The sequence below is a fragment of the Sorangium sp. So ce836 genome, from assembly GCF_028553905.1.
Classification (GTDB): domain Bacteria; phylum Myxococcota_A; class Polyangia; order Polyangiales; family Polyangiaceae; genus Sorangium; species Sorangium cellulosum_D.
This window is the reverse complement of record NZ_CP102233.1, coordinates 4445343-4503013: the sequence shown is the minus strand read 5'-3', so window position 1 is coordinate 4503013 and position 57671 is coordinate 4445343. Positions and strand designations below refer to the sequence as shown.

At 72.9% G+C, this 57671-nt stretch carries 44 protein-coding genes (2 of these 44 cut by a window edge); 21 read left to right on the top strand and 23 right to left on the bottom strand.

Annotated features, from left to right (window positions below; translation table 11 throughout):
• Together NQZ70_RS16580 and NQZ70_RS16575 are read right to left on the bottom strand one after the other, a co-directional pair.
• Positions 1–720: the 5' portion of an excinuclease ABC subunit UvrA gene (locus NQZ70_RS16580; RefSeq protein WP_129575076.1), read on the bottom strand. Its footprint begins 1512 nt before the window's first position; the window shows 720 of its 2232 coding nt (coding positions 1–720); its start codon is at positions 718–720; its stop codon lies off the left edge, out of view.
• A 342-nt stretch (positions 721–1062) separates the two neighbouring features.
• Positions 1063–2076 carry a hypothetical protein gene (locus tag NQZ70_RS16575; RefSeq protein WP_237245359.1) on the bottom strand — a complete coding sequence of 338 codons (1014 nt, stop codon included), beginning with the start codon at positions 2074–2076 and terminating at the stop codon, positions 1063–1065.
• Between the two features lie 95 nt (positions 2077–2171).
• Here NQZ70_RS16575 and NQZ70_RS16570 point away from each other — a divergent pair, with 95 nt between their 5' ends.
• The gene (locus NQZ70_RS16570) at positions 2172–2819 is read left to right on the top strand and encodes a TetR/AcrR family transcriptional regulator (RefSeq protein WP_237245358.1); all 648 of its coding nucleotides are present in this window, start codon (positions 2172–2174) and stop codon (positions 2817–2819) included.
• 61 nt (positions 2820–2880) lie between these two features.
• Here NQZ70_RS16570 and NQZ70_RS16565 read toward each other — a convergent pair whose 3' ends face one another.
• Positions 2881–4485, bottom strand: a complete 1605-nt coding sequence (locus tag NQZ70_RS16565; RefSeq protein WP_237245357.1) for a hypothetical protein — start codon at positions 4483–4485, stop codon at positions 2881–2883.
• A gap of 354 nt (positions 4486–4839) precedes the next feature.
• Between NQZ70_RS16565 and NQZ70_RS16560 the strand changes: the two genes are divergently transcribed.
• A complete protein-coding gene (locus NQZ70_RS16560; RefSeq protein WP_165373997.1) occupies positions 4840–6156 on the top strand; it encodes a HAMP domain-containing sensor histidine kinase in 1317 nt (438 codons plus the stop codon).
• 179 nt (positions 6157–6335) lie between these two features.
• Here the strand turns inward: NQZ70_RS16560 and NQZ70_RS16555 are convergent, their stop codons facing one another.
• Together NQZ70_RS16555 and NQZ70_RS16550 are read right to left on the bottom strand one after the other, a co-directional pair.
• Positions 6336–6740, bottom strand: coding sequence for a hypothetical protein (locus NQZ70_RS16555; RefSeq protein WP_237245356.1), 405 nt, complete (start codon positions 6738–6740; stop codon positions 6336–6338).
• A gap of 195 nt (positions 6741–6935) precedes the next feature.
• Positions 6936–8924: a PAS domain S-box protein gene (locus NQZ70_RS16550; RefSeq protein WP_129575071.1), complete on the bottom strand. Its 1989-nt coding sequence runs from the start codon at positions 8922–8924 to the stop codon at positions 6936–6938.
• A 370-nt stretch (positions 8925–9294) separates the two neighbouring features.
• On the opposite strand from NQZ70_RS16550, the gene NQZ70_RS16545 reads away from it, so the two are divergent.
• Positions 9295–10131, top strand: coding sequence for a hypothetical protein (locus NQZ70_RS16545; RefSeq protein WP_129575070.1), 837 nt, complete (start codon positions 9295–9297; stop codon positions 10129–10131).
• A gap of 54 nt (positions 10132–10185) precedes the next feature.
• Here NQZ70_RS16545 and NQZ70_RS16540 read toward each other — a convergent pair whose 3' ends face one another.
• The gene (locus NQZ70_RS16540) at positions 10186–10416 is read right to left on the bottom strand and encodes a hypothetical protein (RefSeq protein ID WP_129575069.1); all 231 of its coding nucleotides are present in this window, start codon (positions 10414–10416) and stop codon (positions 10186–10188) included.
• A 396-nt stretch (positions 10417–10812) separates the two neighbouring features.
• Here NQZ70_RS16540 and NQZ70_RS16535 point away from each other — a divergent pair, with 396 nt between their 5' ends.
• The 4 genes from NQZ70_RS16535 (at position 10813) to NQZ70_RS16520 (ending at position 14332) form a co-directional block, all read left to right on the top strand.
• Positions 10813–11373: a hypothetical protein gene (locus tag NQZ70_RS16535; RefSeq protein WP_129575068.1), complete on the top strand. Its 561-nt coding sequence runs from the start codon at positions 10813–10815 to the stop codon at positions 11371–11373.
• Between the two features lie 86 nt (positions 11374–11459).
• Complete coding sequence (locus NQZ70_RS16530; protein ID WP_237245355.1) at positions 11460–12821, top strand: winged helix DNA-binding domain-containing protein; 1362 nt, start codon at positions 11460–11462, stop codon at positions 12819–12821.
• Positions 12818–13273, top strand: coding sequence for an ADP-ribosylation/crystallin J1 (locus NQZ70_RS16525; RefSeq protein ID WP_237245354.1), 456 nt, complete (start codon positions 12818–12820; stop codon positions 13271–13273). Before NQZ70_RS16530 ends, NQZ70_RS16525 begins: the two co-directional genes overlap by 4 nt.
• 105 nt (positions 13274–13378) lie before the next feature.
• Positions 13379–14332, top strand: coding sequence for a class I SAM-dependent methyltransferase (locus NQZ70_RS16520; protein WP_129575067.1), 954 nt, complete (start codon positions 13379–13381; stop codon positions 14330–14332).
• Between the two features lie 58 nt (positions 14333–14390).
• Here NQZ70_RS16520 and NQZ70_RS16515 read toward each other — a convergent pair whose 3' ends face one another.
• On the bottom strand, positions 14391–15386 hold the full coding sequence (locus NQZ70_RS16515; RefSeq protein WP_165373996.1) for a TetR/AcrR family transcriptional regulator: 996 nt from the start codon (positions 15384–15386) through the stop codon (positions 14391–14393).
• Positions 15387–15476: 90 nt separating this feature from the next.
• On the opposite strand from NQZ70_RS16515, the gene NQZ70_RS16510 reads away from it, so the two are divergent.
• The gene (locus NQZ70_RS16510) at positions 15477–16829 is read left to right on the top strand and encodes a hypothetical protein (protein WP_129575066.1); all 1353 of its coding nucleotides are present in this window, start codon (positions 15477–15479) and stop codon (positions 16827–16829) included.
• Positions 16830–16888: 59 nt separating this feature from the next.
• Here NQZ70_RS16510 and NQZ70_RS16505 read toward each other — a convergent pair whose 3' ends face one another.
• The 3 genes from NQZ70_RS16505 to NQZ70_RS16495 form a co-directional block, all read right to left on the bottom strand.
• A complete protein-coding gene (locus tag NQZ70_RS16505; RefSeq protein ID WP_129575065.1) occupies positions 16889–18094 on the bottom strand; it encodes an MFS transporter in 1206 nt (401 codons plus the stop codon).
• A gap of 176 nt (positions 18095–18270) precedes the next feature.
• A complete protein-coding gene (locus NQZ70_RS16500) occupies positions 18271–19380 on the bottom strand; it encodes a Kazal-type serine protease inhibitor domain-containing protein (RefSeq protein ID WP_165373995.1) in 1110 nt (369 codons plus the stop codon).
• A gap of 136 nt (positions 19381–19516) precedes the next feature.
• Complete coding sequence (locus NQZ70_RS16495; protein WP_129575063.1) at positions 19517–20242, bottom strand: hypothetical protein; 726 nt, start codon at positions 20240–20242, stop codon at positions 19517–19519.
• Between the two features lie 125 nt (positions 20243–20367).
• On the opposite strand from NQZ70_RS16495, the gene NQZ70_RS16490 reads away from it, so the two are divergent.
• The 3 genes from NQZ70_RS16490 to NQZ70_RS16480 all read left to right on the top strand — a co-directional run bounded on the left by NQZ70_RS16490 (position 20368) and on the right by NQZ70_RS16480 (position 27114).
• Complete coding sequence (locus NQZ70_RS16490; RefSeq protein WP_129575062.1) at positions 20368–25776, top strand: sigma 54-interacting transcriptional regulator; 5409 nt, start codon at positions 20368–20370, stop codon at positions 25774–25776.
• Positions 25777–26081: 305 nt separating this feature from the next.
• Entirely contained in the window at positions 26082–26546 is a 465-nt protein-coding gene (locus tag NQZ70_RS16485) for a BON domain-containing protein (RefSeq protein ID WP_237245353.1), read from the top strand.
• 22 nt (positions 26547–26568) lie between these two features.
• Positions 26569–27114, top strand: coding sequence for a DUF3341 domain-containing protein (locus NQZ70_RS16480; RefSeq protein WP_129575061.1), 546 nt, complete (start codon positions 26569–26571; stop codon positions 27112–27114).
• A 69-nt stretch (positions 27115–27183) separates the two neighbouring features.
• Here the strand turns inward: NQZ70_RS16480 and NQZ70_RS16475 are convergent, their stop codons facing one another.
• A complete protein-coding gene (locus NQZ70_RS16475) occupies positions 27184–27783 on the bottom strand; it encodes a cysteine hydrolase family protein (protein ID WP_129575060.1) in 600 nt (199 codons plus the stop codon).
• 232 nt (positions 27784–28015) lie between these two features.
• On the opposite strand from NQZ70_RS16475, the gene NQZ70_RS16470 reads away from it, so the two are divergent.
• Both NQZ70_RS16470 and NQZ70_RS16465 read left to right on the top strand, forming a co-directional pair.
• Positions 28016–28981 carry a Ku protein gene (locus tag NQZ70_RS16470; protein ID WP_129575059.1) on the top strand — a complete coding sequence of 322 codons (966 nt, stop codon included), beginning with the start codon at positions 28016–28018 and terminating at the stop codon, positions 28979–28981.
• A gap of 118 nt (positions 28982–29099) precedes the next feature.
• Positions 29100–30323: a putative sensor domain DACNV-containing protein gene (locus NQZ70_RS16465; RefSeq protein WP_129575058.1), complete on the top strand. Its 1224-nt coding sequence runs from the start codon at positions 29100–29102 to the stop codon at positions 30321–30323.
• A gap of 18 nt (positions 30324–30341) precedes the next feature.
• On the opposite strand, the gene cheB is transcribed toward NQZ70_RS16465, so the two are convergent.
• From cheB to NQZ70_RS16430, 7 genes are read right to left on the bottom strand one after another with little or no spacing between them, the layout of a single operon-like run.
• Positions 30342–31376, bottom strand: coding sequence for a chemotaxis-specific protein-glutamate methyltransferase CheB (gene cheB / locus NQZ70_RS16460; RefSeq protein WP_129575057.1), 1035 nt, complete (start codon positions 31374–31376; stop codon positions 30342–30344).
• Complete coding sequence (locus tag NQZ70_RS16455; protein ID WP_129575056.1) at positions 31373–32203, bottom strand: protein-glutamate O-methyltransferase CheR; 831 nt, start codon at positions 32201–32203, stop codon at positions 31373–31375. Before NQZ70_RS16455 ends, cheB begins: the two co-directional genes overlap by 4 nt.
• 10 nt (positions 32204–32213) lie before the next feature.
• Complete coding sequence (locus NQZ70_RS16450) at positions 32214–34571, bottom strand: HEAT repeat domain-containing protein (RefSeq protein ID WP_129575055.1); 2358 nt, start codon at positions 34569–34571, stop codon at positions 32214–32216.
• Positions 34568–37105, bottom strand: a complete 2538-nt coding sequence (locus tag NQZ70_RS16445) for a methyl-accepting chemotaxis protein (RefSeq protein ID WP_129575054.1) — start codon at positions 37103–37105, stop codon at positions 34568–34570. Before NQZ70_RS16445 ends, NQZ70_RS16450 begins: the two co-directional genes overlap by 4 nt.
• Positions 37095–37532, bottom strand: coding sequence for a chemotaxis protein CheW (locus NQZ70_RS16440; protein WP_129575053.1), 438 nt, complete (start codon positions 37530–37532; stop codon positions 37095–37097). The genes NQZ70_RS16445 and NQZ70_RS16440 overlap by 11 nt, the downstream gene beginning before the upstream one ends.
• Positions 37529–39739: a chemotaxis protein CheA gene (locus tag NQZ70_RS16435; protein WP_129575052.1), complete on the bottom strand. Its 2211-nt coding sequence runs from the start codon at positions 39737–39739 to the stop codon at positions 37529–37531. Before NQZ70_RS16435 ends, NQZ70_RS16440 begins: the two co-directional genes overlap by 4 nt.
• Positions 39736–40119 carry a response regulator gene (locus NQZ70_RS16430; protein ID WP_129575051.1) on the bottom strand — a complete coding sequence of 128 codons (384 nt, stop codon included), beginning with the start codon at positions 40117–40119 and terminating at the stop codon, positions 39736–39738. The genes NQZ70_RS16435 and NQZ70_RS16430 overlap by 4 nt, the downstream gene beginning before the upstream one ends.
• Before the next feature lie 534 nt (positions 40120–40653).
• Here NQZ70_RS16430 and NQZ70_RS16425 point away from each other — a divergent pair.
• Positions 40654–43191: a response regulator gene (locus NQZ70_RS16425; protein WP_237245352.1), complete on the top strand. Its 2538-nt coding sequence runs from the start codon at positions 40654–40656 to the stop codon at positions 43189–43191.
• Positions 43192–43249: 58 nt separating this feature from the next.
• Here NQZ70_RS16425 and NQZ70_RS16420 read toward each other — a convergent pair whose 3' ends face one another.
• The 3 genes from NQZ70_RS16420 to NQZ70_RS16410 form a co-directional block, all read right to left on the bottom strand.
• Positions 43250–43771 carry a hypothetical protein gene (locus tag NQZ70_RS16420; protein WP_165373994.1) on the bottom strand — a complete coding sequence of 174 codons (522 nt, stop codon included), beginning with the start codon at positions 43769–43771 and terminating at the stop codon, positions 43250–43252.
• A gap of 527 nt (positions 43772–44298) precedes the next feature.
• Complete coding sequence (locus tag NQZ70_RS16415) at positions 44299–44679, bottom strand: response regulator (RefSeq protein ID WP_129575048.1); 381 nt, start codon at positions 44677–44679, stop codon at positions 44299–44301.
• A gap of 84 nt (positions 44680–44763) precedes the next feature.
• On the bottom strand, positions 44764–47898 hold the full coding sequence (locus NQZ70_RS16410; RefSeq protein ID WP_272828498.1) for an ATP-binding protein: 3135 nt from the start codon (positions 47896–47898) through the stop codon (positions 44764–44766).
• 227 nt (positions 47899–48125) lie between these two features.
• Here NQZ70_RS16410 and NQZ70_RS16405 point away from each other — a divergent pair, with 227 nt between their 5' ends.
• The 3 genes from NQZ70_RS16405 to NQZ70_RS16395 all read left to right on the top strand — a co-directional run bounded on the left by NQZ70_RS16405 (position 48126) and on the right by NQZ70_RS16395 (position 52776).
• Entirely contained in the window at positions 48126–49412 is a 1287-nt protein-coding gene (locus NQZ70_RS16405; RefSeq protein ID WP_129575046.1) for a P1 family peptidase, read from the top strand.
• Between the two features lie 323 nt (positions 49413–49735).
• On the top strand, positions 49736–50809 hold the full coding sequence (locus tag NQZ70_RS16400; protein ID WP_129575045.1) for a PKD domain-containing protein: 1074 nt from the start codon (positions 49736–49738) through the stop codon (positions 50807–50809).
• Positions 50810–51279: 470 nt separating this feature from the next.
• Positions 51280–52776, top strand: coding sequence for a hypothetical protein (locus tag NQZ70_RS16395; protein ID WP_129575044.1), 1497 nt, complete (start codon positions 51280–51282; stop codon positions 52774–52776).
• 238 nt (positions 52777–53014) lie between these two features.
• Here NQZ70_RS16395 and NQZ70_RS16390 read toward each other — a convergent pair whose 3' ends face one another.
• The gene (locus NQZ70_RS16390; protein ID WP_129575043.1) at positions 53015–53275 is read right to left on the bottom strand and encodes an RCC1 domain-containing protein; all 261 of its coding nucleotides are present in this window, start codon (positions 53273–53275) and stop codon (positions 53015–53017) included.
• Between the two features lie 471 nt (positions 53276–53746).
• The gene (locus tag NQZ70_RS16385; protein WP_129575042.1) at positions 53747–54169 is read right to left on the bottom strand and encodes a hypothetical protein; all 423 of its coding nucleotides are present in this window, start codon (positions 54167–54169) and stop codon (positions 53747–53749) included.
• Between the two features lie 167 nt (positions 54170–54336).
• Between NQZ70_RS16385 and NQZ70_RS16380 the strand changes: the two genes are divergently transcribed.
• From NQZ70_RS16380 to NQZ70_RS16365, 4 genes are all read left to right on the top strand, one after another.
• Positions 54337–55098, top strand: coding sequence for a P1 family peptidase (locus NQZ70_RS16380; protein WP_129575041.1), 762 nt, complete (start codon positions 54337–54339; stop codon positions 55096–55098).
• A gap of 124 nt (positions 55099–55222) precedes the next feature.
• Positions 55223–55843 carry a peptidoglycan-binding domain-containing protein gene (locus NQZ70_RS16375; RefSeq protein WP_129575040.1) on the top strand — a complete coding sequence of 207 codons (621 nt, stop codon included), beginning with the start codon at positions 55223–55225 and terminating at the stop codon, positions 55841–55843.
• Between the two features lie 13 nt (positions 55844–55856).
• A complete protein-coding gene (locus tag NQZ70_RS16370; protein WP_129575039.1) occupies positions 55857–57206 on the top strand; it encodes a hypothetical protein in 1350 nt (449 codons plus the stop codon).
• A 47-nt stretch (positions 57207–57253) separates the two neighbouring features.
• Positions 57254–57671: the 5' portion of a hypothetical protein gene (locus NQZ70_RS16365; protein ID WP_129575038.1), read on the top strand. 146 nt of this gene lie beyond the right edge of the window; only the first 418 of its 564 coding nucleotides appear in the window; it begins with the start codon at positions 57254–57256; its stop codon lies off the right edge, out of view.

The window sequence follows — 57671 nt, the reverse complement described above, 5'->3', positions numbered from 1 at the left end:
CATCGCCGCGGCGTCCTTCTTGAGGTACACGCGGGTGAAGCGCTCGACGAGGCCCTCGTACTTCGAGCCGAACTCGCCGAACGAGACCTTCACGTCAGCGCCGTACAGCAGCGCGCGGAGCTCCTCCTCCGAGTAGTCCTTGATCGGCTTGTCGCTGTCGAAGAGCCCGGAGAGCGGGTACATCTTCCACATCCATTTGCCGACCTTGAAGTCCGGGTGGAGGATGGCCCCACCGTTCAAGGACTTGCTGCGGTCGAGGAACTTGTCCAGATCGAGCTGAACGGTCTTGCCGATACCCTCACACTCCGGGCACATCCCCTGCGGGGTGTTGAACGAGAAGGCGAAGGCCGGCCCCGCGGCCGGCTGCCCGATCCGCGAGAAGAGCAGCCGCAGCAGCGCGGCGATGTCGGTGTAGGTGCCGGCCGTCGAGCGCGAGCCGCCGCCGACCCGCTTCTGATCGATGATGATCGGCGCGTTCAGGTGCTCGATGCGATCGACGTCGGGCTGGCCGTAATGCGGCAAAAAGCCTTGCACGAAGGCGGTGAAGGTCTCGTTGAGCTGGCGCTGCGCCTCGGCGGCGATGGTGTCGAAGACCAGAGAGGACTTCCCGGAGCCGGATACGCCGGTGAACACCGTGATCTTCTGCTTGGGGATGTCCAGCGAGACGTCCTTGAGGTTGTTCTCGCGCGCGCCGCGCACCTGGATGAACTGGCGATCCATCACGATTGCCTCCTTCTCCGAGCCCGAAACGCCCGACCGCCGCAGTCTCCCCGAAGGCCACGATCAGAGACCGACGCGGCTCTCCACCTCGCGGATCCGAGACGATCGAGCGTCGAACATGTCCGCGTGGGCCCCCCAGGCGGCATCGCGCGCGCCGGACGCAGTCCACGCCTCGAGGTCGGCCGGCTCCTCTAGCGCGAGGGATCAGGAAAAGCAAGGCGAATCGAAAAGTCAAGGGCCGGAAACGGCCGGTTCCACTCCCGCGGACCGCCCCCGCGGAGGCCGGGGCCCATCCCGCGAGCGCGCGTCCGGCGGCCCGGCGCTCAGGCCAGCGCGCGGCGTTCAGGCCAGCGTGCGGCGGACGCGCGCGCCGAGCTCCTCGAGCCGCGCGACGACGCTCGCCGGGTCGAGCACGCTCTCCGGGTTGTAGAGGCCCGGGCCGACCGGCGGACCGCCCGCGAGCCCGAGCAGGCGCTCCGTCGCGATCGCCGCGCCGTACGCGCTGAGGCGCGAGAGGTTGTCCGCGTCGGTGATGTCGTAACGCAGCCGCGCCCCCGACCCGTCGTGGCGCCGCCCGGACACCTCGACGATGAGCTCCGTCCGGGGGCCCGCGGCGCCGGCTGCCCTGTCGCGCGCGGCGAGGTCGACCCGGATCGATCGCGCGTCGGTCGCCGCCGCGAGGCTGACCACGTCGGGCAGCGGCAAGGCCTGGCCGACGTGCGCCGCGCCACCGGCGTCCACGACGCGCCGGGTGGACGCCTCCCCGCGCAACCAGGTCCATTTCCCATCGTCGAGGACGAGCGCGGCCTCCCCGGCCTGCCGGAGCCGCTCGTAGTCGGCGCTCGACGCGGGACCGCCGTGGTCGTCCGCGCCGATCACGGCCGCGATCGCGATCGCGTCGACGCTCCGGAGCTCCTGTGCGAGGTGCAGCGCCGCCAGCGTCGCCGCGCCGCCGAAGGTGTGGCCCAGCATGAGGATGGGTGCGCGCGTCGGGCGCGCCACGTAATGGGCGACCAGGGGGCCGATCTCCGAGACGAAGTCCGAGAAGGCGATATAGGGCACGCCGTCCGCCTGCGCGCGCTTCAGCGCGTTCGACGACTCGTCCTTGACGAGCGTGACGATGGCGCTGAACGACGCGCCCGGCTCGAGGCCGAGGTCGCTCCTCTGGACGTCGACCGTCACCGCCGTCGTCGGACCGCCGACCTCCGCGGCGACCGCCGCCGCCTTGCGCCCGTCGCGCCCGCCGATCGCGATCGGAAGCTCCGGATGCAGGCGCCGCAGCGCCCTCGCCGCGCGCGCGCCGACGTGGCCTGAGCCGCCGATCAAGAGAACTGGAGACATCGTCCGTGTGCTCATGGGAATGGACTCCTCCCGCCGGGTCGCGCGAGCGCCCGGGCGTGCCCGAAGCAACCTACCATCAGTAAGTTACCTTTGGTAATATGTACCTACCCGTGGTAGTGTCAAGGCGCATGGCGAGGACGAGCGCAGCGCGAACCGCGACCCGGTCGAGGGGCGAGGCCCCCGGCAAGCGCCTGCCGAAGGCGGAGCGCCGCGAGCAGCTGCTCGAGACGGCCGAGCAGATCGTGCGCGAGGAGGGCACCGAGGCGCTGACGCTCGGCCACCTCGCCGAGCGCGCCGGCGTCAGCAAGCCGATCGCGTACGAGCACTTCGAGACGCGCTCTGGGCTCCTCATCGCCCTCGCGCGGCAGATCGACGACCGCCAGGTCGCGGCGCTGCTCGACGCGCTGAAGCGGACGCAAAAGCGCCTCGAGGACGTCGCGCGCGTCGTCAGCGCCGCGTACATGCACTGCTGCGCGACGGTCGGGCCCCAGTGGTTCGCGATCCTCGCGGCGCTGAAGGGCGACGAGCAGATGGACGCCGCGGAGCGGGAGCTGCTCGACAGGTACGTGACGATCTACCGGGACGCGCTCGCGCCGTGCGTCCAGCTCTCGAAGCGCGACCTGCACCTCCGCTGCGTGGCGATCATCGGCGCCGCCGAGGCCCTCGCGGCCGAGATGTTCCGCGGCCGCGCCGACGAATCCGCCGCCGCGAAGGCGCTCGAGTCGCTGATCGTGCGGTGGCTCTCGAAGGCCGGCTGAGCGGCGCGATCCGCGCTGGCCGCGAGGCGGCGGGCTCCCCGCCGCCGGCTGGGCCGATCGCTCAGAACCGATAAAGGACGTTGGCCTTGTCGCCGGACACGTAGATCGCGCCCGACGGGCCGACGGCGACGCTGCTCATCCCGAAGGTCGGCGGCGTCCCGGTGATCGCAGGGAGCCCCACGTCGAGGTGCTTTGCCAAAACCGTGATCTCTCCGGTCGACGGGTCGATGCGCAGGAGCTTTCGCCTCCCGCTCTCCACGACGAGCAGGGTGCCGTCCAGATCCACCGCCATCCCCTCGGGCTGCCACAGGCCGGCGGCCACCTCGAGCGGCGGAGAGAGCGTCACGCCGCCGGACACCAGCTGAAGGACCTCGCCCGCGGCCCAGTCGGCGGCCCAGAGGTCGCCGCCCGCCACGGCGAGGCCCGACGGCACGGCGAGCGACGCGAGCGTCACGAGGCCGGCGCCGGTCTGTCGGACGACGCGCCCCGCGCCCGGCCCCGCGCCGAGCTCGGCCACCACGAGATCGCCCTGGAACCTCACGGCGTTGAGGGGCGTGGCGAAGTCGCTGTGGGTCTCGACCACCGAGCCCGTCGCCGTGTCGTAGATCTGAACCACGCTGGAGAACCACGAGCTGAGGATCAGCTCCGGGCCGTCCGCCGATACCGTGACGGGCCCGTGCAGCTCGGAGATGCCCAGGAACGGCCGCTCGACGCCGAGCGGCTCGCCCGTGTCTCCATCGAACGACCGGAGCGCGGCCATATCGCCGACATAGACCGACTCGGCCCCTCCCTCGCTCAGCACGGCCACGCCGCCGGGCAGGATGAGGCCACCCGGGAGCAGGGAGCGCACCTGCCCGTCCGGCTCGATCCGGACGACGAAGCCGTCGGTGGCGCTCGAGACATAGAGCTTGTCCTGCGCGTCGATGGCGAGGTTGTCGAGGCCGGGCGGGAGCACCGCGAGGACCTCCGTGTCGCCGGTCGCGACGTCGATCCGCACCACCTCGCCGTTCTGATCGACCGCGTGGAGCCGGCCGAGCCCGTCGAACTTGACCGCCGCGGGGATGAAGAAGCCGTCGGCGACCGTCTGGATGTCGCACTCCGCCTCCGGGTCGACCGCGCCGGTGCAGGAGTCGACATCGATGCTGACCACCCTGCCCTGCGTCCAGATCGGCCCGTACAACCTGCCGTCGGGGCCCCAGTCCATGCCGTTCAGGAAGCCGAGGTTGCCCGCGATGAAGCGCGGCGGCGCCGACAGATCGGGATCGAGCTCGTAGAGGCCGTCGCCGAGGAAGTCGAGGGCCACGAAGAGCCTCCCCGTATCGGAGAAGGTGATGGGGTTGACCCCGAGCGCGACGTTCTGCGCGGTGATGTCCCCCGACGGCGAGCGCCGCACGACGTTCCCGGTGAGGAGCGACGTCCAGTAGAGCGAGCCATCCGGGCCGAACGCGAGGTCGTCCGGGCCATCGACGCCGTCCGACCCGTCGAGCCGGTCCACGACGCCTCCGCTTTTACGGTTCACGACGGCGATCTCGTTGCCGAGCAGGCTCGCGACGTACAGCCGGCCATCCGGCCCCACGTTCATCCCGTTGGCGCCGTGGAGCCGCGCCCCCTCGACGAGGACCGACGGCGTCGCGCGAGCCGACGGCGAGCCCCCGAGAGCGATCAACCCAGCAAGCACGAATGCGAAGGACCTAGGCATAGTTCTCCTTTCACCGTCGCGCGTGGACCCGAGACCCCAGGATCATGTCGTCAACCGCGGAACCAGCGCGACGGAGCGAACACCCGGTGAATTGTCGAATCAAGCAGATCGCTTCACACGATAGCACGGCGATTGAGGAATATCCATGGATGCATGGGCCCGCTCCGCTGGTGTTCGGCGCGTTCGGCGCGGGCAGGCGCGGGCAGGCGCGGGCGAGCAGAGCGGCGTGGGCCGAGGTGCATGAGCTCGCAGGCCGCGCCGCGCGCGGCGCCGGGGGTCCGCCTTGTCGGGCGGGGGACCAGGCGTTAGAGCATGCCGCGCATGAACCCAAAGGGCCCAGGAGATCCAGCCCGCTCGAACGGTCAGGATCCGACCTTCCGGGAGAGTCACGGCGCGGAGCGCCTGCTCTGCGCCGTGGGGGAGCTGTGGCGCGCGCCCGATCTCCCGACCCTCCTGAGCGTCGCGGCTCGAGCCGCCCGGGAGCTGACCGGCGCCGACGGAGCGTCGTTCGTCCTCCGCGACGGTGAGCTCTGCCACTATGCCAGGGAAGACGCGATCTCCTCACTCTGGCAGGGCAGGCGATTCCCGATGTCGAGCTGCGTCAGCGGGTGGGTGATGCTGAATCGGAGGCCGGCGATCGTCGACGATATCGCGCTCGATCCCCGGATCCCCCTCGGCGTCTACAGGCCGACGTTCGTGCGGAGCATGGCGATGGTGCCGATCCACGCGCGCGCTCCCCTCGGGGCGATCGGGAGCTACTGGAGCTCGACGCGCGTGGCCACGGCGCACGAGGTGACGCTGCTCCAGGGGCTCGCGGACGGCGCCGCGCTGGCGATGGACAACATCGCGCTCCGCGAGCGCATGGGGACGGCCGAGGCGCGGATCGACGAGCTCGACGCGCTGACCCGCGATCTCGCGGCGCGGCACGAGGCGCTCGCGGAGAGCCAGCGGCAAGGCGACGCGCTGAACGAGCTCCTCGCGCACGACCTCAGGAGCCCCGCCGCCGGCATCCTGCTGACCGCCAGGGCCCGGCTGCGGGACCCGGCGCTGGAGGAGCGGGAACGGCGCCGCTGGAGCCGGGTGCTCTGCTCGGCCGAGCTCATCCAGCGCACGGCGATGAACCTGCTCGACACCTCGAGCCGGCAGCCGGGGGCGCTCGTGCCTCGGCTGGATGAGCTCGACCTCACGGCGCTGCTGGAGGAGGTGGCCGAGATCCTGGAGCCGCTCGCGGCCTCGCGCGACCAGCGCATCGCGCTCCGCCCCGGCGCGCCGCGCTGCTGCCGCGCCCGGGGCGACGCGGACCTGCTGCGCCGGGTGCTGCAGAACCTGCTCGACAACGCCCTCCGCCACACGCCCGCGCGCGGCGCCGTGTACGTCGAGGCGCGGCCGGTCGACGCGCGCTGGGTGGAGGTGCTCGTGTGCGACGAGGGCCCCGGGATCCCTGCCCACCTGCGCGACCACATCTTCGACAGGTACGTCCGGCTCGACGATCCGAACGTCGCCTCGCGCACCGGCCGCGGGCTGGGACTGACGTTCTGCAAGCTGGCCGTCGAGGCGCACGGCGGCACGATCGAGGTGCGGGACAACGTCACCGAGCGCCCGGGGACCTGCTTCTGCGTCCGCCTCCCGGCGTGCTGAAGCGCGCCTCCCAGAGCTAGAGCGGCGGTCACCCGCTTCGGATACGGGCCCATCTCGACGTTTTCGGTGCTCAGCGCACCGGAGTGCGCTTCCGCGCCGAAAACGCCGAGCTGGACCCGTCTCCTGTGCGGGTGAACGCCGCTCTGTAACGCATGTACTAGAGATGGGTGAAAACCGCGCTAGGCGGATTGGTCGATCTCCCGTAGCGTCTCGCGGAGCGCCTGGGCCTCCGCGCCCTCGAGGATCACGGATGCGGACAGGGGCGTGGGCACGTGCTCGCGGAACTCCACGGGCTGGAAGGCGGCGAGGGCACCGGACGCGGTGTAGGCGAGATCCAGGCGCACGGCGGAGGTGTCCGGGTCGCCGTCCGCGTCCAGCGCGAAGGGGAGCTTCGCGATGGCGGCGAAGTCCCGCCTCGCCAGGGCGGCGGTGAGGGCTTCGACAGGGCAGGTGAAATAGCGGAAGCCCTCCTCCACCTTCTCACGCGTAGGGAGGTAGACGAGCTCGCTCAGGATCAGCCATTTGCGACGGGTGGTGAAGCGAGGGTCGGCGCGCAGGGAGTCGGATAGATCTTTGATCTCCATGAGTCCGTTCATACCGCAAGCGGGCCCAGCAATCGTCACTTTTCCAGGAGGGATGCGGATCGAGTAGGGTTTTCTATGTCAACCAGCGCGTGCAGGGTGGCTCTATGGTGGATGGTGGGAGCGGTGGTGCCGCGGGCCCTTCACCGCGGGCGACGCGGCGGCGGCGGGCGCCCCGTTGGGCCACGCCGGAGGGAGCTAGACCTGCCCTCGCCCGAGCTTCCGGACGAGCCTCACCAGGTCTTCCGGGTGGACCGGCTTTCCGAGGTGCTCGTCGTATCCCGCCTCGAAGGCGAGCCGCTGGTTCGCGCCGCTCGTGTGCGCCGTGAGCGCGATCGCGGGCGTCGCCCCGCCGTCGTCCCGCGCCATCGCCCGCACGCTCCGCAGGAACGCGTAGCCGTCTTGGTCGGCCATGCCCAAGTCGCTCACGATGACGTCCGGCCTCACCGCGGCGAGCGCGGAGAGCGCCTCGGACGCGGAGCTCGTGAGGTGCACCTCTGCCCCTCTCGGCCGGAGCACCGCGCTCACGAGCTCGCGCGCGTCCGGCTCGTCGTCGACGACGAGGACGCGGAGGCCGTCCAGCCGCGTCTGCGTCGGCACCGGAGCGGCCGGCTCGGGAGGTCGGTCCGCGTCCTGCTCGGGCGCGGGCGCCACCGCCCGCATGGGCAGCGTGACGAAGAAGCTGGACCCTCGGCCCAGCCCGACGCTGCGGGCCGAGACGGTGCCGCCGTGGAGCTCGACGATGTGGCGGACGATCGACAGCCCGAGCCCGAGGCCGCCGAACCTGCGGGTGATCGAGCTGTCGGCCTGCCAGAACCGCTCGAACACGTGGGAGAGCATCGCCGGATCGATGCCGCGCCCGTCGTCGTGCACGGCGAGGTGGATGCTCGCCCCGGCCTGCTCGAGCTCCACGCGGACATGCCCCCCGTTCTCGGTGAACTTCACCGCGTTGGACAGGAGATTCCACACCACCTGCTGGAGCCGCGCCGGGTCCCCGAGGAGCATGAGCGGGCGCCCTCCCCCCTGCACGACGAGCTCGATGCCCTTGGCGTCCGCGGCCGGGCGGACGACCTCGATCGCCTGGTCCACGATGGCCGCGAAGCTCAGCGGCCTGGTCTCGATGCGCATCTTGCCGGTGATGATGCGCGAGACGTCGAGCACGTCCTCCACGATCCTGGCCTGCGCCTGCGCGTTTCGCCGGATCGTGTCGAAGGCCTTCGCGATCTCGGGGTCGCTCACGCTGTCGCACAGGAGCGACGACCACCCGAGGATCGCGTTGAGCGGCGTCCTCAGCTCATGCGAGATCGTCGCGAGGAACTCGTCCTTCATGCGGTTCGCCTCCTGCGCCTGGACGAGGCGGATGCGCTCCTCCTCGGCGCGGCGCCGCTCGGTGAGGTCCCTCGTGACCTTCGCGAACCCGACGAGCTCCCCGTGGGTGCCGCGGAGCGCCGTGACGACGACGCTGGCCCAGAACAGCGTGCCGTCCTTGCGGACGCGCCACCCCTCGTCCTCGACCCGCCCCTCGCGGGCGGCGATCGCGAGCACCCACGCGCATTTGCCGGCGCGGACGTCCTCCTCCTGATAGAAGCGAGAGAAATGCTTCCCGAGGATCTCCTCGGCCGTATACCCCTTGAGCTCCTGCGCCCCGCGGTTCCAGGTCGTGACGACGCCCTGCGGATCGAGCATGAAGATGGCGTAGTCCTTGACGCTCTCGACGATCAGCCGGAAGCGCTCCTCGCTCCGACGGAGCGCCTCCTCCGCATGCCGGCGCTCCGTCAGATCCCGGGTGATCTTCGCGAAGCCGATCAGGGTGCCATCGCGGTCCCGCAGCGCCGTGATGACGACGCTGGCCCAGAACAGCGTGCCGTCCTTGCGGACGCGCCACCCCTCGTCCTCCACCCGCCCGAGCGCGGTCGCCTGCTCGATCTCGCGGTCGCACTTCCCCGCGGCCACGTCCTCCGGCGGGTAGAACGTCGAGAAATGGCGGCCGATGATCTCCGTGGCCTCGTATCCGTTGATCCGCTCCGCCCCCGGGTTCCATGTGGCCACATGACCTCGGTCGTCCAGGATGAAGATGGCATAGTCCTGGATGGTCTCGACGAGCAGCCGAAAGCGCTCCTCGCTCGCATGAAGCGACTCCTTGGCGCCCGGCTCGGCCAACCCGCTCGGCTGTAACAAAACAGACATGATGCAGAGAGGATGCTCGATCCACGCCCTGCTGACCACTTCCGCGACGAGCGTGAGCGAGCCGAACGGCAGCGCTTCCTCCTCCGGAAGCGACGCCCCCGCGCAGGTCACGCCTCGAAACGGCACGGCACGCCGCAGGCCGAGGCGCTGGTCGGCATTCCGCCCTGTGTAGACATTTCTGCTGCTCACTCTGAATCAGGATTTGGATGAGGCCGCTCGGAGCGCTTCATGCCGAGGCGGAGCCCTGACGCCGCGACAGGAGAGGAGATCCAGACGCGGAGACACACCGCAGCGATCGCCGGATCGGCGCGCGACGAGGCCGTGACCCGCGGGAGGGATGCCGTAGAGTGGTGCGGCAGGAGGCTTGGCCATGAGGCTCTCGAAGATCGCATTTTCACGCTGCTGCTCCTCGGCGCTCTCGCTGCTCGTCGCAGCGTGCGGGAGCTCGCCTCTGGGCGGCGGCGGCGCCGACGGTGACGGCGGCAGCGCGAGCAGCGCCGGCCATGGCGCCAGCGCGTCGAGCGGCCCCGGCGCCGAGTGCGGCGGCCCGAGCCCCGTCGGCTGCCACGCCCAGGGCTGTCCGGAGGGCCAGACCTGCGTCGACGAGGGCTGCGCGCCGTCGCGCTGCGGGTGCGATCCAGAGACCGGCACGTGGTACTGCACCGACGACTGCGAAGGCGGGACCTGCGTGCCCGACGAGCCGAGGTGCAGCGGTCCCAGCCCGGTCGGCTGCCACGTCCAGGGCTGTCCCGAGGGCCAGACCTGCGTCGACGAGGGCTGCGCGCCCTCGCACTGCGGGTGCGATCCAGAGTCCGGCGCGTGGTACTGCACCGAGGACTGCGAAGGCGGCACCTGCGTGCCCGACGAGCCCACCTGCAGCGGTCCCAACCCGGTCGGCTGCAAGACCCAGGGCTGCCCCGAGGGCCAGACCTGCGCCGACGAGGGGTGCGCGCCCTCGGAGTGCGTGTGCGATCCTGCGACCGGCGCGTGGGCCTGCACCGAGGACTGCGGCGGCGGCACGTGCGTGCCCGACGAGCCCGCGTGCAACGGTCCCAGCCCGGTCGGCTGCAAGACCCAGGGCTGCCCCGAGGGGCGGATCTGCGCCGACGAGGGGTGCGCGCCGTCGGTGTGCACCTGCGATCCCGACAGGGGCCACTGGCTCTGCACCGCCGACTGCGGCGGCGGGACCTGCGTCCCCGCGCCATGAGCCGGTCGCCGCGCCGGCGCGGTCCGGCGGCCATCGCGCCGGCGGCGAGGAGGGCTAGAGGCTGTTCAGGTGGTCCCAGCCCAGCCACGTGTTCACGAGGGGGATCAGCATGTCGTGGATCGCGCCGGTCTTGTCGCTCCAGCGCATCACCCCCCATTGCGCCACGTCCGGCGTGGGCCCCCTCGGGACCGAATAAGCCATCTCGCCGCGGCCGAAGTACGCGCCCGACTTGAGCACGTAGGTGCCGACGAGCCCGCGGCTCTGAGAATAGAAATCGAGGTGCATGTCGGGCGCCGTGCCCTCGCTCGACTCGAGAGGATCGCATAGAGCCTCTGCTCCTGCACGCTGTACACGGCGCACGCGCCGCACTGGGGCTCGGACGGATCCATCCCTCCGTCGCCGTCCGTTCCCTCCTCCGCGGCGAGCTCGACGTCCGGCGCCGGCTCCGCGTCGGGGATCGCCGGCGCGGCCGCCGCGAGGCCCGGAGATCGTGGCGCTGACGCGAGGCTTCCTCGGGCGCGTGCACGCCTGAACGCCATCGTGCATGCCATGCAAAAGAGATCGCCAGGCGTGTCGATCCGGCGGCATCTCGTTCGTCGTCACGGTAGAACCAGCGCCCGTCCGGTCGGGGCCGTCCGGGCGCCCGGCTTTGAGCCAGAAGGAGACACGACGATGCGAGCCATGAACACCTTGGGACCGGCGATGCGCGGCGCGCAGCCGGAGGCAGAGCTGCCTCACCGCTCGCCACCTCCAGGTCGCCGGAGGAGCAGGGACAACACGATCGTGAAGCGCATCTCGATGGTCGCGTGCCTGTTCGTCGCCGCGTGCGGCGGTGGGGAGGACGGCGAACCGGAGCCGGTCGCGTGGAAGGACATGAGTTTCGAGGAGCGTACCGAGTACATGACCGACGTTGTCCTGCCGCGAATGGCGACCCTCTTCGCGGAGTACGACGCGAAGTACGAGACCATGACCTGCATGACGTGCCACGGCGACGACGCGAACGGCGGCACTTATGCCATGCCGAACCCGCAACTCCCCGCGCTCCCCAGCACCGAGGAGGCGTTCTTCGAGTGGGTCGCGGACCCGGCGCACCCGGAGCGCGAGAAGTTCGGCACCTTCATGTACGAGCGGGTCCTGCCCGAGATGGCCGACGTGCTCCGGGTCCCCGTGTTCGATCCGGAGAAGCAGCCCGACGGGTTCTCGTGCAGCAGCTGCCACCCGATGGCTAGCGCCGAGCCGTGAGGCCGCGGGGCCGCGCCGGGCTCGACCCGGAGGCGCGCGCGGCTCGTGGGAGGTGAACCTCGTTTCGAGTAAGCTCGCCGGGCGGCATGCCCACCACGACGCTGACTCGAAGAGAGCTCAACCGGGCCACGCTCGCGCGACAGATGCTGCTGTCGCGCGAGCGGACCACGGCCGTCCGCGGGATCGAGCGGCTGGTCGCCCTCCAGGCGCAGCTGGCGCGGCCTCCGTTCATCGGGCTCTGGTCGCGGCTCGAGGGGTTCCGGCGCGAGGAGCTGGTCCGGCTGGTCCTGCGCCGCGAGGTCGTCCGGGCGCCGTTCCTGCGCGGCACGCTGCACGTCGTGAGCGCGAAGGATTACCTGGCGCTGCACCCGGTCATCGCGCCGGTGCTCCACGCCGCGGTGCGATCGATCCTCCGCGACCGCGCGGACGCCCTCGACGTCGCCCGTCTGGTCGCCGAGGCGCGCGCCTATTTCGACGAGGAGCCGCGGACCATGGACGAGCTGCGCGATCACCTGGCCGCGCTCCACCCCGAGGGCGACGTGCGGGCCATGGCCCTCGCGGTCCGCATGAACCTGCCGGTCGTCCAGGTGCCCGCCGAGACCCCGTGGGCCTACCCGGGAACGGCGGATTTCGCCCCGGCGGCGTCCTGGCTGGGCGCGCCGTTCGGCGACGGCGGCGGGCCTCGCGCGCTCGTGCTCCGGTACCTCGCGTCGCTCGGTCCGGCGACCGCGACCGACATGCAGACGTGGTCCGGCCTGACCGGGATCAAGGACGTTCTTCGATCCCTGGGTGACCAGCTCTGCACGTTCCGCGACGAGCGGGGCCGGGAGCTCTTCGACCTGCCCGACGCGCCGAGGCCGCCCGCGGACACCGCCGCGCCGGCCCGGTTTCTCCCGGACTACGACAACGTCCTGCTCGCGCACGACGACCGCACGCGGATCATCGCGGGCGAGCATCGCGCGCGGATCGTCCTGTCGGCCAACCTGCGCATCCTGCCGACGTTCCTCGTGGACGGCTTCGTGGCCGGCACCTGGGGCATCGAGCGGAAGAAGGCCTCGGCCACGCTCGTGATCGAGCCGTTCGAGGCCCTCTCCAGGGCGGCGCGCGAGGAGCTCGCCGAGGAGGGGGAGGCGCTCCTCCGCTTCGTCGAGGAGGACGCGGGCGCGTTCGAGGTTCGCTTCGACAAGGGTGGGGCCGCGAAGGCGCCGGCGGCCAGGGCCAAGCGCGATGCCGCTACGAAGGCGCCGGCGGCGCGGGCGAAGGGCGCTGCCGCCGCGAAGGCGCCCGCGGCGCGGGCGAAGGGCGCTGCCGCCGCGAAGGCGCCCGCGGCGCGGGCGAAGGGCGCTGCCGCCGCGAAGGCGCCCGCGGCGCGGGCGAAGGGCGCTGCCGCCGCGAAGGCGCCCGCGGCGCGGGCGAAGGGCGTAGCGAAGGAGCAGAGACGACGATGATCTTGTATCGCCCCGTGGGCCTCGCCGAGCTCCGGCTGATCGCAGAGTCCGGTTTTCGGGCCTTCCCGCCGCGTCTCTCGCATCAGCCCATCTTCTATCCGGTGCTGACCGCGGAGTACGCGCGCAAGATCGCCCGCGACTGGAACACCACCGATGAGACCTCCGGGTTCGCGGGGTGGGTGACCCGGTTCGTGGTCGAGGACGACTTCGCCCGCAGGTACCCGGTGCAGATCGCGGGCGGACGCTCGCACGAGGAGCTCTGGGTCCCCGCCGAGGAGCTCGCGGAGTTCAACCGGCACATCGTTGGGACCATCGAGGTCACCGAGGTGTACTGCGGGCCGAAGTTTCAGAGGGACATCGACCCGGCGACCCGGCTCCCTCTCGACTGGGCCCGGGATCCCCACGACCGCGCCGGGCTCGACGCGAAGGCGCGTGCGGCTCGTGGGGGGTGAACCCCGCTTCGAGTAAGCTCGCCGGGCTGCACCCACAGGCGGGCGCGGTCGGCGGGCGCGGGGCCACGCGCCGAGCCGGCCGCGCCGCGCGCAGGAAGGAGCACCATGCTGGACACGATCTGGGATCGCCATCGCGCCGCCGGGCTCGACGCAGCGGCAGCCGCTGTCGCCGCGCCGTCGCCGGAGGATCTCTGCTACCTCGCGATGCTGGCGTTCTCCGACGAGCGCTACGCCGACGCCGCGGCCTTCGCCGCCCGCGCCGCGGCGGCCTCGCCGGGGGACATCCTGTTCGAGGCGGCCGCGGAGCACCTCGCGCGGGTCGCCCGGGAGGGCAAGCGCAACGTCTACGTGTCCGCCGAGGGGTTCGCCGCCTTCATCCGCGGCGGCGGCAACGTGCCGCTCTACCGGGAGACCAGCGCGGCGCTGGCCGGCGAGTACCCGGAGGCGCCGTTCGATCTGCTCGATATCGGCGCCGGCGACGGGATGGCGCTGCTGCCCGCGCTGACGCCGGCGGTGCGGCGGGTGACCGTCGTCGAGCCGGCGGCGCCGCTGCTCGAGCGATGCGCCGCGGCGCTGTCCGGCCGAGGGGTCGACGTCGAGGCGTTCGGGGGGCGGCTCCAGGATCTCGCTGCAGACCCGGCCATGGCGCCGCGGCGCTGGTCGGTGGCGCAGGCGACGTTCTGCCTTCACGCGATCGCCCCGGCCGAGCGGCCGGCGCTGCTCCGCTGGGCGCGCGCGCGCTGCGATCGGCTGCTCGTCGCCGAGTTCGACGCGCCGCGCATGGACGAGCCGCTCTCGCCGGACACCGCGCGGCACGTGCTCGAGCGCTACCGCGAAGGGCTTTTGGAGTACGCCGGCGCCGAGCGCGACACGGTCGCCCAGGGGTTCTTGATGCCGGTGCTCTTCGGCTACGTCGACCGCGGCGCCACCCGCACCACGTTCGAGCACCCCATCGACGACTGGGCCGCGCTGCTGCGCGACGCCGGCTTCGCGCGCGTCGACCGACGGCTGCTCCACCGGTACTGGTGGGCCCCGGCCTTCCTGCTCTCGGCGCGCTGAGGCCGCTGGCCAGCGCGGGCCTCCAGCTGCTCGGGCGGCCGGGCAGGACGGGCGGCGATCAGCGCCCCTCCGACGCGTTGCGCGCCCGGTAAGCGCGCTGCTGGCAAGCCCGCGAGCAGTACGCCCGCGGCCGCCCCGTGGCGGGCTGGTCGATCGCGCCGCCGCACTGCGCGCACGTCGGCGCCTCGTCCTGCGGCGGGGCCTGGTCCGGAGTTTCGTCACGAACCTGCGCCGTGGGGCGTGACGTTTCGCGACTTTCGTCACACCGCCCAGAGCGCGACCGGACGAGCGCCTCGATGCCGTCGAGAACGCGCTGCAGGCCGAACAGGAACATCTCCTCCGTGAACGGGTGCTCGTCGAACGCGCCCGACCCCATCATCTTCGCCATCGTCGGATAGCGGGCCGGGTCGAAGAGCTTGTCCCAGAAGTAAGCGCGCTCGGACCACCACTGCTCGTCGGTGACGCCGGTCTCCTGCTCGGCCTCGGCCCGGTCCACCGAGAGCCGCCCCGCGCCTCGGGTGTAGCTGTCGACGAGGTGGACGGCGGCGAGCGCCTCGCGGTCGGTGAGGCCGATCCCGGCGACCGCGCGGAGCGTCGCCTCGTACGCCGCCATCCCCTTCGGCCCCATCACGGGGCGCACCGGCGTCACGTGCAAGAACCACGGGTGGCGGTGGTAGAGCGCCCAGTCCGCGAGCGCCGACGCCTCGAGCTTGGCCCGCCACCCCCCGGGGACGCCATCGACGAGGGACATCTCCCCCGCCGCGGTGTCCAGCATGAGGTCCAGGAGCTCGGCCTTGCTCGGCACGTACCGGTACAGCGACATCGTGGTGAACCCGAGCTTCGCGGCGACCCGCTGCATCGACAGCGCCGAGAGCCCCTCGGCGTCGGCGAGCTCGATCGCGGCCCGCACGATCTGATCGAGGCTCAGGCCGGGCCTGGGCCCCCGGCTCGGCCGCCTCCGGACCCCCCAGAGGAGCTCGAGGCTGCGCACGGCGTCGCCGCCTCCGCTGTACTCGGTCGCAGTTTTTCGTCGCCGCTTGGGTTTGACAGCCATTCAACAACTGCGTATACCACACACAATACCGTGTACGTCATAAACAGTTTGCTGGAGGTCCGCGTGATGCAGCACGACGAGAGGCGACCGATGCGATCGAAGACCCTGCTTTTCCGCGCGCGCGGCCTGGCGGCCACCGTGCCGCTCGCGCTTTCGCTCGGGTGCGCGGCCAAGGAGCCGGCGACGGCGCCGGAGCCGACATTCTGGGAGGACGTCGCGCCAATCACGTCATCCAAGTGCACCGCGTGCCATCAGGAGGGCGGGCTCGGGCCCTTCCGCCTCGACGACTACAGCTCGGCGAAGGCGCGCGCCGGCGCGATCGACGACGCCGTGCAGGGCGGCCACATGCCCCCGTTCCTCGTGGCGCACGACGGCTCGTGCGGCGACTTCAAGGACGAGGCGACGCTCACCGCCGAGGAGCTCGATATCATCCATCGCTGGGCGACCGGGGCGCGCGCCGAGGGGGAGCGCGCGGGCGCGCCGTCCCCCCCGCCCGTGCCCACGCTCGAGGGCGGCGTCGACTACATGACACCGCCGATCACCCCCGTGGCCGACCCCGCCGATCCCCTCGCGGCCTACGACGAGTGGCGGTGCTTTCCTGTGGACCCGGGCCTCGACACCGACCGCTTCATCACCGGATATCAGGTGACGCCCGGGGTCCGGTCCATCGTTCATCACCTCACGGTCTACCGGGTGACTCCCTCGGAGCCGTCGCTCGTGGAGGGCAAGACGAACCAGGATGTGATGACGGAGCTCGACGACGCCTCGCCGGACCGGCCCGGCTGGGAGTGCTTCGGCGGCCCGTCCGACGCGCTGCCGTTCCAGCCGCTGTTCGCCTGGGCGCCCGGGCAGAACGTGGTCGAGTTCCCCGGCGGCACCGGGGCGCCGGTCTCCTCGAAGGACCATTTCGTCGTCCAGGTGCATTACAACCTCCATGACCACGCGGGCGCATCCGCCGAGGACTCGACGCGCCTCCGGATCCGCTACGAGGACACCGTGGAGCGGCGCGCCGTGTTCATCGGGGACGACGGCTTCATGACGAGCCTCTTCGAGCCGGACGGCCCGGACACGCTGCCTCCCCGCCAGAAGGACGCCGCCTACACGTGGAAGAGGACGCGGGCGGAGCTCACGCTCGATCCGGCGCTGCCCCCGATCGAGGTGCTCGGCGTGATGCCGCACATGCACGAGCGCGGGCGCACCTTCGATATCCGCGTGACGTCGGAGGGGCAGGAGACCTGCATCGCGCGCGTGGACGACTGGGACGTCCACTGGCAAGACGTGTATTGGTACCGCACGCCGCCGCTGCTCGACCCGAGCTCGTCGCTCCAGGTGACATGCACCTTCGACACGCGCGACGCTCAGGCCCCCGTGCTGCCCGGGTGGGGCACGCAGAACGAGATGTGCAATGCGAACCTCCTGGTCGCGCTGCCGATGACGCCCTGACCTCGCGACCGCCGCCTCCCCGCGGTCCCCCGGAGGAGCGCAGGTCGCCGCGCAGCCCCTCAGCCCCCGCCGGCCGCGCCGTTCGCCGCCCGCGCGGACCCGGCCCACAAAAGGCCGAGCGCCGCCGCCGACATCGCCCCGCCCGCGGCGCACACCCCGATCCACCCCCAGCGCGTCCAGGCGGCGGTGCCGAGCCACGCCCCGGCCGCCCCGCCGACGAAATAGGTGGTCATGTAGATCGTGTTCATCCGGCTGCGCGCCTCGGGGCGCAGCGCGTACACGCGCGCCTGGTTCGAGATCTGGTTGGCCTGCGCGCCCAGATCGAGCAGCACCACGCCGAGCGCGATGCCCGACAGCCACCCTCCGAGCAGCCAGAGCACCCCGAACGACGCGAGCAGCACCCCGAGCGCGAGCGCGTTGATCCGGCGATCGCCGCGCACGTCGGCATAACGGCCCACGAGCGGCGCCGCGGCGGCGCCGGCCACGCCGACGAGGCCGAAGAGGCCCGCGACCTGCGGGCCGTGGCGCGCGGGCATGCTCTGGAGATAGAGCGCGAGCGTCGCCCAGAAGGCGCTGAAGGCGCCGAACGAGAGCGCGCCGAGCGCGGAGTGCAGCCGCAGCGCAGGCTCGCTCCGGGCGAGGCGCCCGAGCGAGCGCACGAGCTCCGGATACGACATCGCCGCGGCCGGCGGCTGCGCCGGCAAGGCCAGGCGCAGCACCGGGCCGAGCGCGATCATGAGCCCCGCCGCCGCCCAGAACATCGCGCGCCACCCGAGGTGCGTGCCGACGACGCCGGCCACCGTGCGCGACAGGAGGATGCCGATGAGCAAGCCGCTCATCACCATCCCCACCACGCGCCCGCGCTGCTCGTCCGGCGCGAGCTGCGCCGCGAACGGCAAGATCAGCTGCGGAACCACGCTGGTGATGCCCACCGCGAAGCTCGCCGCGATGAGCCACGGCAGATCCGGCGCGAGCGCGGCGCCGCACAGCGCGAGGCTCGCCAGCGCCGCCATGACGACGATGAGCCGCCGCCGCTCGTGGCTGTCGCCGAGCGGCACGAGGAGGAGCATGCCCGCCGCGTAACCGACCTGCGTCATCGTCGGCACGAGCCCGAGCGAGCCGCCCGCGCCGCCGAGCTCGCGGGCGATGTCCCCGAGCAGCGGCTGGTTGTAATAGAGGTTCGCGACGGTGGCGCCGGCGACCGCCGCCATCAGCCAGACGAGCCCGCGGCGGAGCGACCGGGAGGGCGAGGAAGAGGTCTGCATGGGGAAAGGGAGGGCAGCGCAGGCATACGCCGCGTGCCCTCCCCCATCAATCGCACAACCCCGTCCGGCCGTTCCTGATCCGCCGGACGCGGGCTGCCCCCCGGGGACGAAGGGGCGAATCACCTACCGATCCGGCGCCGCGGGGGCGCGGCGCCGCCGGCCCCCGCGATGCTCCCTCACCGGCGCGGGCACTCGCCGCGGAGCGCCACCGAGACGCCCGCCGCGTGCGCGTTGCACGCGTTGCTGTACGTCTTGTCGTCGCAGCCGCAGACGGGGTTATAACTGTCGTCGCAGACCTCCGGGATCGTCTCGCAGACGCCCGTCTGGTCGGCCGCGCCGCAGATGGCCTCCAGGCTGTAGTTGCAGAACTCGCCGGGGTCGCACGCGAGGCCGGCGAGGCCGCCGCAGTGCTGCACCTCGGAGGCCGCGCACTCGCCGCGCGACGCCACCGACACGCCCGCCGCGTTCGCGGCGCACGCGTTGCCGTAGGTGTTGCCGTCGCAGCCGCAGACCGGGTTGTACTCGAACGTGCACGCCCCCGGGATCGGCGCGCAGGCGCCCGGCAGATCGGTCGCCCCGCACGCGGCCTCGGGCGCGAAGTCGCAGAAGAACCCGGGCTCGCACGCCGCGGCGCCGCGGGTGCCGCACACCGCTCCCGGAGCCGACCCGCACTCGCCGCGCGACGCCACCGACACGCCCGCCGCGGCCGCCATGCACGCGTTGCCGTAGGTGTTGTCGTCGCAGCCGCAGACCGGGTCGTACTCCTTCGTGCACCCCTCCGGGATCGGCGCGCAGACGCCCGTCTGGTCGGCCGCGCCGCACATGGCGTCGGGCGCGTAGTCGCAGAACTCGCCGGGGTCGCACGCGAAGCCGGCGAGGCCGCCGCAGATCTTCGCCGGGGGCGGCTCGCACTCGCCGCGCGACGCCACCGACACGCCCGCCGCGTTCGCGGCGCACTCGTTGCCATACGTCTTGCCGTCACAGCCGCAGACCGGGTTGTACTCCTCCGTGCACGCCTTCGGGATGCGCTCGCAGGTGCCCGTCATGTCGAACGCGCCGCACATGGCCTCGAGCTCGTAGTCGCAGAAATAGCCCTTCTTACAGCTGAGGCCGGCGAGGCCGCCGCAGGCGCGGCCGTGACCGCCGCCCGACACCTCCTCCGAATTTGTGCCGGTGTCGTCGCCGGCCACCTCGACCTGACAGCCCACCGTGAGCGGGATCATCGACAGCGCGAGCCAGAGAACGGAACCGATACGGCTGCTCTTGATGCGATTCTGAACGTTCATGATGTTCCTCCAACACACGGCCTCGCCGCCGCCGGCGAGGCGATAGACATGCACGAGCCCCTCCCCTCCCGAGGAAGGGCGCCCTTGCGCCGCGCGCGAGCGCGGCGCGTGATCCGTGGGTCGCTTCCCCGACCGATCAGTCGGGGAGCGTGAGCGTCAGCGCGCGGCGCCCGGGCTCGGGCGCCGTGACGTCGAGGAAGAGCACGTCCTCGCGCTCCTCCCCGTCACCGTCCGCGCGCACGGTGACGACGGTGGACCCGCCCGGCGGCACCACGAACGGCGCCTCCGGGCTGACGCTGAACGGCGCGCCGCCGCGGCGCAGTCGAGGCGCCTCGATGGACACGTCCTCGGCGCACGCGTTGCGGACGACCACGTCGCGGGAGCCGCCTTCGGCCTCGAACGTGACCCACGCGCCCGGCGTGAGCTCGAGACACGGCAGGTGATCGAGCGTCTTCTCGGTCGAGCTGGGCCCCGCGAGCCGCAGATCCGCCGGCTCCGACCGGAGCTCGCCCTGCTTCACCTGCATCCGCAGGACGTGCTCGGTCCGGGCGAGCACGGTGGCGATGAAGCTCCCGTCGGGGTTCACGTCCGCGACCACCGGCGCGTCGAGGGTGTCGAGGTTCGTCACCACGATCACGCCCTCCGCCGGCCTGACCGCGCCCGGCTTCCCTTCGAGCGCGATCTGGTCGCCCAGCACCATGACCTCGTCCTTCACGCCGACGAGCGCCCCGTCGAGGATAGGATCGTGGACGGGCGGGCTCGGCTGCGGGCTCACGACACAGCCGCCGAGGAGCACCGCGAGGAGCGCCGAGACGACCGCGCCCCGCCGGTCCCCGTGTCTGCCTGTAGTCCGCATCGCCATGCCCGAGCCTAAAGCAAACCTGGTGCCGACGGAAAAACATCGGAAATCGTCTTGAAATCGCAGGCGAAAGTGTCTCATCGATCGTCTCACTGTCTCAGGTGGCACATCCGTGAGACACTGCGCGGATGATCCCAGCCGAAGGGACCCTGGTCGCCCGCCGCTACCGCCTGATCCGCCCGCTGGGCCGGGGGGGGCTGGCCACGGCGTGGCTCGCGCGCGACGAGGCGCTCGGCCGCGACATCTGTCTCAAGCTGCTCGGCCGCGCGCGCAGCGCGGAGCGGGCGGCGTTCCGCGGCGAGTTCAGGATGCTGGCGGGCCTGTTCCATCCCCACCTCGTCCGGGTGCACGACTTCGGCATGCTCCGGGAGACCGGCGAGCCGCGCTTCTACTTCACGTCGGAGGCGGTGCTCGGTGCGCCGCTCGACGCGTACGTGACGGGCCGGCGCTTCGAGGAGGTGCGGGCCGCGATCGTCGACGTGCTCGACGCCCTGCGCTTCCTCCACCGGGCGCGCATCCGGCACGGCGACGTGAAGCCGGCCAACATCCTCGTCGACGCGTCGGGGCGCGCGGTGCTGATCGATCTGTCGTGCGCGGCGCGGGTCGGCGAGCGGCCCGACGACGGGATCTCCGGCACGCAGGGCTACGTGGCGCCCGAGGTGATCCGCGGCGAGGCGGCCGACGGGCGCGCGGACCTGTTCGCGCTCGGCCGCACCCTCGGCGCGATCGCGCCGCTGCTCGCGGAGCCGCTGCCGGAGGCGATCTCCGCGCTCGCCGAGCGCCTCGTGCGGCCCGAGCCGCGCGACCGCCCGGCCGACGCGGGCGAGGTGCTCGACTGGGTGGGCGCGTCGCCGCGCGCCCTGGCCCCGCCGCCGCCGGAGCCGCCCCACCTGGTCGGCCGCGACGCCGAGCTCGGTGCGGTCGCCGAGGCGCTCGCCGCGCTGGAGCGCGGGGAGAGCGGGCCGCGGCTGTGCGTGATCGCCGGGGAGCCCGGCTGCGGGAAGAGCCGCCTCCTGCGCGAGGCGAAGTGGAGCGCGGAGCTCAGGATGGAGGCCGTGGAGGGGTTCGCGCGGGCCGGGGCGCAGGTGGGCTCGGTCCGCTCGATGCTCGGCCGCGCGACCGGGGAGGAGGCGCTCCCCGCGGGCGCGCTCGGCGCGCTGCGCGCGCACGAGCGCCTGACCCGGGCGCGGTCGGGCTCGGGGGCGGAGCCGCTGGTGCTCGTGCTCGACGACGCCGACGAGGTGGGCGGGGCGGACCGGGAGATGCTCGAGGCGCTGGTCCGGCTGCTGGGTCCCGACGATCCGGTGCTGCTCCTCGCGGCGGAGCGCATCCCGCACGGCGGGGGCCGGGCGCCGCTCGCCGCGGTGGCCGCGGAGGCGGGGCGGAGCGCTCGCGAGGTCGCGCTGCCGCCGCTCGGGCGCGAGGCGGTGCAGCGCTGGATGGACGCCATCGGGCTGGGCGACGCGACCGAGGCGGTGCTGCGCGCGAGCGCCGGGTGGCCCGCGGATCTGGTGGTGACCGCGGGGCGGCTCGCCGAGAGCGGGGACCTCGCGGGGCTCGACGCGACGACGCCGGGGGCGAGCGCGCGGTACGCGCTGCGGCTCCGGGGGCTCGGGCGGCCGCTGCGCGACGCGGTGGCGACGCTGGCCGTGCTGGGCGGCGCGGCGGCGGACGAGGCGCTGCCGTCGCTCGGGCTGCCGGTCGCGCACCTCGCCGAGCTCGCGGCCCGCGGCGTCGCGGCGCGCTCGGCGGGGGGCTGGACGCTGACGCGGGCGGGGCCGATCGCGGCGCTCCTGGCGGCGCTCGGCGGCGAGGCGGTCCGCGCGGCGCACGCGCGGGCGGCGGCGGCGTTCCCGGCGCGGGTCGAGCAGCAGGCGCTGCACCTCGCGCTGTCGGGCGACACGGCGGCGGCCGAGCGCCTGTTCCTCGGGCGGCGCGCCGAGCGCGAGGCGGACCCGGGGGCGTGGGCCGCGGCGGCCGAGGCGCTGCTCGAGGCGGCCACGGGGGCGGAGACGCGGCTCGAGATCGCGTCGACGCTCCAGCGGGGCGGGCGCGCGGCGCGGGCGCGCGAGGTGCTGGAGCAGCTGCTCGCGGAGGGGCAGGCCGCGGCGCTCGGGGCGCGGCAGGGGCCGGCGCTCGTGCGGCTCGGCGCGTGCCTGCTCGAGCTCGGGGATCCGACGGCGGCGCTCGCGCGGCTCGAGGAGGCGGAGCAGGGCTCCGGGGAGGCGCCGTCGTTCGCGCCGCGCGAGCGCGCGTGCCTCGCCGATCTCGCGAGCCGGGCGCTGTTGAGGCTCGGGTCGCACGCGGAGGCGCGGGCGCGGGCGGAGCCGGCGCTCGCGTGGTGCGACGAGCCGGAGGTGCTGGCGAGCCTGCACGAGGACGTGGGGGTCGCGGCGAGCTACCTCGGCGAGCGGCGGCTCGCGGGGCTGCACCTCGGGCTGGCGGCCGGGCTGCACCGGGACCGGCGCGCGCCGCGGGCGCTCGTGCGCGCGCTGTCGTACCAGGCGATCGACGCGTTCCGCGCGGGGGAGGTCGAGGCGGCGCTCGTCGGCTACCGGCAGGCGCTCGCGACGGCGGAGGAGCACGGGCTCGGGGATCTGGTGGCGCGCTGCAGCCTCAACGTGGGTACGGCGTGCCACCAGTCGGGCGAGCTGGGGGAGGCGCTCGCCGCGTACGAGCGCGGGGCGCGGCTCGCGTCGGCGCTGGGGCAGGCGGACCTGGTGCTGGTGCTCGATTTCGATCTGGCGAAGCTCTGGGCGGACGTGGGGGCGTTCGAGCGGGCCGGGCGCGTGGCGTCGCGGGTGGAGACGGAGGCCGCGCGGCGGGGGGCGCCGTTCTTCGCGGCGGCCGCGGCGTCGGTGCTCGGGGACTGCGCGCTGGCGGCCGGGGATGCCGAGGAGGCGGCGCGCTGCTTCGAGCGGTCGCGGCGGGGGTTCGAGGCGCAGGGCGCGCAGCGCGAGGTGGTGGAGGAGGAGCTGGAGCTGTGCCGGGCGCACCTTTCGCGCGGGGCGCTGGGCGACGCGCGCGCGGCGCTGGCCCGGGCGCGCGAGCACGGGGCGGTGCGGGAGGCGCCCGACCTGGGGGCGCGCGCGGCGCTGCTGGAGGGGCGGCTGGCGCTGCTCGACGGGGACGGCGGTGAGGGGGGCGGCAACCTGGGTCAAGCGGGCGCCGAGCCGGGGGAGCCCAACCTGGGTCAGGGCGGGCTCAACCTGGGTCGGCCCAACCTGGGTCGGCCCAACCTGGGTCGGCCCAACCTGGGTCGGCCCAACCTGGGTCGGCCCAACCTGGGTCGGCCCAACCTGGGTCGGCCCAACCTGGGTCGGCCCAACCTGGGTCGGCCCAACCTGGGTCGGCCCGCCCCCAACCCCGGTCAGCTCAACCTGGGTCGGCCCGCCCCCAACCCCGGTCAGCTCAACCTGGGTCAGGGTCAGCCCAACCCCGGTCAGCCCGAGCCCGCCCTCAACCTCGGTCAGCTCAACCTGGGTCAGGGTCAGCCCAACCCCGGTCAGTCCGTCCTCAACCCCGGTCAGCTCAACCTGGGTCAGCCCAACCCCGGTCAGCCCGCCCCCAACCCCGGTCGGCCCAACCTCGGTCAGGACCTCGCCGCGGCCCGGGAGCTCCTCGAGCGCGCCCTCGGCCTCGCCGAGCGCGCCGCCCAGCCCGACCTCATCGCGGACGTCCGCCTGGCGCTCGCCGACGCCGCCGAGCTCGCCGGTGAGCCCGAGGCCGCGGCGGCGCAGCGGCAGCGCGCCACCGCCGCCTGGACCGCCATGGCGCGCTCGCTGCCGGAAGCCCTCCAGCACGCCTTCTGGATGCACCCCCGGCGCCGCGCCGCTCGGCCCGCCCCGGCCGACGCCGCAGCCCCGCCCGGGGCGGCCGCCGGCCCCGCGGCGCAGCCCGCGACCGAGCGCGCCGCCAAGCTCGAGCGGCTCCTCGCGATGTTCCGCAAGCTCAACTCCTCCGTCGAGATCGCCGACATCCTCGCGATGGCCATGGACGCCGCGATCGACCTCACCGCCGCCGAACGCGGCTTCGTGCTGCTCGAGCAGCCCGGCGGCGAGCTGCGCGTGGCCGTCGCGCGCAACGTCGACCGCGAGAAGGTCGGCAGGAGCCACCTCAAGTTCAGCTACAGCATCGCCGAGCGCGCCATCGCGGCGCAGGAGCCCGTCGTCACCGTGGACGCCCAGGACGATCCGCGGTTCCGCGAGCACGCGTCGGTGCACGCGATGCGGCTCCGCTCCGTGATCGCCGTGCCGATCCGCTCGCCGGACGGCGTGCTCGGCGCGCTCTACCTCGACAACCGCTTCCGGCGCGCCCGCTTCGCCCCCGCCGACGTCGACCTGCTCCTCGCCTTCGCCGACCAGGTCGCGCTCGCGCTGCGCAACGCGCGGCTCGTCGACGACCTGCGCCGCCGCACCGTGGAGCTCGAGGCCGAGCGGCGCCGCGTCGAGGAGCTCCTGCGCGGACAGGCCGCCGAGATCGATCGGCTGCAAGAGGAGGTGCTCGTCCGCCAGCAAGCCCTGGAGCACCGCTACGACTACGGCGCCATCGTGGGGCGCGGCCCCGCCCTCCGCGCGGTGTTCGCGACGCTCGACCGCGTGGTCGACACGCCGGTCAGCGTGCTCGTGACCGGCGAGAGCGGCACCGGCAAGGAGCTCGTCGCGCGCGCCATCCACTTCGCCGGCCCGCGCAAGAGCGGCCCGTTCATGGGGATCAACTGCGCCGCGCTCCCCGCCGCGCTGCTCGAGTCCGAGCTCTTCGGCCACGTCCGCGGCGCGTTCACGGGGGCCGACCGGGACCGGACCGGCCTCGTGGTCGCCGCGCGCGGCGGGACGCTGTTCCTCGACGAGCTCGGCGAGATGCCGCTCGAGGTGCAGGCGAAGCTGCTCCGGGTGCTCCAGGAGCGCGAGGTCCGCCCCGTCGGCAGCGCCGAGGCCGTGCGCGTGGACTTCCGCCTCGTCTGCGCGACGAACCGCGATCTGCTCGCCGAGACCGCGCGCGGGCGCTTCCGCGAGGACCTCTACTACCGCGTCGCCGTGGTGCAGATCCGGCTGCCGCCGCTGCGCGACCGGCTGGAGGACCTGCCGGAGCTCGCGCTCCATTTCGTGCGCCGCGCAGCGGAGCAGCTCGGCCGCCCGGCGCCGCAGCTCTCCCGCGAGGCGCTGCGGCGGCTCGGCCAGCACGGCTGGCCCGGCAACGTGCGCGAGCTGGAGAACGTGATCACGAAGGCCGTCGTGCTCTGCGACGGCCGCAGGATCGGCCCCGACGACGTGGACCTCCCGCGCGCGCGCGAAGGCGGCGGCCGCGGCGCGCCCCGCTCCCTCCCCGACGAGCGCGCCGCGCTGCTCGCCGCCCTCGAGCGCACCGGCTGGAACGCGCTGCAGGCGGCGCGCGACGCGGGCATGTCGAGGGCGACGTTCTACCGGAAGCTGCGGCGGCTCGGAATCCAGCGACCCGCAGGGTCTCCGGCAGAGCGCCCGACCGAGCGCTCGGCAGAGCCCCCGAGCGGCGGCCCGACGAGCGCCCGCGGCGACTGAGCACCTCCGCCCACATTCCTTATCCGCCGCAGGCGACCTCGCGCGGCTCGGTTTCGTCCGAGAAGGCAAGTTCTCCTGAATTTGACGCGGCCGGCACGGGGCAGTTCGCCCCACCTGAGGCACTCCGGCCTTCGTCATTCATGAGCTCGCTAGCCGCTCCGCGTCGCTCTCGCGCCGCGCGAGCGAGCCGCCCACGATGCGGCGCAGAAAAAAGACAACTCATGTTCAGGGGTAACGGCGTCCATGTTCCGCCCTGGCCACAGCCGTGGACCGACAGGCGCTCTCGGCCCGAGGTGGCCCGGCGCTTGCGACAGGGTCCGGGCATGAACACAGCGAAACTCTTCCTGCTGATGTCTCTCTCTGTCGCTGCCGCGGTTGGCTGCGACAGAGCAGAAGGCACCACTCGTTCGGACAACAACACCGCGACGGTGCCGGGCGAGGTCGCCCAGAGGGCGAACAACCCCACGCCCGCGGCCGCCGACAACACGGACAAGAACGATCGCGATCGCGATCCCGCCGCGCTGACCCCCGGGGATCAGGGCGAGAACGAGGCCGATCGCACGATCACGCAGAAGATCCGTCAGGCGGTCGTGGCGAACGACACGCTCTCGATGACCGCCAAGAACGTCAAGATCATCACCAACGGGCAGGTCGTCACGCTGCGCGGCCCGGTGAAGAGCGACAAGGAAAAGGCTGACATCGAGGCGGTCGCCAAGGGGATCCCGGGCGTCCAGCGGGTCGACAACCAGCTCGAAGTTGACGTTGACTGAACCAGTCTGAAAGGAAGACACCATGGCAACGAAGAAAGCGGTCCTGGGCCTCGTGAGCACGCTCGCTCAGGCAGACATCATCGTCGGTGAGCTCCAGCGCGCCGGCTTCATGACCAGCGATATCTCGGCGCTGTTCCCCGACAAGCACGGCACGCGGGACTTCGCGCACGAGAAGAACACGAAGGCGCCCGAGGGCGCGACCGCGGGCGCCAGCGCCGGCGGCGCGATCGGCGGGACCATCGGCCTGCTCGCCGGCATCGGCGCGCTCGCCATCCCCGGCCTCGGGCCCTTCATCGCGGCCGGCCCGATCATGGCCGCGCTGAGCGGCGCCGCGGCGGGCGCGGCGGTCGGCGGCGTGACCGGCGCCCTCATCGGGCTCGGCATCCCCGAGGTCGAGGCCAAGCAGTACGAGGGCAAGATCAAGGGCGGCAACATCCTGATCTCCGTCCACGTCGAGAACAGCAACGAGCGCGCGCTGGCCAAGCAGGTCCTGGAGCGCGGCGGCGCGACCGACATCGCGGTCCTCACCGAAGAGGGCCTCTCGTCGAAGCAGCGGGCCGTCGCCTGAGCGTGACGCCCCTGCGGGACACATGACCTCGGGCAGCTGCCCGTCCGACGCCCGGTCCCCCCCAAGGCGTCAGGCGGGCAGCCGCTCGAGGTCGACCTCGTCGGACGGCGCGATCTCGGCCTTGAGGAAGCGCTGCATCTGGCGGAGCGCGTAGCGGTTGTCCTCCTCGCTCTCCGAGGCCACGCAGTCCGACGGGACGACCAGCCGGTAATCGCGCATGTAAGCGTCGTTCGCCGTGAACAGGACGCAGATGTTCCCCGCCATGCCGGTGAGGATCAGCGTCTGCACGCCGAGCGACTCGAGCAGGATCTCGAGCGTGGTGCCGTAAAAGCCCGAGTGCTTGGGCTTGAGCACGAAATAATCCTCCTCTCCGGGCCGCAGCAGCGCCGCGATCTCCCGGCCGCGGACGCCCTCTCCCAGGCAGTGCTCGATCTGCCGGTGGAAGTTGGACTGCCAGCGGCCGAAGTTGTCGTTCACGTAGACCGCGGGGATGCCCGCGTCGCGACACCGCTGCTTCAGCGCCCGGATGCGGTGCGCCATCGGGAGGGCGTGGGCGAGCAGCTGGTCCCCTTCCGGGAAATCCAGGTCGTTGATGACGTCGATGAGGAGGAGCGCGGTCCGGCTGTTGTCCGGCGCAGCTCCGTGGAGGTCGTGGGTCCGCCGCGGCATAGAGAGGGTGGGTTATACAGCGGGCCAGGGCCAGCGGGGCAGCAATCGCCGCTCCGCTCGGTCCGCTGTGGCGAAACGCGACGCCGGCCGCGGCGGCGCCGCAGCGCGGCCGGCCTGGAGCGGCCTGGACGTGCGCGGCGCGCGGGACCTCCGGGACCGCGCCGTCGGCCGCTGGCTTGCATTGCCCCCCGACACGGACCTGAAACGGACCTCTCGGGTCGAAGGAGAGCGCATGCCTCGCAGCATCTGGAAAGGGAGTATCAGCTTCGGGCTCGTGCAGATCCCGGTCGCCCTCTACCCCGCGGAGGAGCCCAACGAGCTCCACTTCACGCAGCTCGACCGGCGCAACATGACGCCGATCCGCTACGAGCGCGTGAACCGGGAGACGGGCGAGCCGGTGAGCTGGGACGATATCGTCCGCGGCTATCCCTACGAGAAGGGCGAGTATGTGGTCATGTCCGACGAGGACCTGCGCCGCGCGAACGTGGAGGCGACGCAGACCGTGGACATCCTCGACTTCGTCGACGCCTCGGAGATCGACCCGATATACTACGAGAAGCCGTACTACCTCGCCCCCGCGTCGACGAACAGCAAGAAGAAGTCGTCCGTGACGGCGTACGTGCTCCTGCGCGAGGCGCTGCGGAAGACGGGGAAGGTCGGGATCGCGAAGGTCGTGATCCGGACGCGCGAGCACATCGCCGCGGTGCGGCCGCACGGCCGCGCGCTCGTGCTGAACCTGCTGCGGTTCGCGCACGAGCTCCGCTCCGATGAAGAGCTCGACCTGCCCGAGATGGATGTCGACGCAAAGGGGCTCGGCAAGCGGGAGCTCGAGATGGCCGAGCGCCTCGTGGCCGAGATGGCCACCGAGTGGAAGCCGGAAAAATACAAGGATGAGTACCGCGACGACGTGATGAAGATGATCGAGAAGAAGGTGAAATCCGGTCAGACCACGACGCCCGCGGAGCCAGAGGAGGAGGAAGAGCACCGCCGCGACACCGGCACGGTCGACCTCATCGCGCTGCTCAAGAAGAGCCTCGGCCAGAAGGGCGCGAAGGTCGCCAACGACGCAAACGACGCAAACGACGCAAACGACGCAAACGACGCAAACGACAACAAACGGGCCGAGAGCGCCGGCGCGAAGCCGCGAAAGGCGGAGTCCTCGAAGCGAAAGGCGAGCGGCTCTCGCCGGGCCGCGTGACGCCGCGCGACGTGGGCGGACCGCGCGCCGCCGCGGCGCTCACCGCCGGGGCGGCGGGCCGAGCCCGCATGCAGCCGTCGGCCTGACCGTCGACGGCGCTGGATGGTATACCGAGCTCATGCGCCTCAAGTATCCTGCGGATGTCACGGCCGCATTTCTCGATCTGCAGGAGCAGCCCCAGCTCACGGCGCAGACGCTCTCGTGCAGGGGCAAGGTCGACCCGGGCGCGGCGCCGCCGCCCCCCTTCGCCGCCGTCCTCACCGAGCTGATCGAGACGATGTTCTTCGCGTCCATGGCGACCGAAGAGGGGCGGCTGAACCCGGTCGGCGTCGTGTTCGCCGGGAGCCTCGCCGACCTCGAGCTCGACGAGCCGGCCTGGGATCTCGTTCGGTTCGGCTCCGCCGTGGCGTTCGACGTGGAGCACGTCGCCAACCTCGCCTCGGCGTGCGCGTGGCCGCGCTCCTTCCTGTCCGTGGTGCCGCAGGACGGGTCGCTCGTGATCGCCGGCATCGCGACGCCGCACAGCCGGCGCTCCTTCGAGCTCGATCAGCTCGTGCGCGTGGTGGTGCCGAAGCCCGGCGTCGTGGCCGTGTACCGCGGCGAGTGGGAGATCGTCCGCTACGAGCGCGGCGCCGTGCGGACGTGGATGCCGAAGAACCGGCCGCAGCTCGACTCCATCGAGCGGGCCGTCGTCCGGGACCTCGCGAGGCCGCACGGCCGCCGCGTGAGCAAGTATCTCCTGCGCATCGTGGAAGGGATGGTCGAGCTCGGGCGCGGCGGGCTCCTCGTCGTGCTCGGGCCGGGCGAGGGCCTGCCGCAGCTGTTCGGCGAAGAGGGGAATCCGTTCGACACCGAGGTCAAGCGGCTGGATCCCGCGCTGTGCCTCGGCTCGGCCATCCTCGAACTCTCCGTCTCCGCAGCGCGCGAGAGCCAGCCGCCGAGCGAGCCGCGGCAGGCAGACGGGAAGAAGCCCGCGGTGGAAGGGGCGGCGCGCGGCCCGAACCACGGGTTCAAGAGCTCCGAGCGCCTCAACCGGCTGCTCGACCTCATCGTCCGGCTGACGACCGTCGACGGCGCGGTGGTGATGAGCCACGGCCTCGACGTGCTCGCGTTCGGCGCGAAGCTGCCCCCGCCGCGGTCGATCATCTCCGAGGTGTACGCCGCGACCCCGGACCAGCGGATGGACGTGAGCCTGAGCCTCGACGCGCGCGGCACCCGCCACCGCGCGGCTGCGGCGTTCGTGGCGGGGTACCCGGAGCGGATCGCCTTCATCGTGTCCCAGGACGGCAACGCGGCCACGTTCCAGGAGATCGAGGGAAAGGTCGTTTACTGGCCGCTGTGACGGGCCGGCCGCCCGGCGTCAGAGGTGCCGCAGGATGGCCGCGGGCATCTCGTCGATCGGCGCCTCGGCCGCGGCGAGCCCGGCCTCCAGCACGCGGCGGGGCATGCCGTGGACGACGCAGGACGACTCGGCCTCGACGAGGATCCGGCCGCCGGCCTTGTGGATCGCCCTCGACCCCTCCAGGCCGTCGTCGCCCATGCCCGTCAGCACGACCCCGAGCACGCCCGACCCGAACTCGGCGGCGGCGCTCGAGAAGAGCAGATCGACCGACGGGCAGTACGGCGATGCCCTGGACGCCTCCGCGAAGCGGACGCTGGCGCGGTCCCGGTGGCGCCGGACCTCGAGGTGCGTCCCGCCGCGCGCGATGACCGCGAGCCCGGGCCGGAGCTGGAGATCGTCCGAGGCCTCGACGACCGAGAGGGCGCTCGCGTCGTTCAGGCGGCACGACAGGGACTCCGTGTACCCGGCGGGGATGTGCAGCGCCACGACGATGGGGACCGGGAAATCGCCGGGCATCGCCGCGAAGAGCCGCGTCAGCGCCTGGGGGCCGCCGGTGGACGTGCCGATCACGACGACGCGCGCGCGCGGCAGCGCGGGGATCGCGCCGGGCACGGGCGGCGGCTGCGGGCGCGGCCCGTCGCGGTGGACCCGCGCCTCGGCCGCGGCGAGCACCTTGCGGACCAGCTCGTCCGAGAGCTCGAAGAGGCGATCGGTCGCGAGCGACGTCGGCTTCTCGACGAGATCGACCGCGCCCTGCTGGAGCGCCCTGACGCCGAGCTCGCTGTCCGCCTCGGAGTTGCTCACGACGACGACCCGCGGGGCGCCCTCGCGCGGCAGTGACGCGAGCACGCCGATGCCGTCGAGGTTCGGCATCACGAGGTCGAGCGTGACCACATCGGGCTTGTGCCGCGCGATCTTCTCCAGCGCGTCCAGGCCGTCCATCGCCGTGTCGACGACCTCGATCGCGGCGTTCGCGCCGAGGACCTGCCGCAGCACCTTGCGCACGAAGGCGGAGTCGTCGACAACGAGCACGCGGACAGCCGGGTTCTTCATCGCGCGGTCTTCCGGTAGAGAAACACGCCCCCCCGCTCCTCGCAGGCGAGCGCGGTGCCAAGCCGCAGCAGCGACTCGGAGATCCCGACCAGGAGGGCCCCGTCCGCGGCGAGCGCCCCCGAGAGGTTCGTGATCACCCACCGCGCCGTGTTGTCGTGGAAGTAGATGAGCACGTTGCGGCAGACGATGACGTCGAACTGCCCGAGCGACGCGACCTCGGACGCCTCGAGCAGGTTGATCCGCCGCCAGTCGATCGCCTCCTTCAGCTCGGCGCTCACGGCGACCCGGTCGGGCGTCACCTCCAGCCACCGGGTGGCGAAGGGGGGCGGCGGGGCGTTGCTCCGGAGCGAGCGCGGCCCGTACACCCCGGCCCGGGCGCGCGAGAGCGCCCGCGCGCTGATGTCGCTCGCGACGAGATCGACCTTGCCGAGCAGGCCCCGCTCGGCGAGGAGCATCGCGATCGTGAACGGCTCCTCCCCGGTCGAGCATGCCGCCGACCAGATCCGCGGCCGCTCCCCCGCCAGGGCGCGCGGCGCGACGAGCTCCGCGACCGCGACCTCGAGCTGCGCGAGCTCGCGGAAGAAGTACGTCTCGCCCACGACCAGCGCGTCGATCAGCGCGTCCAGCTCGGCCGCGCCCGCGGGGTCGTAGCGGAGGAAGTAGTAGTAATCGAGCAGCGAGTCGAAGCCGGCGTCGAGCGCGCGCACCGAGACCTTGTCGCCGAGCAGCTCGCGATCCCCCGCGTCGTAGTGGATGCCGATCTTCTCGGCGATGAGCGCGCTGAAGATCGCGAAGACCTGCGGCGAGATGGGGAGGCGGCTCGTCATACCCACGGCGTCATGCCCACTGCGAGAGGACCGACGCGGCCACGCGCCGCACCTCCGGGTCCGGATCGGTCCGCGAGGCGTGCTCGACCGCGGCGAACCCCTCCCGCGTGGCCACCGCGGCGAGCGTCGTGGCCGCCGCCTTCCGCGCCGGCGCGGAGGCCAGGCCGAGCGCCTCGAGGAGCGCGGCGTGCCCCGCGGGCTGCCGCATCCGCGCGAGCGCCGCGGTGAGGACGGGCGAGAGCTCGTCGTCCGCCGTCCCGAGCGCCTCGAGGATGCCCTCGACGCGCCCCGGCACCGGCGTGGACAGCGCGGCGAGGAGCGAGCCCTGCGCCGGCGAGGCCGCGAGCAGCGCGATGAGGCTCCGCGTCGCCTCGACCCCGGCCCGCCCCGCGATGAAGCCGGTCGCCGCCGCGCGCACGCTCTCGTCGGGGTCGCCCGCCGCGCGCACGAGCGCCGGCAGGACGTCGGGCGACGAGAAGCCGGAGATCGCCGAGACCGCGACGAGCCGGGTCGCCACGTCCGGCGACGAGAGCGCGCCGAGCAAGGTCGGCAAAGACTCCGCCCGCCCGGCGATGCCGAGCCCGATCAGCGCCGAGCGCCGCATGTCCGTGTCGCTCGCCTGGGCCGCCTGCTCCAGCGCCGCGAGCGCGAGATCGCCCTTGATCGCCGACAGCGCCTCGATCGCCGCCACGCGCACCTGGCCGCTCTCGTCCCGGAGCCGCTCGGCGATGAGCCCGGCCGCCGCCTCGCACCCGAGCTTCCCCAGCGCCTGGCAGGCGAAATAGCGGACCCACGCGTCCTCGTCGCCGAGCCCCGCGAGGAGCGCGTCGACGACGCGCGGCGCCCGCTGCGACTGCCCGAGCGCCCGCATCGCCACCGCCCGGACCCGCTCCGACGCGTCGGCGGCGAGGGCGGCGAGCGCGTCGAGCGCCTCCGGCTGCGCGAAGGACGCGAGGCCGTGGATCGCGCGCTCGCGCGTCCGCAGGTCGGGGTCGCGGACGCCGTCGAGGAAGATCGGCAGCGCCGAGGCGGGCGCGAAGTAGGCGAGGATCCGCAGGGCCGTCCGCCGCACGGACGGGGTCCCCTCGCGGGCCGCGGCGATCGCGAGCGCCTCGACGTCGGGGCCGCCGAGGCACTGGATCGCGGTCGTCGCGGCGTGGACGACGCGGGGGTTCGGGTCGTCGAGGAGCCGGAACAGCGCGCCCGCCGAGCTCGGCTCCGAGATCCGGGCGAGGGCGTCGCACGCCGCCGCGCGGACCTCCGGGTCCGGATCCGCGAGGCAGCGCTCCACGTCGCCCGCGGCCGCGGCGCCCCGGACGAGCGGCAGGAGCAAGAGCCGGCGGGAGCTGTCGCCGTCGCGCAGCGCCGCGAGCACCCGGGAGTCGGCGCTCCGGGAGAGCTGGAAGAGCGCCTCCGCCGCGGCGCTCGCGACGGGGGGCTCGGCGTCGAGCAGGCGCGTCAGATCGAGCAGGACGTCTTCGCCCCCGATCGCGCCGAGCACGCTGCAGATGAGGACCTGCTCGGCCGTATCCGCCCCGGCGAGGCTCTGCGAGAGCCGCCGCGCCGCGCCGGGCGCCGGCGCCTCGCCCCGGAGCGCCTCGTCGATCGGCCCGGCCGTCCCGTAGCGCTCGCGGTATCGCTCGCGCAGCTCGGCGAGCGCCACCGCGGCGACGCGCGCGACCGCGTCGCTCGGGCGCCCGAGCAGGCGCATCAGCGACGCCACGGCGCTCCGGCTGCCGGTGCGGCCGAGCGCCCGCGCCGCCTCGAGGAGGTAGCGCGGGTCGTCGAGGAGGGCCGAGAGCGGGCCGATCGCGCGCGGGTCGCCGCTGCGGCCGAGCACGTCGATCGCCGGGAAGACGCGGAAGAAATTGCCGCTCGTGACGGCGCTCACGAGCGCGTCGACCGCCGATCGGCCGCCGACCCGGCCGAGCGCCTCGATCGCGGCGACCGCAACGTTGTCGTCGGCGTGCGACGTGAGCTCCGCGAGCCGGGGGACCGCCTTCGCGCTGCTGCGGCGCCCGAGGATCTGCGCCGCGTCGGCGACGATCGCGGGGCGAGGGTCCCGCGTCAGCGCGAGCACGGCGTCGTCGACGTCGCCGAGCGACGCGACGAGCGCGTCGACGTTGGCGGCGACGCGCGCCTCGCTGTCGCGCCGCGCGGAGAGGCACGCGCAGAGCGGCCCCACGGCCGCGTCGCCGAGCGCGGCGAGCGACGCGACGACGGACCGCCGCACGGTCCAGCTCGGGTCCGCGAGCATCTCGATGAGCGCCGGCACCCCCGCGGGCCCGGACGCGGCGAGCCGATCCACCTGCTCGACGCGCTGCCGCTCCGCGTCCGAGACGGAGAGCGCGGGGCGCCGGGAGATCACGAGGTCTCCGGCGGGGCGTGGGGCAGGCCTCCGTTCGCCCTGAGGTGCGCGACCGCGGCGGCGACCCCCGCGACCGCGTCCGCGTGCTCGGCGCTCGCGTGCCGGATCCGGCCGACCTGATCGAGCACGTGGCCGGCGTCGGCCGCGACCGCGCCGGAGTCTCGCGCCTGCCGCGCCGCGGCGGCGGCGACCTCCCGGACCGGCTCGCGCAGACGGGCGAGCGACGCGGCGTGCTGCTCGCTCCGGGTCGACAGCTCGGCGGCCGCCCTGACGACGCCCTGGAGCGACGCCGCCTGCCGGCCCGCGCCCGACGCGAGCGCCGCGACGGACTCGGCCTGATCGGCCACCGCGCGCGCCGTCTGCTTGGCGATCCGGCGCACGGACTCCCCCTCCTTCGCGAGGGACGCCGTCGCCTGGGTCTGGTCCGCCGTGGCGGAGGTCACCGCCGCCGCGAGCCGCGCGACCTGGCGGGCGGACGCCTCCAGCTGCTTCGCGGCCCGCGCCTGCTCGCCGATCCCCCGCGCCGACTGGGCCGACAGCTTCCGGACGTCGTCCATGGCGCGCGCGACCTCGGTCGCGCCGCCGGCCTGCTCCGCGAGGCCGGCGACCATCCGCTGCGACGCGCCCGCGGCCTCCTGCGTCAGCGCCGTGACCCCGGCCAGGGCGCGGGTCTGCTCGACCATGGCGGTGCTGGTCTGATGCGTCAGCGAGCGCATCTGCGCGGCGACCTTCGCGAGCTGCGACGCCCCCGTCGCCTGCTCCTCCATCGCCCGCGACACGCGCTCGGCGCTCGACGTGAGCTGCCCGTTCAGCTTCACGGCGTCGCGCAGCGCGCGCGCCTGCTCGGCGGTCGCCTCCTTCGTCTGCCGGGCCATGCGCCGCATCTCGGCGCTCCCCTGTGCGAGCGCCTGGACCGCCTTGGTCTGCTCGGCCGCGGAGCGCGCGACCGCCCTGCCCTCCTCGCTCATGCGCATCGCGGTCTGCGTGAGGGCGCCCACCGCCTGCACCTGTTCGCCGTTCGCCCGGTCGATGTCGCGGATCGAGCGGCCGAGCTCCTCGACCCCCTGCAGGATCGACGCGAGCGCCCGGTCGGCGTCGCCCGCGAGCCGGGTCCCCTCGTCCGCGACCTTCACGCCCTCGGTCGAGGCGGCCACCGCCTCGCGGGCGCTCGCCTGGAGCGCGCGGACGATCTTGGCGATCTCGGCGCTCGAGACGGCGGCCCGGTCCGCGAGGTTCCGGATCTCCTCGGCGACGACGGCGAAGCCCCGGCCGTGCTCCCCCGCCCGCGCGGCCTCGATGCTGGCGTTGAGCGAGAGCAGGTTCGTGCGGTCGGCGATCAGGTTGATCGTCTGGACGATGTCGCCGATCTCCTCGGCCCGCTTGCCCATCTCCTTCATGACCGACGCGGAGTCGACCATCGCCTGCCGGATGCTGCCGAGGCCGGCGATGGACCTGCCCACGGTGGCCGCGCCCTGGCGCGCGGTCGCGACGCCCTGCTCGGCGGTCGTGCGCGCGGTCTCGACGATGGAGACGATCCGCCGCGTGGCGGCCTCGACCTGCGACGAGGCGGCGGCGTTGCCGGCCGCGAGCCCGCTGATCTGGTCGGCGCTCTGCGCGACCTGCTGCGCGGTCCGCGCGAGCTCCTCGGCGGCGACCGCGTTGGCCTCGATGGTCGCCGCGTTCTTCTCGGCCGTTGCCGCGACCTCCTCGACCGAGCTCGCGATCTCGGTGATCGTGCTCGCGGTCGACGACGCGCTCGCGTCGAGCGCCTTCGCGCTATCCGCCACCCCGCGGATCGACCGCGCCATCTGCTCCGCGGTCGCGGCGGTCTCCTCGACCGCGCTCGCCATCTCGGTGGCGTCGCGCGAGACGCGGTCGAGGGAGCCGCTCACGCCCGCGACGGCGCCGGCCATGGTCGAGATCTGCGACCCGACCCCCCGGGCGTCGGCCGAGAGGCGCGCGATGCCCTTCGACATCTCCTCGATGGTGGCCCCGATCTGCTCGAGCGCCGCGGCGCTGCTCTCGCCGCGGGCCGCCGCCTCCTCGGCGGCCCCGCTCGTCACCGAGACGGAGCCGAGGAGCTCCTCGCTCGACGACGCGAGCTCCTCGGCGCTGGCGCTCACCGACTTCACCGAGCGGGCGATCTCCTCGAGCGCCGCCGCGGTCGTCTCCGCGGAGCCGGCGAGCGCCTCGGCGTCGCCCTTGACGCCGGCGAGCGCGGGGGCGACCGCCCCGAGGCCGCTCGTCATGCCCTCCGTGCCCTGCGCGACCTCGGCGACCGCGTCGCTGACGCGCTGCCCCGACCGCGCGAGCGCCTGGGCCGCGGCCGCCGCCTCCTCGATCTCGCCCGCGAGCGCGCCCGCCGCGGCACCCTGCTGCCTACCGGCGGCGGCGTGCTCGGCGCCGGCGGCGGCGAGGCGCGCGGCCGCCTGCTCGACGCCGGCCACGGCCGTGATCGCCTGACGGAGCGAGCGCTCGGTCTGCTCTGCCCGCGCGAGCGCGCCGTCGATGTCCGCGATTGCATCAACTGCCATGATCCTGCTCCTCACCGATGATCCTGCCGACGTCGACGAGCATGACGAGCCGCTTCCCGAGCTTCGCGACCGCCCGCACGAACCCGGCGCTCTCCTCCGCCATGACCTCGGGGGGCGCCCGCAGCTCGTCGGCGGCGATGTTGACGACCTCCCGCGCGCTGTCCACGAGGAGGCCCACGGTGCGGCCGCCGCGCTGGACGACGATGACCCGCGAGTCCAGCGTGGGCTCCACGGTGGGGAGGCCGAACCGGGCGCGCAGATCCACGACCGGCACGACGCGGCCGCGGATCTGAATGAGGCCGCCGACGTACGGCCGCGTGCCCGGCACCCGGGTCGCGCCGGTGAACGACTCCATGTGGAGCACGTCGGCCGCCGAGATCGCGTACTCGGTGTCCGCCACCTTCAGGACCACGTGCAGGTCGCTCATGAAGCCACCCGGACCAGGCCCGCGCGGCCACCCTGGCCGGCGGAGAGCCGCCCGCTGAGGCTCACGAGGTCGAGGACGAGCGTGGGGCGGCCGTCGCCGAGATCGGTCGAGCCGGACACGCCCGGCACCTTGACGAGCGGGTCCTCGAGCGGCCGCACGACCACCTCCTGCTGGCCGAGCACGCGGGTCACGCCGAAGGCGAAGGGCGCGCCGTTGCGCCGCACGACGAGCGCCCGTGTCGCGGACGAGGCCCCGAGCTCGAAGAGCGCGCCGAGGTCGACGAGGGGCACGACCTCGCCGCGCCGCTCGATCAACTCTGTACCGCCCCGGGCGTGGCCCGGGGCCGGCAACTCTGTACCGCCCCGCCCGCGGCCCGGCGCTGGCAACTCGGTACCTCCCCGCGCGCGGCCCGGCGCTGGCGACTCGATACCTCCCCACGCGCGGCCCGGCGCTGGCAATTCTGTGCCGCCCCGGGCCGGGCCCAGGGCCGGCAGCTCCGTACCGCCCCGGGCGCGGCCCGGCGCCGGGCCGCGGAAGATGCGGGCCGCGTCGATCTCCATGACTTCCTCCACGCCCGCGACGGGCGTCACGAACGGCTGGTCTCCGCACAGGAAGGAGAAGGCGTCCACGATGGTCAACGTGAGCGGGATCCGGAGGGTGAAGGTGGTGCCGGCGCCGCGCGCCGTGCTCACGGAGAGCTCGCCGCCGAGCTGCTCCACGGCGATGCGCCGCACGATGTCCATCCCGAGCCCGCGGCCGCTGGTCTTCGTCGCCTGGTCGAGCGTGGACAGCCCGGGCAAGGTGATGAGATCGAGCAGCGCCGCGTCGCTGTCGGGCGCGGGGCGGCCGGCCCGCGCCGCGACGAGCGCGCGGTCGATGCCCCGCCCGTCGTCGGCGACGCTGAGCTCGAGCTGGTTGTTGGAGCGCTCGAAGCAGGAGACCCGGACGACGCCCTCCTCGGGCTTGCCCAGCCGCCGCCGCTCCGCGGGCGGCTCGATCGCGTGATCGACCGCGTTGCGGAGCAGGTGCACGATCGCCGGGAAGATGCGCTCCGCGACCGCCTTGTCGAGCTCCGCCTGGCCCGCGTCGATCTCGATCCGCACCTGCTTGCCGGTCGCGCGGCCGAGGCCGCGGACGACGAGCGGCACGCGCTCGAGGAGCTCCGTCACCGAGATCATCCGCGCGCGCATGATGGCGCCGCGGAGGTCGCGCAGCTGGCGGTCGTGCTCGCGCAGGATCTCCGCGAGGTCGCGGATGTCCACCCCGCGGGCGCGCAGATCGGCGGCCGCCCGGGCGAGCCGGAACCGCGTGACGACGAGCGCCGACAGCTTGTCGAGCGCGTCGTCGAGGCGCGCCACCTCGACGCGCACCACGCCGCGGAGCTGGGGCTCCCGGTCCGCTGGCTCCTCCGGCTCGGCCTCGGCCAGGGCCGCGACGGCCAGCGGGACCGGCGGCGCCACCGTGAGCGGGCGGACGCCGTCGGCGCCCGCGGCCCGCGCGATCTCCTCGTCGGGCGCGCTCGTGAGGACGAGGAGCGCGAAGGCGATGCCGCCCGGCGCCCTCTCGCTGGCCGGGACCGAGAGCGGGACGACCTTGACGATCTCGGCGAGCTTGCCGACGCGCTCGCGGACGGTCGTGATGTTCATCCCCTCGGCCGTGCGCGCCGGCGACGGGACGAAATCGACCCGCAGCGCGCGCCGGCCGGCGGCCACGCCCTGCGCGAGCTGCACCCGCTCGCCGGGCCCGAGCTTCGCGAGGATCTCGGGGTCGGCGCTGATCGTCGGCGCGGGGGGCGACGGCGCGGCGGCGAGATCGAGCGCGGAGAGCGCGTCGAGGAGCGCGGGCGCCGCCGGCGGCACCGGCTGCTTCCCGGCGAGGGCGCGGGTCCGCTCCTCGATGGCCCGGAGCCCGCGGAGCAGCACCTCGATCGACGGCGCGGAGAGGCTGCCAGCCGCCCTGTCCACCGCCCGGAGCACGGTCTCCATCGCATGGGCGATGTCCACGATCGGCTCCACGCCGACCATGGCGGAGAGGCCCTTGATGGTGTGAAGAGCGCGGAAGAGCTCGCGGATCGCCCGCGGGTTCGACTCGCCGGCGCGGAGGGCCGCCTCGGCGGCGAGGAGGTTCGCGGTCGACGCGGAGAGGTGCTCTTCCACCTCGACGAGGTAGCCGGCCACGAACTCGTTCACGTCGAGCGCGTCGCTCATCCCGCGCCCGCGACACGCTCCCCGAGGAGCGCTCGCACGCTGGCCAGGATGGCGTCGGGCGTGAACGGCTTCGTCATGAACTCCGAGGCCCCCGCGCCGAGCGCGCGGGCCCGCGACTCCTCATCGCCCCGGGTGGTCACCACCAGAATCGGCAGGCTCCGCAGCTTGTCCTGGCCCCGGATGAACTCGATGACCTCGAGCCCCCCGATATCGGGCATATTCAGGTCGAGCACCACGAGATCGAACGGCCTGAGCGAGAGCGTCTCAATCGCCTCGAGCCCGCTCGCCGCGTGCGCGAACGTGTACTGCTCGGCCCGCAGGCAGGCCACGATCATCTCACGCATTACCCTGCTGTCGTCGACGACGAGGATCTCTGCCACAGCGACACTCGGCCGAGGGCATAGCTGGCCCGCGTGCTGGGTGTCAATCGCGCGCCGGAGCGAGCCCGAGCGAATCAGGGAAATCCCGTCGGACCGGCCCCGAGGATCACGACGCGCAGACGAGGAGCGCACGTTCGGGTCTGCGCCGGCTGCGCCGCGTCCGTCCGGCATCGGCGCCGAGGGGCGCTCGCTCGGGCCAGGGCGCGCGGGGCGGCGCAGCGCCGCGCGCCGCAGCCCGCGCGCGGCCGTCCGCAGCACGCGGCGCCCGGCTCGGCGATCGCCGCGCGCGGCAAACCGGAGAACCCGCGCGCGGCCCAGAGCGGCGGAGGCGCGCATCGAGGCGCCGCGAAGCGGCGGAACGCGACAGCGCGCTTTTCCGCGCGTGGGGCTTGCGTCGATGTGGGCTCTCGATCAGATGAGACTGGGCGGTAACGACTCGCGGAGAGCCAATTCCCCTCCGCGCCCCGGTTTCAACCCGGAGAGCGGCCTCTCGCCGGAGAGGGTCGTTGAGGTCCCTGCTGCTCCTGGAGAACCATGAACCGGCCGACAACGATGGATTTCGTGCTCGCGGACGCGGCGCGCGAAGCGAGCGCCTCGCCGCGGCGCGCTGCGGCTCCGGCGGGGCGCGGCGCCCGGGAGGCGGGCGCGGAGCCGCCGCCGAGCGAGCACGCGCTGCGCGCCGTCGTGTGGATCCTCGACGACTCGCCGCTGGAGGCCGAGATGGCGGCGCGCTCGCTCGCGGCCGGGCACGAGGTCCAGGTCTTCACGGACGCCGCGGTGATGCTGGAGCGCGTGACGAGCAGCGATCTCCCCGACGTGCTCGTGCTCGACCAGGTGATGCCGGGCATGTCCGGCACCGAGATCTGCGGCCTGCTCCGGTCGCGCCCCGCCACGGTCGGGCTCCCCATCCTCATCCTGACCGTCGCCGGGCACGAGCAGGACCTCGTCGAGGGGCTCACCGCGGGCGCCGACGACTACGTGGTCAAACCCTGCCCCGCGGCCGCCCTGTCGGCGCGCGTCGGGGCGCTCCTCCGCTCGAAGCGGCTCCGCGAGCGGGCCGAGCGGGCCGAGCGCATCGCCGCGGTGGAGCGCGATCTGCTGCGCGCCCTCATCGATCAGAGCGGCGACGGCATCATGGCCGCGGACGAGCGCGGGGTGCTGCGCATCTGCAACGGCGAGGCCCAGCGCCAGCACGGCGTCTACGCCCGGGACGCGAGCGCCGCGATCGAGGCGTTGCGGGCGAGCGGGCTGCTCGCGCTGGACGGGCGGCCGCTGCGCCCCGAGGAGGACCCGCTCTACCGCGCGATCCGGGGCGAGAAGGTCGAGAACGCGCGCTGGCTCGTGACGCGCCCCGACGGCTCGATCCGCGCGCTCGCCGGGACCGCGTCGCCGCTGCGGCACGCCGACGGATCGCCCGCCGGCGCCGTGCTGATCACGCGCGACGAGACCGACGCGCTCGAGGCGGAGCGGGCGCTCCGGGACAGCGAGGAGCGCTACCGCGTGATCATCAGCGCGCTCGAGGAGGGCATCACGCTCCAGGACGAGCGCGGGGTGATCCGCACCGCGAACGCGAGCGCCGAGCGGATCCTCGGGCGGCCCGTGGCGCAGATCGTCGGGTCGACGATGCTGGATCCCGCGTGCAGGTTCGTGCGCGAGGACGGCTCGCCGTTCCCGTTCGAGATGTACCCCGCGCAGGTCGCGCTCCGGACCGGCGCGCCCCAGTCGGGCGTCCTGCTCGGCATGGAGCGGCGGGACGGCTCGGTCCTGTGGCTCTCGGTGAACGCGCAGCCGCTCCGCCGCGCGGACGGCGCGGTGGCCGGCGTCGTCTCCTCGTTCTTCGACATCACCGCGCGCAAGCGCGCGGAGGAGGAGCGGCAGGGCCTGCTCGCCGCGGCGCAGGCGGCGAGGGAGGAGGCCGAGGCCGCGAGCCACCTGAAGGACGAGTTCCTGGCGACGATGAGCCACGAGCTGCGCACCCCGCTCACGGCGGTCCTCGGCTGGATCCGGATGCTGCGCACCGGCAAGCTCGCCGAGGATCGGCGCGAGAAGGCGCTGGAGACGGTGGAGCGCAACGCGCAGGCGCAGGCGCAGCTGATCGACGATCTGCTCGATATCTCGCGCATCATGGCCGGCAAGCTCCGGCTCGAGGTGCAGCCGGTCGAGCTCGTGGCCGTGATCGACTCCGCGCTCGATGTGGTGCGTCCGGCCGCCGACGCCAAGGGGGTGCGGCTCGAGCCGCTGCTCGAGCCCGGGGTGGGCCCCGTGGCGGGGGACGCGGGACGGCTGCAGCAGGTCGTCTGGAACCTCCTCAGCAACGCGGTGAAGTTCACGTCGCGCGGAGGGGCCGTGCGCGTCCGGCTCGAGCGCTCCGAGGCGTCGGCCGAGATCGTCGTGTCCGACACCGGCCAGGGCATCGATCCCGCGTTCTTGCCCTACGTGTTCGAGCAGTTCCGGCAGGCCGAGAGCGGCACCACCCGCAAGCACGGGGGCCTGGGCCTCGGGCTCACGATCGTGAAGAGCCTGGCGGAGATGCACGGCGGCACGGTCCAGGCGCTGAGCGACGGCGAGGGGCGGGGCGCGACGTTCATCGTCCGGCTGCCGCTCGCGGTGGTGCCGAGCCACGCCCGGGATCGCCGGGGGATGTCGCTGCCCGGCCTGGGCGGGACCGATCGCCCTCCGGAGCTCGAGGGGCTGAACGTGCTCGTGGTGGACGACGAGGACGACACGCGCGAGCTCCTCGTCACGATGCTGGAGCAGTGCGGCTCGCACGTGACGGCGGTGGCCTCCACCGCCGAGGCGCTTCTCGCGCTCAAGGCGCTGCGGCCCGACGTGCTCGTGTCCGACATCGCCATGCCCGGCGAGGACGGCTACGCGCTGATCCGCAAGATCCGCGCGCTCCCGTCGGCGAGCGGCGGGCGGACCCCGGCGGTCGCGCTCACGGCCTATGCGCGCACCGAGGACCGCACGCGCGCCCTGCGGGCCGGGTTCAACACCCATGTCCCGAAGCCGATCGAGCCGGCGGAGCTGCTCGCGGTGCTCGCGAACATCGCCGGATCGAGGGGAGAGGCCTAGCGACCGCGTCGCCCGCCGGCCGGGCGCGGCGCGAGGCCGCCCTCTCGGTCTCACGATCTCACAGGCACTCGGACACGCACGTGATGTACGCGGCGCACCCCTCGTCCGCGGCGCATTGCCCCGCGAACGTATCGAGGCACTCGTCTTCCCGGAGCCCGTCGACGCAGTTCAGGCACGCCTCGTTCCCCCGGAGCCCCTGCAAGTTGGCGGATCCATCGTCCCCGCAGGCGTCGGTCTCGGCTTCGGTCGTGTCGCAGGAGCTGACACACGTAGCGCCCTCCGCACAACCGCAGGCCTCGAGCGTCAACTCGAGGAACGCCACGGCTCCCTGCTGATTGTCCTCGAAGCACTGCGCGGCGCAGTCGGCGCTGCCGCCGCCGCCGCCGCCGCCGCCGCCGCCCTCGCCGCTGCCGCCCGTCCCTGTGCCCGTCGTGACCGTCGAGCTCGAGGAGGACGTGGTGGTGCCGGACGCGCCGCCCCCACCGCCCGCCCCGCCGTCACCTTCCGGGCCGCCCTCATCCGAACAGGCCGCCACCGCGCACACCGTGACCAGAATCGCTGCGAAGCTGAGGCTCTTCATCGAGGTTTCTCCTGACAACAAAGGTTACGCTGCCCCGACTCGAACGAGACGGCGAGCGCCGTCGCCCCTGCGGAGCGTCTTCTTCTTCGCGCTCTGGCACCGTGCCATGGCCCGAGCGCCTACCCACATCAGCGCTTTATAGGATGGTTTCTACCGCGTGCGCGCCAGCATCTCTTGTCGCTGCCATTGGCCACCTGCCATCAGCGCACCACGGTGAGCATTCACACAACAGTCCAGCAGATCCGCCAGCGACATCCTTGTACAGAAGAGTTGATCTTAGCACGTCGAAAACGTGTGCCATTCCGATTCACCGCGTGGAGAACTTGCTCTCCATGGCGGACTGAAGGGTGGAACGCTCACGGAGTGTGATGCGGGCGGATGAGCTCGCGACAGGCGCCGTGGCGACGAGGCCTCCTGTCTATTTGCCGCTGCTGTTCACGACAGCCGAGCTCGCGGTCGTAGGGATCCCGCCGTGAGGCCCCCGCCCGCGCCGCACCTCGGCAAACTCGATAGCTGCCGCACGCGGCTCACTCCCTCCGGCAGCTCCGCTCGATGGTGTCCATCAGCTTGAGCACGTCGAACGGCTTGCTGATCACCGCGTCAGCGTCGATGCCGGCGCGGTCCGTCCCGCCGCGCGCGGTCATCACCACGATCGGCATGGAGGCGAGCATCGGGTCGCGCTTCTGCTCGGCCCGGAACTGGAACCCATCCATGACCGGCATCATCAGGTCGAGCAGGACCAGCGAGATGGACGACGGATCGTCCCGCAGGTAGTCGAGGGCCTCGCGCCCGTTCGCGACCGACGCGACCAGATACCCCTCCTCTTCCAGGAGCTCGCTCAGTGTCTGGCGGATCGCGGCGTCGTCATCGACGATCAGGATGCACTTGTTGGGACGGCTCATCGTCATGCGCACTCGCCCTCTTCCCGAGGCAGCAGGGTCCTGTGGCGCTCCGGCCAGGCGCGGGCCCGCGGCCCGCTCGCGCCGATCGCCTCAGGCGCGCCCGGAGCCCGGCCCGCCCCCCGGCAGAGCGGCGGCGGGGCCGGCCAGCGGCAGCGTGACCTTGAAGGTGGAGCCCTCGCCCAGGACCGAGCTCACCTCGATCGAGCCGTCCAGCGCCTCGACCAGCCGCCTCGAGATGTAGAGCCCCATGCCCAGACCGCCATAGTGCCGCGCCGACACGGCCCGCTCGAACCGCCCGAAGATCCGGCCGAGGTGCTCCGGCGCGATCCCGATACCGTGGTCCGCGATCGTGAGCGTGGCGCTCGATCCCGCCGAGTCGACGGCGATCTCGATGGGTTTTCCCTGACCATACTTGAGCGCGTTCGAGACGAGGTTGTCGACGACCTGCTCGAGCCGCAGCCGATCCCAGTTGCCGGCGCCGTCGTCGCCTGCGCTCACGGTCACCCGGGAGCCGGACTCCGCGATCTCCCCGCCCTCGTGGAAGCGGGCCACCACCTGCCGGGCGATCTCCGACAGCCGCACGGGCTCCAGCTCGAGGGCGAGGCGCCCCGCGGAGATGCGGGAGATGTCGAGCAGGTTGTCGACGAGCCGCCTCAGCCGCTCGCCCTGCCGGCGGACGAGCCCGAGCCGGTCCGTGAGCCACGTGAGGCGCTCCTTGTCGGGGCAGAGCTCCGGCGCGCGGCGCGTCAGGATCTGGATCTGCAGCGACAGCGGGGTGAGCGGCGTCTTCAGCTCGTGGGAGGCGATCGAGAGGAACTCGTCGCGCAGGGCGATCGCGCTCTGGGCGTCCTTGTACAGGCGCGCGTTGTCCACGGCGAGCGCGCAGCGGCGCGCGAGCTCCTCCGCGGCCGCGAGGTCCTCCCGGCTGTACCGGCGCCCGGACTGCGCGGCGATGAAGGTGAGCGTCCCGAAGAGCCGCCCCCGCCGCGCCAGCGGGACGCACATCACCGAGCGCCCCCCGATGGCCCGGATCACCTGGAGGTGCTCCTCGTCGTGCGCGATGGCGCGCATGTGCTCCTCCGTGAAGCGCTCGACGAGCAACGGCTCCCGCTCGATGAGCACCTTCGTCGGCGGGTGCTCGCGGTTGCCGTCGAGCGCCGGCGCGAAGCGCTTCGCCTCCTCGACCAGGGCGGCCTGCGAGGGGTCCGCGCAGGCCGCGCCCACCCGCCGGAACGTGCCCTCCTCCTCGTCGAGCAGGTCGACGAGGCAGAAGTCGGCGAGGACGGGCACCGCGAGCTGCGCGACCCGGGCGAGGGTCGTCGGGTAGTCCAGCGAATCGGCGAGCACCACGCTCGCCGCGTCGAGGAAGCGGGGCAGCTCCAGCGCGCGCTCCCGCTCCGCGGCCTCGGCCGCCCTCCGCCGCATCCGCGCCATCTCGATCTGCGTCCGGACGCGGGCGAGGAGCTCGCGCGCCGAGAACGGCTTCACGAGGTAATCGTCCGCCCCCGTGTCGAGGCCCTCGACGACCGCATCCTCGCCCGCGCGGGCGGACACGAGCATCACGGGGACCATGCTCGTCCTCGGATCCGCCCGGAGCTCGCGGAGGAGGGAGACGCCGTCGAGCCTGGGCATCATCACGTCGCTCACCACGAGGTCCGGCGGGCGCGCGAGCGCCGCCTCCAGGGCCGCCCGCCCGTCGGAGACCGCCTCCACGCTCCACCTCGGCGAAAGGAGGTGGACGAGGTAGTCGCGCATGTCCGCGTTGTCGTCGGCGACGAGGACGCTTCCATCGCGCTCCCCCGGCGCGGCCCCGGCGCGCTCCCCCGGCGCGGCCCCGGCGCGAGCCTCCGGCGCGGCCCCGGCGCGAGCCTCCGGCGCGGCCCCGGCGCGAGCCTCCGGGCCTCCGGGTGCCGCGCCTTTGCGCGCCTGCGGAGACCACTGCGACGCCTCGATCACGTGGAGGCTCGTGCCCGCCCGCGAGGGCGCGGCCTCCACGGCGGCCGCGGCGACGCGCTCGGCCGGCAGGTGCGCGTGCCCCCTCGGGACCGACACGGTGAACGCGCTCCCCCGGCCCAGCTCGCTCGAGACGCGCACGGCCCCCCCGTGGACCTTGACGAGCTCCTGGACGAGGGCGAGCCCGATGCCGGTGCCCTCGATGCTCCGGCAGCGCGCGCCGTGGACGCGGTGGAACCGCTCGAAGATGCGCGGGAGCTCGTCCGCCGGGATCCCGGTGCCGGTGTCGCGCACGCACAGCTCGACGTGGTCCGGGTGAGGGTGCAGCGAGACCGCGATCTCCCCTTCGAACGTGAACTTGAAGGCGTTCGACATGAGGTTCGACACGATCTTCTCCCACTGCGCCCGGTCGACGTAGACGGGCTCCGGCAGCGGCGGGCAGTCCACGACGAGCGACAGGCCCGCGCCCTCGACCAGCGAGCGAAAGGGGCTCGCGAGCTCCGCGGTGAGCCGCGCGAGGTCGGTCGGCTCGAACGTCCGCTGGAGTCGCCCCGCCTCGATGCGGGAGAAGTCGAGCAGCGTGTTGACGAGGCGGAGGAGCCGCAGGGTGCTGCGGCGCACCGCGGCGAGGCCATCGCCCGAGAGCGAGGCCCCCGGGTGGGCCAGCGCGTCCTCGACGCGCCCGAGGATCAGGGTGAGCGGGGTGCGGAACTCGTGGCTCACGTTGGCCACGAACTCCGTCTTGAGGCGGTCGAGCGTCGCTAGCTCGTCCCTGTGCCGCGCGACCTCCCGCTCGAGCCGCCGCTGCTCGGTGACGTCTCGCCCCTCGGCGATCATGAAGACGACGTTGCCGTGCCGGTCCTTGACGGGCTTGAGGTTGAAGTCGATCGTGATGATCTCCTCGCCCCGGTTGCCCCCGAGGATCTCCACGTCGTACCGGACGAACTCGCCGCGCGCCGCGTGTCGCACCGCGTCCTTCAGCCGCTCCTGGGCCTCGGGCGCGCCCTGCCACCAGCGGCAGTCCCAGAACGGCACTCCGTGCACCTGCCCGAGCTCCACGCCGGCGCCGCGGACCGAGGCGTAATTCGACTCCCAGTTCGTGCCGCGGGCGTCGAGCAGGCCCCAGAACTGGAAGGCGCAGTTCATCGCGACCCGCGCCGCGAGGAGCCGCATCAGCCCGGACTCGCGCCCTGGGCTGGCGCGCGCGAGCTCCTGCTTCAGGAGCTCGGTGTCCTGGAGGAGGCGTTCCTCGGAGTCATCTACGGGTCTCACGATCGTGAGGTCTTCCAGGCGTTCGATGAAGTCGCGCCCTTCCGCTCGTTCCTCGCTGCACCGCTGTTTCATCCCGTCGCTCATCCCGCCTGCGGCTCCGCTCCACGCAGGGAACAGCTCATCGTGAGGCGCTTAGTGGAGATCGACGACCGCGCAAGGTCGGATCGCCTTGGGCCGGGCGAGCGAGCCTTCGCGCGCGGCCATCGACTATCCTCTATCCTCGCCCGATGCCCCGTCCCCTCCGCCTCGCCGCCGGCGCGGCGCTCGCCGCCGCGCTCGTCTCCTCGCCCGGGCTGCTGTCGTGCGCCGGGCCCCGGTCCCAGCCCTCCACGCCTTCCCCTTCCCCTCCCGCCGCGCCCTCCGCGCAGCCGGCGGCGGCGCCGCCGGCCGACGGCGCGCGCCGCCGCGCCCGCGAGCTCGGCGTCGTCATCGGCCGCCTGCCGACGGGCAGGCTGAACGCCATCACCGACGTCCCCGGGGTGCGGGTCGGGCACGTCACCCACCGTCGGGGCGCTGGCCGGCTCGACCCGGGCAAGGGGCCGGTGCGGACGGGCGTGACGGTCATCCTGCCGACGTCGGACGACTTCTGGCACCACAAGCTCCCTGCCGCGAGCTTCATCCTGAACGGCAATGGGGAGATGACCGGGCTGCACTACGTCAACGAGTTCGGCGTCCTCGAGTCGCCCATCGTCTTCACCAACACGCTCGCCGTGGGCCGCGCCTTCGACGGGGCGGTCCAGTACATGCTCCGGCGATACCCGGCCATCGGCGTGGACGAGCCCACGGTGGCGCCGATCGTCGGCGAGTGCGACGACAGCGCGCTGAACGACATCCGGGGGCTGCACGTGTCGGCAGAGGACGTGCTCACGGCGGCGGAGCAGGCCGCGGACGGGCCTGTCCAGGAGGGGTCCGTCGGCGGGGGGACGGGCATGATCTGCTACGATTTCAAGTGCGGTATCGGCACGGCCTCGCGCGTCGTACCGGCGTCCGCGGGCGGGTTCATCGTCGGCGCCATCGTGCAGGCCAACTTCGGGGCGCGCGGCGAGCTGCGGATCGACGGCGTGCCGGTCGGCCAGGAGATCCGCGACCTCATGCCCGTGCCGGACTACCACGGCGAGGGCTCGCTGCTCGCCGTGGTCGCGACCGACGCGCCCCTGTCCGCGCGGCAGCTCGGGCGCGTCGCGCGCCGCATCTCGCTCGCGGTGGGGCGCACCGGCACGATCTCCCGCGACGGGAGCGGCGACCTGTTCCTGGCCTACGCGACGGGGAACCGGATCGAGGCCGAGCCGAAGGCGCTGACCCGGACGCTCCGCGAGGTGGACGACGGGCGCCTCAACCCGCTGTTCCAGGCGGCCGAGGAGGCGGTGGAAGAGGCCATCGTCAACGCGCTGACCACGGCGACCACGACGTTCGGGCAGGACGACCACGTCGCCCACGCCATCCCTCTCGATCGGCTGCGCGATGTGATGAGGCGATACGGGAGGCTCAGCGAACCGGAGCGAGAGCGACGCTGAGGGGGTCTGCTCCGCAGGTCTCGTTCGACGAGCATCCTGCCCCGCGGGCGCCGCCTCGCCGCCCAAGAGGGCGCTGCTGGTGGGGCCCGGGGAACCGGGGACGGCGGTGAGCGATGGGCGCGGCGGCCGGGAAGCTGAAGCCGAGGTCCGGTCCGCGGCGCCGGGCTGTTCGCTCCTGCGAGCCCGCGGAGCCGCGGGCGTCGGTCGGAGGAGAAGGCGTGTGAATGTTCGAGCCCAGAGGCGCATCTGACTCGACCACCCGCCTCAGCAGCGAGCTCCAGGCGTGCTGGCGTCTCATCAATTCTTCTGGAGGGAATGTCGATATGACAATCTGCAAGACGAGGACGAGCGTTCTGTCGGCGATGGGCCTGGTCCTCTGCGCCGCGCTGCTGCCGGTCAGCGGCTGCGCGCAGCACGGCGACCCCCTCGACGCGGGAGGAGCCGACGGCTCCCGCCTGGGGATCGCGCGCCTGAGCGTCCAGGCAGCGCCCACGACCGCGGGCGACATCACGCGGGTCACCGTCACCGCTCTGAGCGGCCCCGAGGCCGAGCTCGCGCGCGATCCCGACGGCAACTTCAGCGGCACCCTGCTCTTGCCCGAAGGTTCCCACCAGATCGTGGGCAACGCCTTCGTCGGAGACCAGCTCGTCGGCTCCAGCGCTCCGGTCTCGGTCGAGATCCAGGGCGGCGCGGCGACGCAAGCCATCCTCCGGATCCTCGATCTCGCGGAGTCACACGACATCGAGCACAGCCCGATCGTGCTGAGCCTGAGCTACCCGCTCTCGACCGTGGTGAACCAGCCGGCGCAGCTCTCCATCTCGGCCGTCGACCTGGACGACGACGCGCTCGCCGTCGAGTGGACCAGCGACTGCGCCGATGGGGTGTTCTCGGCGCCCACGGCGTTCGTGACCGACTTCACCAAGCCCGCCGCCGGCACCTGTGAGGTGAGCGTGAGCGTGACGGACGGCGAGCTCTCCGCGAGCGAGACGTTCTCGATCATGATCTTCGAGGAGAGCCAGGCCCAGGGCGCCGTGATCATCGACGGCCGATTCATCGCCAGGCCAGTGATGACCCTGAGTGTGGAGTGGCCTGGAACGTACTGCACCGTCAACTCGTACTCCTCGGACGGCACCTGCCGAGAGCCCATCACGACGTCCGGTCGCGTCGAGCTGCTCTTGCGCGTCAATTGGGACGATTCGTCTCCTGGGCCCGTCGAGGTCACCGACAGCTGTGGTGGCGCCATCACGTACACGGGTCTCTCGTACTATCACATGTACGACTGGCAGCCGCCGACGGCTCAGGCTGCGTGCTCGATCACGGCTCACGCCACGAACAGCGACGGCCTGAGCAGCGTGCTGTCAGCCGCTGTCCTGGTGCGCCCGGAGCAGGCGGAATAGCGAGGGGCGCGTCGAGGGCAATTTCAGCCACGACACGGACGCGGTCGCCTGCGATCTGCAGGACGTGCCCGGGCCGCTCGGCCCTGCCGGCGGGACTGAATGGACCTTCCGATCGTCGACACGAACGGCGCCGGCGACGGCCTGGCGGTCGGATTCCTGCCGCGCTCGACGAAAGGGTTGACAGGGACGGAGCTGTATCCCCTAATACAGGCAATTACGATTCTTCATAGTTGAGCGTCGCAGAGCCGGCCTGCCTGGCAGACCGTGCTGCGCCATCGTGCGCGAGATCCGTCTTCCGCTTGCCAGGTGCCGAGGAGAGCACCGGATCGGCGGACAGCGGATCCCGCGAACGCGCCGCACACGCTCGTCGGCGTCCGCCGTCGAGCCCTGCCTCGCGACGCGTGCATCACGGCTCGGTCGCGTCGCCGTCGAATAACCCACGATCGCAGTGAAGAAGGAGCTTGATTGTCATGAATCGAATGAAGCGACTGCTCATGATCAGCCTCGTGTGCGCGGCGCCCGCGACCACCGCTTGTGGCGGCATGCCGTCGGGCGAGGGTGAGCCCGGTTCCTTGGAGACGATCGCGACGGCGGAGCAACCGCTGACCCACGGCTGGAGCAAGTCGTTCGGCGACACGGAGTGGGAGCTCGCGTACGACGTCGTCGTGGATGGATCCGATAACGTCATCACGCTCGGGTTCCTCGGATACGACAGCACCGTCGATTTCGACGGCGCAGGCGGAGCGGCCGCCCTGGGCTCGCCGAACGGGGCCATCTATCTCGCGAAGTTCGACGAGGACGGCGATCACGTCTGGAGCAAGAGCTTCGAGGACGTCTACTTCGGCAAGCTCGCCGCGGACAGCGGCGGCAACGTCTACCTCGCCGGCTACACCCGGGCGGCGTACGTCGACCTCGGCGGAGGACCCATCTCTGTCGGCGACGGCCAGGGCGTGGCCGTCGTGAAGCTCGACAGCAGCGGGAACCACGTCTGGAGCAAGGTCTTCAGCGGCCCTGACTCGTGGGACGCCGCGAATGGCAACAGCATCGCCGTCGACTCGGCGGGAGACGTGCTCGTCGCCGGCGCCACCACCGGTTACATCGAGTTCGGGACCGACACCAACTGGGCAGGCGCTATCGACGGCTTCGTGACGAAGCTCGACGGCAGCGATGGAAGCCCGATCTTCGCCGATTTCTTCGTCACCGATGGCATCGTGGTACCCGCGGGCATCGCGGTGGATCCCGACGACGACAGCTTCGCCATCACCGGGCGGTTCGGCGGCTACGCGGATTTCGGCGGCACCCCGCTGATAAGCAACAGCGCATGGGCCTCGCCATCCTGGGAGACCGGCTATGACGCGTTCGTCGCGAAGTTCGAGTCCGACGGCGATCACCTCTGGAGCAAGGGGTTCGGCGACGATTTGACTGCAGCGGGCGCCGACATCGTGATCGACAACTCCGGGAACATCGACGTCATCGGCTGGTTTGACGGCGACATCGACTTCGGGAGCAACACGGCGACGCTCACCCACCCGGCAGTCGGTGAGGGCGATATGTTCCTGGTGCAGTTCAGCGCCGCCGGCACCGATCTGTGGAGCAAGCAGTTCGGCGACACGGGCTTCGACAACCACGAGAGGGGCACGGGCGTGGCGGTCGACAGCGCAGGAAACGTGAGCATCATCGGGCACTTCAGGAACAGCATCAACTTCGGCGGCACGACGCTGATCAGCGCAGGAGCCAGCGATATCGCCGTCGCCCAGTTCGAGGACGACGGCACCCACATCTGGAGCGCCAGTTATGGCAGCGACGCCAACCAGCTCGGCAAAGGCATCGCGGTGGACAGCTCCGGGAAGGTGACGATCACGGGCGACTTCTACCGCACGCTGAACTTCGGCGGCATCACCCTGACCGACACGGCCGCGGGGTATTTCGGAGATGGCGATATCTTCCTCGCCCAGCTCGTCCCCTGAAGCTCGGGCCCCTCGAGCCCTCGATGCCGCGCCGGAATACTTCCCGAGTCGCATTTTGAGCCGATGACGCTGACGCGCAAGCCGGCGCCGGCCCCGTAGACGCTCGCAGCCGTCGGCGCTGTCTCCCGCGTGACCTCTGCGGACACGGAGCCCGCCTCATCACCTGCACCGGGAGCGCGGCAATCTCAGCACCGCGACCTGCGGTCCGGTCGCTGCAACCAGCCGTTGGGGGCCGAGGCTACAGCCCGAACACGACGACATCGTGCCCAGCGGGCGACGACCAGCTCGACCGGCTCGCTGCGCGGCTCGTGGGTGCCGTCGCCCAGCGAGCCGCGCTCACCGGGACCGTCGTCCGCCCGACGCCCTCGACACCGAGCAGCGGCGCGCCCGTCGACGTGCCCCAGCAGACGACATTGCCCGAGCCGAGGAGGCCGCAGAGGTGGAATCCACCGTCGGCGAGCTGGACGATCCCCTCGACACGCGGGAGCGCGACGGGCACCTCGGGCGGACGGTGACCAGGCGCTCGGTCAGCACGGCTCCGCCCCACCAGCAGAAGACCTTGCCGGAGGCGGAGTCGGCGCGCTTCGGGGTGCCCTCCGCGATGCGCACGGCGCAGTCTACGGCGGAGCATGAGGGAGCCGGCGCCGGGCCGGTCGAGCTGGTCGAGGAATCGTCCTCGCCGCCCACACCGGAGCCGCCGGTCCCCGTGACCGCAGGTCCGCCGCCGGTCCCGCCCGAGGTGTCGTGCGGAGGGGCGCTCTCGACGGAACCGCAGGCGGCGAGGGCGGCGGGGAGAGCAACGACACAGACGCAAGGAGCGACGAGGGATCCGGGCATGAGGTCCTCCGTCCGAAGGGCGCTTCCGCCGGACGGAGGAACTATGGGAGCGAGCGGCGGGGATGCTCCTTGATGCGGCCTTAAAGCAATGCCGGTGCGTTAAAGCAATGCCGGTCAGCCGGGAATGGGCTGGCTACCCGGGCCCGCGCGGGCGCCCCGGACTGTCAGGCGCGTCGGCGCAGGGGTACGCGCTGACGACGATGCCCACGCCGTACTGCCCTACCGCGCGCAGCACGCCCGGATCGAGCTGGATGGATCGGGCGCCCATGGCCTCGATGAACAGCGCGAAGTCGACCACGGCCGTCGCTCCGGACCGTACCAGCGCAGCGACCTGCGGCGCGAGCGAGAGAAACCCCCTCATCGCCTCTTCGACTGCGAGCGACGTGTCCTCGTTCTCCGACAGCAGGACGTTGCACCCGGAGGTGGCGCTGACCTTGCCGCCGTGTCGCCGTTCGCCCGCGCGCCAGACCTGCCCGAGGGCGGTCTCTGGAATCCACGTCAGGCACTGATCCACATCGAGGTGTTTCCCCTGAATCCTGAGCACGACCGTGGTCACACCGGCCCCCCCTCTTCTGCCACTGCTGCGGGAAGTTGCCCCGTTTCAGGAGAAAAGCACCATGGCGCCAAGGAGGAGAGAGGAAGCACGTCCCGGCATTTTCCCCTCTACTCCTCTGGTTTCTTGGCGTCTTGGCGGTTCGCTTCGCAGCCCGACTTCCCGCAGTAGTGCTACCACGCCCCCGCTCCCCATCGCCGGCCTTTCCATCTGCCCGGCAGGTTGCCGCTCGCCTCCCCGCCTCCGGCGCTCACCTCCCCACCTCCGACGCTCGCCTCCCCGCCTCCGGCGCCGTCACCCCCGGCTCGCCCGACTCGTCCCCCCGCCTCCGCCATCTCGCTCCCCACCTCGCTGGACTCATTCCCCCGCCTTGCCCGGCTCGCCCCCCGCCTCGCCCCCCGCAGTCCCCGCGGGGCACGCGCCCTCCGAGCCGGGGATGGCCCTCGCCGCCCCGGGGGCTCCCGCCGCCGCCCCCGGCGACCCACCGCCCGTGCCGGGGCTCCGCGCCACGCCCCCCGGCGCCGTCCCGCAGGACCCCGGCGCACTCCTCCCGAGCGCGGTCCTCTGGCGAAGAGCCCGCGCCGCGCGCTCCCCCATCTCGCGAGACCGACGCGCCCCTGGCCGCACGGCAGCTCGGGCGGGTCGCGCGCCGCGTCTCGCTCGCGGTGGGGCGCACGGGCACGATCTCCCGCGACGGGAGCGGCGACCTGTTCCTGGCCTTCGCGACGGGGAACCGGATCGCGGCCGAGCCGAAGGAGCTGACCCGGACCCTCCGCGAGGTGGACGACGGGCGCCTCGACCCGCTCTTCCAGGCGGCCGAGGAGGCGGTGGAAGAGGCGATCCTCAACGCGCTGACCATGGCGACGACGACGTTCGGGCAGGACGACCACGTCGCCCACACGCCATCCCGCTCGACCGGCTGCGCGAGGTGATGAGAAGGCACGGGAGGCTCGCGGCGCCAGGCTCTGGCACGCTCGGGCGCGACGTCGCTCCGCCCCGGGCTCGCACCACGGCGGAGCCTTGACAGCCCCACCCCCGGCGCGTCTATTCGAGGTCGTGCCCCGGCAACACGTCGTCTCGATCGGTGAGTGCGCCGCCAGCATCGCCGACCGTCATGGCTTCACGATCGACACGATCTGGCGTCACGCCGACAACGCCGCGCTCCGGGCGAAGCGGGAGAACCCTTATGTCCTCGAGCCCGGCGATCGGGTGATCATCCCGGATCGGCGGCTCCGCGAGGAGGCGTGCGCCATGGGGCGCCGCCACGTCTTCCGCCGCCGCGGCGTGCCGGAGAAGCTGCGGATTCGCCTCCTCTCGGGCGAGGTCCCCCGCGTGGGCCTCGCCTACGAGCTCCGGGTCGACGATCTCTGCTTCTCCGGCGAGACCGACGGTGGCGGCTGGCTGGAGCACTGGATCCCCCCGGGAGCACGAGCCGGGCGGCTCGTCCTCGCCGACGGTCAGGTCCACGAGCTCGCGCTCGGCCAGCTCCTTCCCCACGCCTCGACGGCGGGCGCGCGCGCCCGGCTCGCCAACCTCGGCTACCTCCGCGAGCCCGCCGCCGCGGCGGAGGACGTAGAGCGCGCCGTCGCCTCGTTCCAGCGCGATCACGCGCTCGAGGCCACGGGCGCGCTCGACGAGCAGACCCGCCGCGCGCTGCTCGACGCCCACGGTTCCTGAAGCCGGAGACCGCATGCCTCGCATCCACCGCCGATTGCCCCCGGGCGTCCACACGCGCGGGGTCGGTACGCAGAAGAAGCACCTTCGCGCGCTGAAGGGCCGGTTGCGCCGGCCGGAGAGCGACAAGGACGAGGTCGCGGCCGAGATCATCCGCCTGGTGCGGAGGCTGCGGCGAAAGAGCGCCGTGCCGCTCCGGGGGCGCCTCTGGCACCGGAAGCAGGCCGCCGAGATCGCCGCCCTGCTCCAGCAGGATCGCGAGCTGATCGCCCTGCTCGAGGGCGGCCCCTCCGTGGAGGAGGTCATCTCCAGGGCGCTCACGCAGCCCGGAGGCGGGAAGTCGAAGGGCGTCAGGAAGAGGCGTGTCCTCGAGATGCTCATCCATCTCCCCACCCGGGCGAGGCCGCTCGCGAAGGGCCCCGGCGGCAACACCTTCGACACCCACCCACCGCGGCGCTATTACGCGTTCGTCGACTCCATCAGCCGCAGCGCCGGCGATCGCGCCTATGTGCGCCTCGACTGCGTCGATCGGGTCTGGATGAACAAGGTCTGGCTCGAGTTGGTCCGCGATCGGGCGGCGGAGCGGCTCGTGCAGCTCCTCCGCGGCAGGAAGTTCGACTACGTCTTTCCGAAGCTCCGGACCGACGAGATGAGCTTCCTGCACGCGCTCTATTCCTGGTACCTGCTCCGGGTCCTGGAGGCGGGAGACGAGGCCCCCGTCGCCTCCTTCGAGTACGTGATCCCCGCGGCGGAGCTCGGCCGCGGGCTGCCGGTCGAGTGCGACTGGTACGAGGTCGAGATCCACCGGACCCGGAGCGCGGACGCGAAGTACGTCGGCGACCTGGTCGTCTTCGGGATGAACCCCTCCGGCGACGTGCGCGAAGCAGGGCTCTTCACCGGCGTCCCGAGGCGCCTGCCCGACTCGTCCCCGGACCTCTGGCGCATCACGCAGGGCGCTATCAAGGCGCTGCATTTCCCCCAGCTCGCGGCGAAGGCGAAGCCCAGAAGGCCGGCGCCGCTCCGGGGGCGCCGGAGGCTTCCGGGACCGACGGCCATGGCCCTCGAGAGCGAGGGTTCGTTCGGCGACGGGTCACCGGGGACCAGCGGTGGGGATTCCGGGCCCGGGTCCAGGGAGATCTTCCGGACGAGCCTGCCGGAGCTGCTTCGCCGGCTCCTCGCTGGGCCGAAGGCGGCCTGGCAGCGGGGCGTCGAGGCGATTCGAGATTTCTTCGGCGGGTTTCCGTGGGACGGCGGGCCGCCGCTCGCGCTCGCGGGCGTGGGGGCGCTGCCGGCGACCTTCGCCGCACCCCCCCGCCGCCCCCGCCCTCGGGAGGAGGGGCGGGGCGGCGCGGCGATGGCTATGTAGGCAGCCCGCCGAACGGCGCCCCGCCGCCCGCGCAGCTCCCGAACCCGATGGTGATCGCAGGAGGCCAGCAGCCCTTCGTGGCCGTCTTCGACGTCGGCCAGGGCGGCTGCAACGCCCTTCACGACAACCAGGGACGTGTCATCGCCTATTACGACGTCGGTTTTCCGGAAAAGAACGTCGGGAGCTGGCCCGTGCCCGACACGCGCCTCTGCCTCTGCCACGATCCGCTGATCATCCTCTCCCATTTCGATCTCGATCACATGCAGCTGGCTCGCTACCAGCACGACCTCTACCGCCGGCGCTGGCTCGCTCCGCAGCAGCACATGGGCGCAGGCCAGGTCCGGGAGACCATCGCCCGCGTGCTCCACCACGGGGGTGAATTCCACCTCTGGGTGGCCGGCGGCGGCTCGCAGATGCATTTCCCCTGGGGCTTCCTCGAGCGGTGCCAGGGCAACAACGCCTATC

Coding starts and splice junctions, on each gene's coding strand:
- NQZ70_RS16575 (WP_237245359.1), bottom strand. CDS start 2,076: ATGAGCACACGGACGATGTCTCCAGTTCTCTTGATCGGCGGCTCAGGC.
- NQZ70_RS16560 (WP_165373997.1), top strand. CDS start 4,840: ATGAACCCAAAGGGCCCAGGAGATCCAGCCCGCTCGAACGGTCAGGAT.
- NQZ70_RS16555 (WP_237245356.1), bottom strand. CDS start 6,740: ATGGAGATCAAAGATCTATCCGACTCCCTGCGCGCCGACCCTCGCTTC.
- NQZ70_RS16550 (WP_129575071.1), bottom strand. CDS start 8,924: ATGTCTGTTTTGTTACAGCCGAGCGGGTTGGCCGAGCCGGGCGCCAAG.
- NQZ70_RS16545 (WP_129575070.1), top strand. CDS start 9,295: ATGAGGCTCTCGAAGATCGCATTTTCACGCTGCTGCTCCTCGGCGCTC.
- NQZ70_RS16540 (WP_129575069.1), bottom strand. CDS start 10,416: ATGCACCTCGATTTCTATTCTCAGAGCCGCGGGCTCGTCGGCACCTAC.
- NQZ70_RS16535 (WP_129575068.1), top strand. CDS start 10,813: ATGAACACCTTGGGACCGGCGATGCGCGGCGCGCAGCCGGAGGCAGAG.
- NQZ70_RS16530 (WP_237245355.1), top strand. CDS start 11,460: ATGCCCACCACGACGCTGACTCGAAGAGAGCTCAACCGGGCCACGCTC.
- NQZ70_RS16525 (WP_237245354.1), top strand. CDS start 12,818: ATGATCTTGTATCGCCCCGTGGGCCTCGCCGAGCTCCGGCTGATCGCA.
- NQZ70_RS16520 (WP_129575067.1), top strand. CDS start 13,379: ATGCTGGACACGATCTGGGATCGCCATCGCGCCGCCGGGCTCGACGCA.
- NQZ70_RS16515 (WP_165373996.1), bottom strand. CDS start 15,386: ATGGCTGTCAAACCCAAGCGGCGACGAAAAACTGCGACCGAGTACAGC.
- NQZ70_RS16510 (WP_129575066.1), top strand. CDS start 15,477: ATGCGATCGAAGACCCTGCTTTTCCGCGCGCGCGGCCTGGCGGCCACC.
- NQZ70_RS16505 (WP_129575065.1), bottom strand. CDS start 18,094: ATGCAGACCTCTTCCTCGCCCTCCCGGTCGCTCCGCCGCGGGCTCGTC.
- NQZ70_RS16500 (WP_165373995.1), bottom strand. CDS start 19,380: ATGAACGTTCAGAATCGCATCAAGAGCAGCCGTATCGGTTCCGTTCTC.
- NQZ70_RS16495 (WP_129575063.1), bottom strand. CDS start 20,242: ATGGCGATGCGGACTACAGGCAGACACGGGGACCGGCGGGGCGCGGTC.
- NQZ70_RS16490 (WP_129575062.1), top strand. CDS start 20,368: ATGATCCCAGCCGAAGGGACCCTGGTCGCCCGCCGCTACCGCCTGATC.
- NQZ70_RS16480 (WP_129575061.1), top strand. CDS start 26,569: ATGGCAACGAAGAAAGCGGTCCTGGGCCTCGTGAGCACGCTCGCTCAG.
- NQZ70_RS16475 (WP_129575060.1), bottom strand. CDS start 27,783: ATGCCGCGGCGGACCCACGACCTCCACGGAGCTGCGCCGGACAACAGC.
- NQZ70_RS16470 (WP_129575059.1), top strand. CDS start 28,016: ATGCCTCGCAGCATCTGGAAAGGGAGTATCAGCTTCGGGCTCGTGCAG.
- NQZ70_RS16465 (WP_129575058.1), top strand. CDS start 29,100: ATGCGCCTCAAGTATCCTGCGGATGTCACGGCCGCATTTCTCGATCTG.
- cheB (WP_129575057.1), bottom strand. CDS start 31,376: ATGAAGAACCCGGCTGTCCGCGTGCTCGTTGTCGACGACTCCGCCTTC.
- NQZ70_RS16455 (WP_129575056.1), bottom strand. CDS start 32,203: ATGACGAGCCGCCTCCCCATCTCGCCGCAGGTCTTCGCGATCTTCAGC.
- NQZ70_RS16445 (WP_129575054.1), bottom strand. CDS start 37,105: ATGGCAGTTGATGCAATCGCGGACATCGACGGCGCGCTCGCGCGGGCA.
- NQZ70_RS16440 (WP_129575053.1), bottom strand. CDS start 37,532: ATGAGCGACCTGCACGTGGTCCTGAAGGTGGCGGACACCGAGTACGCG.
- NQZ70_RS16435 (WP_129575052.1), bottom strand. CDS start 39,739: ATGAGCGACGCGCTCGACGTGAACGAGTTCGTGGCCGGCTACCTCGTC.
- NQZ70_RS16425 (WP_237245352.1), top strand. CDS start 40,654: ATGAACCGGCCGACAACGATGGATTTCGTGCTCGCGGACGCGGCGCGC.
- NQZ70_RS16420 (WP_165373994.1), bottom strand. CDS start 43,771: ATGAAGAGCCTCAGCTTCGCAGCGATTCTGGTCACGGTGTGCGCGGTG.
- NQZ70_RS16415 (WP_129575048.1), bottom strand. CDS start 44,679: ATGACGATGAGCCGTCCCAACAAGTGCATCCTGATCGTCGATGACGAC.
- NQZ70_RS16405 (WP_129575046.1), top strand. CDS start 48,126: ATGCCCCGTCCCCTCCGCCTCGCCGCCGGCGCGGCGCTCGCCGCCGCG.
- NQZ70_RS16400 (WP_129575045.1), top strand. CDS start 49,736: ATGACAATCTGCAAGACGAGGACGAGCGTTCTGTCGGCGATGGGCCTG.
- NQZ70_RS16395 (WP_129575044.1), top strand. CDS start 51,280: ATGAATCGAATGAAGCGACTGCTCATGATCAGCCTCGTGTGCGCGGCG.
- NQZ70_RS16370 (WP_129575039.1), top strand. CDS start 55,857: ATGCCTCGCATCCACCGCCGATTGCCCCCGGGCGTCCACACGCGCGGG.